Raw genomic sequence first — 56,695 nt, 5'->3', positions numbered from 1 at the left:
TGAACCAATTAAGGTGGCTGGAACAGGATCAAAGAGTTCTTGGTTTAATAGTACTGGTAGTGCAAATATGTCAGTTGACGCTTCGAGAGCGTTAGAAGTTTCTTCTAACTCATATATGATGCAATTAGCCATGAAAGAAGGAGGGTTTAAGTACTCCTCAGGGGCATCCTTGTCAGGGATGAATCCTAATGTCTTTAACAAATTGCGTGGATATTTTGAGCAATTTGGTCTAGGTACTAAAACAGGCATTGACCTTCCTGGTGAATCTTCTGGGTTTAAAGGACCTACTGGCTCTGCTAATATTGGTAAAGCGCTCGATTTATCTTTTGGTAATTATGATGCTTATACAACCATTCAAGTTGCGCAATACATGTCAACCATTGCAAATGGTGGTTATCGTGTTGCTCCACATGTGGTTGAACAAATTAGAAGTAGTAAACAAAATGGAAAAATGGGAGCAGTCCAAAAGACCGTTTCACCAACTGTTTTAAATCAAGTTGATATGACTTCTGCACAGAGAAAATTAGTTACAGATGGGTTATATGACGTGGTTCATGGAAGTAATAAATATAAGACCGGTGGGCCACTAGCTGGTATTTCTCCCGGAATTTCTGCTAAAACTGGTACAGCTCAGACGACAACCAATGGGAAAACAACAGTAACGTTGTCATTAGCTTCTTATGCTCCATCTAATGATCCTCAAGTGGTTGTTGCGCTAGCTTTGCCAGGATTAAGTACAAATGCTGGATCGGATAATATGACGGCTGCTAAGAAGATCTATGCGGCATATTGGAAATATGTCCAATCCAAATCAACCCTTACTAATCCAACTAAAGCAACCTCTGAAACCGCTGCTCAGAACTTGAATTCCAATTAATCGCAATTGGTTCTGGAAAATTTTTCAGAATAGTGGTAACATGTACAATGCTAGTGGATTTTCGAATTCAAATATATATATTAATGGAGGTCATTCCAATGCGTGTACACATTACTTTAGAATGTACTGAATGCCATAACCGTCAATACTTATCAAACAAGAACAAACGTAACAATCCGGATCGTTTGGAACTAAACAAGTATTGCCCTCGTGAACGCAAAGTTACATTACACAAGGAAACAAAATAATCGTAATTAAGGCTGGAAGACTGCAATTTGCTGTCGCTTCTAGCTTTTTTTATATATTTAAATGTAACTATGGGGGGATAAAATGAATAAAAATATCTTTAGGCAAACTCAAATTAAACGCTTAAATCAAATTGATATAACGTCTAAAAGAGCTAAAGAGGCGTTAATTTTAGAAAGTTTTTTCGATCAACATGAAGTAAAAAATGCTCGAAAATTAGCGATAACCATGAGTCACGGCTTTGAGCTAGACACAGCACCCATCATTCAACGGCTAATTGAAAATGGTAAATGTGTCTATGTCCCACGGACCTTGCCAGAACGACAGATGGAGTTCGTCGAATATAATTTAAATACACCCATGCAACCAAAGTTCCAAGGAATTTTAGAACCAGTAGGGGGGAACGTGGTTCGTCCCGAAGCATTGGATCTAATAATTGTCCCTGGTCTAGCTTATGAAGTTTCGAATGGTTATCGGTTGGGATTTGGGGGAGGATATTACGATCGTTACTTGAAAAAAACGCCAGCCTCGAAAATAGTTTTAGCTTTTTCAGAACAAATTTATTCAGACCCTCAGTGGGATGTAGAACCTTTTGATGTACCATTAGAAAAAATTATTACAGAAGAAGGGGTTCAATTTGAACGTTAGATGATTCGGTTTGAAAAGGAAGGTTCTTAATGAGTGATCAAAAACAGCTTTTAAAGCGTCTGTACGAAGGCCCATTCGTTACACAAACAATCGTGGGAATTAATATTTTAGTTTTTCTTTGGTTGACGCTAATCGGCGGAAGCACGAATATTTCAGTCCTAGTTACCCACGGTGCTTTGGTACCGGTGCTGGTACAAAACGGTCAGGGACTGTGGACAATATTTACATCGATGTTTATTCATATTGGATTTGAACATATCTTGTTTAATATGATTGCGTTATACTTTATTGGTAGGCTTTTGGAACGAATGATTGGTCATTGGAAATTTGTATTAATATATATTTTTTCGGGACTTTTTGCTAATTTAGCAAGTTTGGCTCTCTCAAACCCTAATAGTATTTCTGCTGGTGCAAGTGGGGCTATTTTTGGGATTATCGGTGTATGGCTGATGATGGCAGAACAGTATCGAGAGTACCCCGCATTAATCGATATGGGTAAACAAATGCTATTATTTAGCGTTTTGGGCTTGATAAGTGGACTGTTGGGTACTAACATGAATATTATTGCGCATTTAGGTGGTTTAGTTGCTGGATTTTTAATAGCGTATGTAATCGGATTCCCTAAATTTGGTAAGGTTCCAACTTGGAAACGTATTGGTAGTACAATTTTAATCGTTCTTATGATGATAGCGTTTTGTAAATTAGCGTTTACATCATAACAATAATCTGGTAAATTAGTTGAGATGGTATTATGAAAACACTTTATGATGTGCAACAACTTTTAAAGCAATTCGGAATATTTGTTTACGTTGGAAAACGTAAATGGGATATTGAATTGATGAGTATTGAATTGAAAAATTTGTACAAAGCAGGAGTCGTCGATAAACCGACTTATGTTAAAGCTCAGTTGGTTTTACGACATGAGCATCATATTGAAGAGGTTAGAGATAACCAACAAAAATAATGGAGGGTTTCGAAGTAATGGAACGTAAATTAATCGGTGTCGATCTTGGTGGAACAACAATTAAGTTTGCTATTTTAACTGAAAATGGCGATGTTCAACAAAAATGGAGTGTGGAAACAAATGTTTTAGATGAAGGTTCACACATTGTTCCAGACATTATTGACTCAATCAATCATCATCTTGATTTATATAAGATGACTAAGGATCAATTTATTGGAATCGGGATGGGAACACCGGGAACTGTAAACCGCGAAAATGGTACAGTAATTGGTGCTTTCAACCTGAACTGGAAAGAAACTCAATACGTTAAGGATGCAATTGAAGATGGTACAGGAATCAAGTTTGCCATTGATAACGATGCTAATGTTGCTGGTCTAGGTGAACGTTGGAAGGGTGCTGGAGAAAACGGCGAAGATGTTTCTTTCGTTACTCTTGGTACCGGTATCGGTGGCGGTTTGATTGCTGGTGGACAATTGCTTCATGGTTTAGCTGGAGCTGCTGGTGAAATCGGACATGTTACGGTTGATCCTGAAGGTTACCTATGTACATGTGGTAAGCGTGGATGTCTTGAACAATATGCCAGTGCTACAGGTGTTGTTCATGTAGCCCGCGACATGGCGGAAGAATTTTCTGGCGATTCAGAACTTAAACGTGAAACTGATGACGGACAAGATATTACTTCTAAATTAGTTTTCGACCTTGCAAAGAAGGGTGACGTTTTAGCTCTTCGCGTTGTTGATCGGGTCTGCAGTCTCCTAGGACTTGCTTTAGGTAACTTGGCTAATACTTTAAACCCTGAAAGCATTGTTATCGGTGGCGGAGTTTCAGCAGCTGGTGATTTCTTATTAGAACGTGTCCGTAATTATTACGAACAATATGCATTCTCAACTGTTCGTTCTTCAACCCAATTAAAATTAGCTCGCTTAGGAAATGACGCTGGTGTAATCGGTGCCGCTTCATTAGCTCGTGTATTTGCATAAATAAAACAAAAATTTTGGAGATGAGAGAAACATGGCTGTTGCTGCTGCAAAATATACAACCGGATTTTGGATAAATACAATCGTGATCATCCTTATCATTGCATATCTAGTTTATCAACTTTACTTATACTGGAAACGTGGTAAGATTTCGACTCAATTAGATGATGATGAATTTCGAGCTGGAATGCGTAAAGCACAAGTGATTGATGTTAGAGAAAAGAAGGAATTTGATGCAGGTCATATTCTTGGTGCTAGAAATATTCCGTATTCGCAAATGAAAAACAGAACCCAAGAATTGCGTTCTGATTTACCGGTTTATTTATACGATCAAGGACGTACTTTTAGTGGACGTGCAGCAATGCTTCTATCCAAAAAAGGTTTCACCCAACTCTACATTTTAAAAAATGGATATCAACGTTGGACTGGAAAAACTAAAAAGACTAAATATTAAAAAGAGATTGGGTTAAAATAGAATTAATCCAACCTCTTTTTTATTTGTGTAGGTTAGCCATTATGTGCAGAGTGCTGTTTACGGTGCGCACGACGACGATTTTCTTCGGTGCGTTCGACTTGTTCTTCAACAGGTTCAACTACGACTTTATGAAAAGCGAAGAGTGCCCCAGCAATTGCACCAAGTGTTGAGATTGTTCCAAATAGAAAACCTTTTACAAATTTACCCATCTTATTCAGCTCCTTACTTATGATTACCTTAATTATGCGCTGAATTGATTTAAAATGCCAGAAATAGATATAGGAGAACGATATGATTACTCAAATTATTGCCCACCGTGGAAGTAAAGGCGTGCGACCAGAAAACACAATAGTGGCTTTTAATAAAGCTATTGACGAAGGCGCTGATGGAATTGAGACTGATGTTCACTTGTCTAAAGATGGGAAGTTAGTCATTATTCATGATGAAACTGTTAATCGGACCACAGATGGAGAAGGCCGCATTTTTGATAAAACCTTAGCTGAAATTAAGAAATTAGATGCGGGAGCATATTTCAGTGAAAAGTATGTTAACGAACGCATTCCAACGCTCCAGGAAGTGGTTGATTTATTAATTCAAAGAAAATATCATGGTATTTTTAACCTAGAATTGAAAACAGATAAAATTAAATATCCAGGAATTGAACAAAAGGTTTATGAAGTTCTTAAGGGTGAAGATTTCCCATTCCATTTGGTATATTCCAGTTTTAATCCGAAATCGATTAGCGTGTTACATCAATTACAACCAGAAGTTGAAGCTGCTAGCTTATTTAAAATTAATACGAAAGCAGCTCGCCGATTCAGTAGAAGAAGAATTATTCAAGAGTGGCACCCAAGTATCGCATGGGTGCGTAGTCATCGATTTTTCTTACCTCACGTCCAATTGCGGCCATGGACAGTCAATTCTGAAGATGATATCAAGTACTGCTTTAAAAAGAATTTTAAGGGGATTATCACGGACTATCCAACAAGAGCTTTAAAAATTAGAAAAAAGATGCAGGGAGAATAATATGGAAAAAGTTTTAGCGATTGTTGGTCCAACTGCAGTCGGAAAAACCAACCTGTCGATTGATATTGCAAAAAAATTTAATGGAGAGATCATCTCTGGGGATTCGATGCAAGTCTATCAAAAATTAGATATTGGCACGGCAAAAGTTACCATAGAGGAAATGCAAGGAATCCCACACCATTTGATTGATACCAAGACTATCCATGATCGCTTTTCAGCTGCTGATTTTAAAGAAACAGCTCAAAAATTGATTAGTGAAATTAGTCAGCGAGGTAAGCTACCAATTGTGGTTGGTGGAACCGGTTTTTACCTACAGGCTCTATTAAGAGATTTGGAGTTAGGAGGTAGCAATGAGGATCGAAATCAAATTGAAGCGATCCGTACAGAGTTAAATCAAAAAGAAAATGATGAACTATTATCGATACTAAAAACAATCGATTTAGCAACTTACGAAAATATTGATCGAAAGAACCGGCGACGAATTATTCGAGCAATTGAAGTTTTTAAAGTGTCAGGCCAAAAGATGTCAGAACAGCAAATGCAACCGACGGCGGTTTATGATGACCTACTAATTGGCTTAAATACAGAACGCTCTATCTTATATCAACGTATCAACCATCGGGTAAACACGATGTTAGACGCTGGACTTGAAAATGAAGCACGCTGGTTGTTTGACGAAACTAAGGTACCACAAGCCAACAAGGGGATTGGATATCGAGAGTGGCAAGGTTATTTTGAAAATGAGAAGACTTTATCAGAAACCATTGAGCTAATACAAAAGGATTCTAGACACTATGCTAAACGTCAACTTACATGGTTTAGAAATAAGATGGATGTAAATTGGTATGATATTATCCAAAATCCACAAGAGCAAGCAAAGATATATATAAAAATTGAAAACTGGTTAGGTGTTAAAAATGAATTGGAAAGATGATTTTAAACCGGAAGTAAAAAGAATCGTTGAAGAGGTTGAAAAACAAATTCAACCACGACTAAGTGAGATTGATGATCAAGTAACTTTTAATCAACGGAAAGTATTAGAAGCCTTTCAAAAGGAAAGAATTTCCGAAGAAAATTTAAATGGAGCGACTGGATACGGTTATAACGATATGGGAAGAGACGCTCTAGACCGAGTTTATGCTGATGTTTTTAAGACAGAAGATGCGTTGGTCCGGCCACAATTTGTTTCTGGGACTCACACAATTAGTTCGGCCTATTTTGGAATGTTGCGTCCTGGAGATAAGTTATTATACTTAACGGGGATGCCTTATGATACGATTCAAGAAGTGATTGGCGTCACTGGTAAAGCAGGAATGGGTTCATTGAAAGACTTTAAAATTGATTTCGATTACGTCCCTTTGTTAGAAAATGGAAAAGTTGATTTTAAAGCTGCCAAGACTAAGTTGACGGATCAAGTTAAAGTAGTAGCAATTCAACGTTCAAGAGGTTACTCTAGTCGTTCTAGTTTTACCGTTGATGAAATTAAAGTGATGGTAGATCATGTTCGGGAGATTTTACCCAATGCTATTATTTTTGTTGATAATTGCTATGGTGAATTTTCAGAAATAGTGGAACCAACTGAAGTAGGCGTTGATGTCATGGTAGGTTCATTAATTAAAAATGCTGGGGGTGGAATCGCCCATACTGGTGGATACGTTGTTGGAAAGCAAAAATTAATCGAGATGATTGCTAATCGTTTAACTAATGTTGGTGCAGGTAAGGAAGAGGGAGCTACCCTAGAAAATCTTCGCAGAATGTATCAAGGCTTTTTCATGGCCCCTGAGGTTACGGGATCAGCAATTAAAGGCGCTATTTTTGAGAGCGCAATTTTAGAAAAGTGTAATTTACAAGTTGATCCTAAATGGAATGATCCACGGACGGATTTGATTCAAACAATTAACTTTGGTGAACCAGATTCAATGATTCGCTTTGCTAAGCAAGTACAAAAAAATTCACCAATTGATTCATATGTTGATCCAGAGCCATCTCAAATGGCTGGATATGAAGATAAAGTTATTATGGCAGCGGGTACCTTTGTTCAAGGAGCCAGCATTGAATTTTCTGCTGACGGACCAATTCGCCCACCATATACACTGTATTTACAAGGTGGTCTAACTTATTCACACGTAAAAATTGCAATCACTAAAGCCGTTGAAGAAACGTTCTTTAACTGATGTTAGAAAATGTAACATCAGCTATTGACGTAGCTATCATTGACTGTTAAACTTAGTTCAATATTAAAGGAGTTATTGGTATGAGTGAAAAAGAGCTTCGTCGCTCGATGGCTGTTTTACCGATTGGTACAGTTATGAAGTTAACATCTCTTACTGCTCGACAGATTCGATACTATGAAGAAAACGAGTTAGTTTTTCCAGATCGAAGTGAAGGAAATCGACGTTTGTTTTCGTTGAACGATATTGATCGATTGCTTGAGATTAAAGATTTTATTGCAGAAGGTTTGAATATTGCTGATATCAAGCAACGCTTTGAGCAACGAAAAGAAGAACTGAAACGCTCCATTTCGGATACTCAAATGCGGAAAATCTTAAGAGAAGAATTACTTCAAACTGGAAGGCTATCGGATGATTCTGGCCCAGTCTTTCCAATTAAACGAGTTTAGTATAAAAAAATAAAGTGGGGCGTTACATACAGTTATGGCAAAGAAAAATTATTCGCAAGCAGATATTCGTCAGATGGCAAAGGATGAAAATGTACGTTTTCTCCGATTAATGTTTACAGATCTTTTTGGAATAATTAAGAACGTTGAAGTACCAATTAGTCAATTGGACAAACTATTAGATAATAAATTGATGTTTGATGGTTCCTCAATTGACGGGTTTGTTCGGATTGAAGAAAGTGACATGTATTTATACCCAGATCTTTCTACTTGGATGGTTTTCCCATGGGGAAGCGAACATGGCAAGGTGGCTCGCATTATTTGTGAAGTATACTCAAATGATCGTAAACCATTCGTGGGTGATCCACGTAACAATTTAATTCGAGTACTCCAAGAGATGAAGGATGCAGGATTTACTGATTTTAATATCGGACCTGAACCTGAGTTTTTCTTGTTGAAATTAGATGAAAATGGCAAACCAACCACTAATTTAAATGATAAAGGTAGTTACTTTGATTTAGCTCCTGTTGATTTAGGTGAAAATTGCCGTCGTGATATTGTTTTGGAACTTGAAAATATGGGCTTTGATGTTGAAGCTTCTCATCATGAAGTTGCTCCAGGACAACACGAAATTGACTTTAAATACGCCGATGCTTTGACCGCTGCCGATAACATTCAAACCTTTAAGTTGGTTGTTAAGACAGTTGCCCGTAAATATAACCTGCATGCTACATTTATGCCTAAACCTATGGATGGAATCAATGGTTCAGGGATGCATTTAAACATGTCACTTTTCAATAAGGAAGGCAATGCTTTCTATGACGAAAAGGGTGACTTACAACTTTCTCAAAATGCTTACTGGTTCCTTGGTGGACTATTGAAGCATGCTCGTAGTTATACGGCCGTATGTAACCCAATTGTTAACTCGTACAAACGTTTAGTTCCTGGATATGAAGCTCCAGTATACGTTGCTTGGTCAGGTTCAAACCGTTCACCACTTATTCGCGTTCCTTCAAGTAAGGGACTCTCAACTCGTTTTGAAGTTCGAAGCGTCGATCCAGCTGCTAACCCATACTTAGCAATTGCATCAGTATTGGAAGCAGGCTTAGATGGCATTAGAAACAAGATTGAACCAGAAGATTCCGTTGATCGTAATATCTATCGAATGAACATTCAAGAACGTAATGAAGAGCATATTACAGATCTACCTTCAACATTACACAATGCTTTGAAGGAATTCCAAAATGATGATGTAATGCGTAAGGCATTAGGAGATCACATTTTCCAAAGCTTCCTCGAAGCTAAGAAGTTAGAATGGGCTTCTTACCGTCAAGAAGTGACACAATGGGAACGTGATCAATATCTCGAAATGTTCTAGACAAATATCTATAATAAGAGTTATAACACGGTTAATCGTGTTGTAACTCTTTTTTTGTGAAGAATGTTTAAATTTATTGTCGAATTCCTTTATTTATTTGAAATTTTTTTGTAACATTAGAGACAGAACGATAGAATGGAGCGATATCATGGCAGATGAACGTATGAATCACGAAGAATCCAGTCGGGATATTTTAATCTCGCAACTGAAAAACAAGGATCAATACATAAACGAATTGGCGGAAGCAATTGATCAGCACAACGATTTGCGCATTTATCAATTGCTAGGACCTTTGCGCTATCGGGATGAAATTAACGATGCTTTCAACTTGGAATTTGGAGAATATCCATTTGAGTTAGTAAAGGATCAAAGACAAGAATTAGCACATTTCTTGAGTGATAATTTGATTGATTATTTAATCGAAAAATTTCCATTTTTCTATTACCGCGAAGTTGAAAAGGGACAATTTAAAGTCTTCTTTGGTAATTGGTGGGATCGCCGTGAAATCGGGACACTTGATGCATTGAATGTTGAATACACACTAGACGAAGAAAAACTTGAAAAGCTTGAAAAAGCATTGAATATTGATGAAGCGGGTAAAACTTTAAACTCAGACCAAATCAACCAATTATCAGCTAAAAATGTTGAGTTACAAAAAGTGGTTACCGCTCAAACTGAACTTGAAGATAAACAAAAAGAATTGATGGAACGTCAAAATAACTTGTCAGATAAGGGCGGTTTATTTGAATCAAATAAGATTAAAGAAGAACGCCAACAAATTAAGGAAGAACTTGCTAAGATCGCTGAAGAAGAAGAACAAGCGGCTAAGGCTCCTGAACAAATTCGTAATAATCAAAAGCAAATTTTAGTTCTTTCCAAGGAAGATACCACGCTCAGTTTTGAAATTGAGGCTTTAAAGAAGAGTTTCACGAGTTATAGTGAGTTCCGTGAAACTGCCGACCAACTGTATAAAAATTATCTCAGTAGCCTATTAGACGAAGGGCAGGTAAAGTCTAATGGATAACACAATCAATGAAGATAAAAAAAGAGCAACATTATCCGACAAGTTGCTGAAAGTACAATCTGATTTGGATGCTGGATTAAGCAAAGGTCGTAGTTTCGCAGAATTATTTCGTACTTTAACAACTACAGATGATAATGTCGAGTTATTGGATGCTGCAAAAAAACTTTATGCGTTCGTAGTTGATAGCGATGCAGTTATTTTTCCTCAGAAATTTGAAGCTAGTGACTATTATTTAATTTTTATGACTCGCTTAATTGAATTAAGTGGTTTAAAAACTAAACTGGGTCTGGAAGTTGAACAAGAAAATAATTACCAAAAACTTTTCCATACTTGGACAGGGACTAGCCAAAAGTTCCGTTTTAAAATGGCAAATAATCAGGCTGAATATGTTGATCAGGCAACGCAACAAACTATTTTTCATTTGAGTTTAGATGAACGGAAAATGAGCTTTAATACTGATACAATTAATAATTTTTATTTTCTAAATCAGCAAGATGACGAAGATAGCTTGGTTGACGAGATTAAGTTATTTACTAAATTTGGCCAAATTTTAGAAGAAGTATACAATTTTGAAGTTGACTTTAATATGTTTGATGCTCGTAATAATAAAGTTTATGAGTTTGATCAAACTAGCTTAAATACAGATATTATTGATGAACTTTTTGTGGATGCTGCTAAAAATGGTTTTACTTTGCTAAATGCTGAGAAACTATTGGGAGCATACCTAAAATTAGATAATCATGTAGTTTTCTCGATTTTTCAAGAGATACCAGCAACCGACCAATGGGCTATTCAAGTTAATGATAAAAGTGAAGAAAAATCATTGTTTGATATCTTGAAGCAGTACGATTTCTTGAACGATTGGTATGTTAGAAATATTGCAGATTTAAAATTAAAAATGTTATTTTAGGTGATTAAGATGGATTGGGCAAAAATGTTGCAAACATCGGTTGCGTTAGACCGTGATATTAGATTTAAACATAACTTGGCCAATAGTATGCAAGACCGGATTCAAGAAGCTTATATATCTTTGGATGTTGAACTTGCAGAAATTGCCAATGCCGCAGAATGGTTCAAGGTATGGAAAACCCATCGTGGTAAACGCGACGGGGAGCTGTCGGTCCATCAGACAGTTTTGAACGAGTTTGTGGATGCTACTGATTTTTTTCTATTGATGGCTAATTTAAATCAATGGAATCATTTGATAGTAATTGAAGATGAAGAAATTGATAAGTATAAGGCGGATTCTCGTACGCCCGACTTATCTCTAATGTATTTAAATATTAAGAAAATGTTATTTTCGGCGTATGCGTATAATCGAAGCACAGATTATGTACATGCTTGGCATCTGTTTATGAAGTTTGGTATTAAAGGCTTAGGATTTACTCCTGAAGAAATTGAGGAAAGCTTTTTTGCTAAAAATAAGGTTAATTACGAGCGTCAAGAAAATAATTACTAATAGGAAATAACAGAAAACCCAAAACCTGCTCTGGTTTTGGGTTTTCTATTAATTAATAAAACCGTAAAATACGGTCAATAATTGAAGATTTGTAGTTAATGCCTCTATTTCTAAAATGGGATTCTTTCAATGAATGAAAAAGGTATAGACAATTAAAGAAGATGGTCTTATGGGCTAGTAAATTGCAAAGCAAAGTTTAAGTTAAGATCATAATGTTTTACTATGGCTGCGAGGTGTGAAATAATTGATACAGAAGCTTACTGTTCACTTCTAAAATTTAAGTTAGCTAAGGAAGTGATAATGAATGACGTATACTGATATTTATGGATTTAAACACGAAAATGCAACAGTTATTAGTAAACAAGACGAATTTCATCGCGTTTTTATTATCGAAGATGAAAAACATCGCCGTTTTGAATGCTTAAAAGAGCATCCTGAGGCTACCCATAAAGGGCCGTCGCATTGGAAACTAGCCAAGCAAGATACACCGCCAGATAATTACTGGGATGTGTTCGACTCGGATGGAAAATAATTAATATAGATAAAAGAAGCTAAATCGTTAAAAATCGGTTTAGCTTCTTTTAGTTTAATGGAGAAATTCTAGCGCTCTAAAGATAATCCCATAAGATGATTTTTTGTTTGAACGTATATACATATTTTGTATTTCGAAATTAATTAAATTGGCCATTAAGATAAGCTTTGGTGGTTATGATGATAAGGCCTAATATAATTAAAATAACACTTAACCAATGCATTGAACGGTTACGATATTCATAGTGAGTAAAGATGAACCCATATCGAATTTTGGTGTTAAATACAGTAATCAAGATTCCTAGCATGAAAATAAAAACACCAATTAAAATAATGATATCCATTTCTAGCAGTGCTCCTAAACTTTTGACTTAATCTAGTAATTATATGTTAGATTTTATTCGATTTTTTAGTCGAAGTCACATTAATTGCTTAGTATAAAGATTTAAAAATAAAAATCACCCAATCTAATTAAAGATTGAGTGATTTTTATGTTGCTTAGTGAGCGTTTGGTGAGCGCTCTTGTTTTAAAAGCCTATACCATAGGGCTTCTAAGCTATATTAATATGATTCGGGAGAGATTCGAACTCTCGACCGTCCGCTTAGAAGGCGGATGCTCTATCCAGCTGAGCTACCGAACCGTACTTAAACAGTATATTTAAAAATGATCGTTCTGTCAATGGAATTATTACAAATAGAGGGATGAAAAAAGTGGATATAAATCGCAATTAACAAAGCAATTTCAACATTATAAATTAAAGAAATTAAACGGGGTTAAACGCTTTAATTAATTTGAATTATTAGGTATTATTAAATTAGAAGTTAACGAATAGAGGGTGGCTTAAATGAAAAAAATTATCTCGGTTTTACTTTCGCTGATGGTAGTAACATTATTTATGAGTGCATGCACCCATAATAAAGTTTATGGCACGGTAGTGGTGTCTCCTGAAAAATACAAGCAAATTTCAGCAGATAAGAAGTTGATTGAGAAGACTATCAGTGGTCTAGAAAAGTTTAATTCTGAAAACCCAGAAACAGAAAAATCAGTGATGAGATCTCTAGATGCTTTGATTAAAAAGGGCCAAAGGAAAATGAACGATAGTGATCGAGTAAAATTTGAGGCACTTTTAGGCGATCATAAAAATGGAGTTAAAGGGATCGTTAAGAAAGCTTACACTCATCAACGGGGTTTTGATGATGACTTGAGTGGTAGGATTAGATCAAATATGTTGAAATCAATTAAATTAATGACGCATGGAATTACTAAAAACGAAAATGATCGAAAAAAAATATATAAACAAGTTTTAGAAGATACTAAAGCAGATAAAAACCTATATAAAATTGGCGGAAATGAATAAAAAATGAGGACAACGAAGTAACATTATTTATATGATGCTTCGTTGTTTTTTGTTGCTTATATTTATGTTAATATACAGTTCTTAATTATTAGAATATTACTAAATGCGGATACATGGGTATTTTTGCACATATTTCAATAAAAGCATAAATTTTAATATATTTTAAGAAATAAAATGCGCGAAAATCGTTCATTTGTAGAGGTTTATACGGTGTCATGGACATTAAGGGTATAATCCGCATGTTATTTAAAAAGTTAGTTTATTGTAAAAAAGTTTCCATTGGATTAAACTCTAAAACGTGAATCAAGCGTTTATAAATGTGAGGTGCTGAATATGAAGGAAGATCCTAGAATTATTAAGACATTAAGTAAATTGCAAAAGGCTTTTGTGATGTTATTGAAGACATATGACGCTGGAGATATTAATGTTAGGCAAATTAGTGATGAAGCTGGGGTAACCCGTGGAGCTTTTTATTCACATTTTTCTGACAAAAAAGAATTTGTTAATTTTACGATTAACGAACTAGTGGGCTCTTTATTTAATTCATCATTAAAGGATTCAGTTGGATTTGTCGATGAGGTTAATCACAAAAATGCTCATGGAACCAATGTACTCTCAGTCTCCAACTTTTTTGATAAAGTTGCAGCAGATTATCAAACGTACACGATTGTATTAGATACGGAAAAATTGCCTCAGTTTACCGAGGTGCTTAAAGAACGTTTGAATTCAGAAATTAAAACTTTTGCTGAATATTACGGCAAAAAGGTAAAGCATGATGGTTTTCCCATTGAAGTTTTAAGCTCATACTATGTAAATGGTCTAATTGGAATGATTAGAATGTGGCTTGATGAAGGAATGGTATACACTTCACATTATATGGCAAATGCGGCCAAGAAAATTTTAGGAACAAAAATTCAAATTGATAGTCAAAATATTGACCTTTCCGATTTTTTCGTAGATTAACATTGACTATTATTTAAATCTACAGTATAGTATTAGCGTTGGTGTGGTCTCCACGCTACAACCGCACAAAGTGAGTTTTAAAGCATAGCACTTACTTTGGCGAGTCTTAGAATTAAGGAGGTGCACGTTGTGTACGCAATTATTAAAACTGGTGGTAAACAACTTAAAGTTGAAGAAGGTCAATCAGTATTCGTTGAAAAGTTAAACGTCGCTGAAGGCGAAAAAGTTACTTTTGATCAAGTTCTTTTTGTAGGTGGCGAATCTACAAAGGTTGGTTCTCCTGTTGTTGAAGGTGCTTCAGTTGCTGGAACTGTTGAAAAACAAGGTAAGCAAAAGAAGATTACTACTTTCAAGTACAAGGCTAAGAAGAACCAACATACAAAGACTGGTCATCGTCAACCATATACAAAAGTTATGATTGATTCAATCAACGCTTAATTTGATTGAAGGTGATGTGGCATGATACAGACTTGTTTTTATAGAGATAAAGATCGGATCAGTGGTTTTAAGATAACTGGTCATGCTGACTCTGGTGAGTATGGACGTGATATCGTATGTGCGGCTGTGTCAGTCTTATCGATAAATACAGTTAACAGTATCGAGCAAATCACTAAGATAATGCCACTAGTTGATTCAGACGATGAAAATGGTGGATTTTTATCTGTTAATGTTCCTGAAAGCAGTGATGTTGATTCGAATCGAATGGCTCAAGTTTTACTTGAGGCACTTGAGATTGGATTAAGGGATATTAGTAAGTCATACAAAGAATATCTAGTAATGAATTAATTTATTCGGAGGTGTAATTAACCATGGAAATGAATCTACAATTCTTCTCTCATCATAAGGGGGGCGGTTCCACTTCTAACGGCCGTGACTCAGCTGGTCGTCGTCTTGGAACAAAGCGTGCTGACGGACAAGCTGCTAAGGCAGGTATGATTATCTACCGTCAACGTGGAACACATATTTACCCTGGTGTAAATGTTGGTCGTGGAAACGATGATACTTTGTTTGCACTTGCAGATGGTGTCGTTCGTTTTGAACGTAAAGGTCGCGACAAGCGTCAAGTTTCTGTATATCCAGTAGCAGATGCTGAATAAGCTTTAAAAAAGCAAATTTCAGGTCGGGACAATAACTTTGTTCCGGCCTTTTTTAATGATTTTCTTGTTAAAAAGAGAATCGATTGATATCATTAGTTCTAGAATTAATTGGAGGAATCTTTTTATGAGTACAATTTCAACATCTGATTTTAAAAATGGTTTAACCATTGAATTTGATGATAATATTTGGCGCATTGTTGAATTTCAACATGTTAAGCCGGGTAAAGGTAGTGCCTTTGTGCGTACTAAGTTGAAAAACTTAAGAAATGGCGCTGTTCAAGAAAAAACTTTCCGTGCCGGCGAAAAAATGGAACAAGCTAATATTGAGACAAAACGTATGCAATATCTATATAATGATGGTGCTAACTACGTTTTCATGGATAACAATACGTATGAACAAGTTGAAATCCCTAATGAACGTCTTGAAGAAGAGAAAAATTATTTAGTTGAAAACATGGAAGTAAGTATCGCATTCTTTGGTACTGAAACACTTGGTGTTGAAGTGCCTAAGAATATTACTTTAAAAGTTACTGCTACAGAACCTGGTATTAAAGGTAATACTGCTAGTGGTGGCTCAAAACCAGCTACAATGGAAACTGGTCTGGTGGTTCAAGTTCCTTTCTTCGTTAATGAGGGAGATGCTCTTAACATCAATACTCAAGATGGTACTTATATTTCACGCGCTTAATTTTTGGAGGCAATATAATGGCAGATACGAAATACTTGGAGTTAAGTAATTCTAGTTCAAAGAGTGGCGGGATTGCGATAGCACCTGATGTTATTGAATCAATTGCAGGAATTACGGTTGATCAAATCGATGGTGTTCACTTAATTGGTAATAATATTTCGAAGGGCTTCAATACAATTTTAGGACGTGATTCCTTGGGATTAGGTACAAAATTAATTGAAGATGATCGTGGCTTAGTCATTAATGTTAGTGTAATGCTTGATTTTGGGGTATCTGTTCCACAAGTTGCTACTAAGATTCAAGATCGAGTTAAGCAACAGATGTTGTTTATGACCGAAATTGTGATTAATGAAGTTAACGTGCAAGTCAACGGAATGATGCCAGATACGACAACATCTGATATTGATCCCGATGATATTTTTTCAGAAAATAATGGTGATAAATAGTGAGTTTAAATCGACATCAAATTCGAGAGAGCGCCTTTAAGATTATCTTTGCTAAAAGTGCTAATCCAGACGCTGATCTAAGCGAATTGCAAGATCAAGTTTTAGAAGAATTTCATGAGACAGAAGCTCCCGATCAATTCTTAAAAGATTTGGTTATGGGAGTTAGCTTAAATCTTGAAGCTATTAATGAAACGATTAGTGGAGAGTTGAAAAAGGGATGGACAGTAAAACGGTTAGAAAGTCCTGACCGCGTTATATTACAGATGGGTACTTATGAAATTAAGTACACTGAAACACCAGATAAAGTTGCGATTAATGAAGCTTTGGAGTTAGCTAAGAAGTATACTGATGAAGACGCTCGTAAATTTATCAATGGAGTTTTATCTAATATCGCAAAATAATTAAAAAATGGTTGTGAATATCACTTGATATTTACAACCATTTTTAATTTGTTTAAGATTTAAAAAGAAAATGCATCTTATGATATGATTTAAGATGGATAAATATTTGAAACGGAGGAGTAATAATGAGCCAAATTATTGATGGAAAAACTTTAGCTGCTGAGATTGATAAACAAACAATGACTGAAGTACAAAAATTGAAAAATCAAGGTGTCGAACCACATCTTGTTGTGGTTCTAGTTGGTGAAAATCCAGCAAGTCAAATTTACGTAAGAAATAAAGAAAAGCGCGCTAATAAGTTAGGCATTAAATCAACGCTAGTTACGATGAATGCCGATATTAGCGAAAATGAATTGCTCCTAAAAATCCAAGAATTAAATCAAACCGAAGATGTGAATGCCATTCTGGTCCAGATGCCACTCCCTAAGCATATCGATGCTTTTAAAGTAACGATGGCCATTGATCCGCGTAAGGATGTTGATGGCTTTCATCCAGTTAACGTGGGGAAACTTTTCGAAGGAAAGACGCAACACACGCCCATTGCATGTACACCGCAAGGAATTATGGAGATGTTCCAAAAATATCATATAGATATTCAAGGTAAGCGTGCAGTAGTGGTGGGACGTAGTTCGATTGTTGGAAAACCAATGGCTGCATTACTATTGAATGCCAACGCGACAGTTACATTGGCTCATAGTTATACTAAAGATTTAGCCGCTCTGACTAAAGAAGCAGATATCTTGGTGGTCGCAACAGGTATTGCCCATTTTATTAAAGAAGATCAGGTTAAAGAAGGTGCAGTTGTTATCGACGTTGGTATGGACCGCGATGAAAATGGTAAACTAACGGGAGACGTTGATTTCGAGAATGTCGAAAAACATGTTTCATACATCACCCCCGTTCCTAAGGGCGTTGGTCCGATGACAATATCAATGTTAATGAAACAAACGGTGAATTTAACTAAATGGAGTATTTAAATGCAAGAAGATAAGTATTTAACGGTCAGTGCACTAACCAATTATATTAAACGAAAATTTGATGCTGATCCGTATTTACATCGCGTTTATTTAGTGGGGGAAATTTCAAACTTTCGCTTAAGAACTAACAGTCACCAATATTTTAGTTTAAAGGACGAAAACGCGAAGATTAGTGCGATCATGTTTAAATCTGCATTTGCGAAGGTTAAGTTTCAACCTGAAGAAGGCATGCGAGTGATTGTGAGTGGGCGAATTAGTTTATACCCAGGAAATGGTAGTTACCAAATTTATGTGGATAGTATGCAACCGGATGGTGTAGGAGCTTTATATCAAGCATATGAACAGTTAAAGATAAAATTATCCCAAGAAGGTTTATTTGAAGCCCCTAAGCTACCAATTCCTAAGTATCCCCGTAAGATTGCGATTGTGACTAGCCCTTCTGGGGCCGTGATTAGAGATATTATCACGACGGTGAGCCGTCGTTATCCGATTGTTCAACTGGTTTTATTTCCAGCTTTAGTTCAAGGTAATGAGGCAGCCAATAGTATAGCTGCACAAATAAAGATGATTAATACGTTGGATGATTTTGATACCATCATTATTGGCCGAGGTGGGGGCTCAATTGAAGATTTATGGCCATTCAATGAAGAAGTAGTTGCTCGAGCAATCTTTGCAAGTAAGTTACCGGTTATTTCCTCTGTCGGACATGAAACAGATACGACAATCGCCGATTTAGTTGCAGATATGCGGGCAGCAACTCCAACGGCCGCCGCTGAACTAGCTACCCCTGTACTGACCGATATCTTAGAAGAGCTTCAAAAACTCCAGCTACAAACTATTGTGGCGTTTAGAAATATTTTAAAAATGCGTAGCCAGCAGGTTCAACATTTACAACAATCGTATATTTTTCAAGAACCTCAACGCTTATATGAAGGTTATGTGCAAAATGTTGATATTTTAACGGAAAAGTTGATTTCGTTGGAGAAACAACAAATTACTACAGCTGAGGGATCATTTAAAACTCTAAATTCAAGATTGTTAGCCAATACTCCAGCTAGTAGAATTAAAATGGCAAAACAAAATGTTGAGCATCTACGACAGATGACCAATAATAATATAACTAATCGTTTTTCAAAGTATGCGAATGATTTGAATTCGCTGATTGGATCTTTAGATACTCTCAGCCCCCTCAAGATAATGAGTAGAGGTTATACTTATGTAACTAGAGATACGAAGGTCGTTAAATCGATTGAGGATTTATCAATTGACGATAAAATTCAACTGAATTTTAGTGATGGTAGTGCAAATGCAGTAATTAAAACAATTAACAGCGAGGATAAATAATGGCTGAAGAAAAAACATTTGAAGAAAATTTACAAGAATTACAACAAGTTGTTTCCAATTTAGAACAAGGTGATATTCCATTGGAAAAAGCTTTGACAGAATTTCAAAAAGGAATTCAGTTAAGTTCGGAATTACAAGAAACCCTAAAAAATGCTGAAAAAACTCTTACAAAAGTTATGCAAGACAATGGTGAAGAGACTAACTTAGATTTGGGGACAGACGGAGAAAATGAATAGTAATTTTGATGACTTTGTCAAACAAAACGTAGAATTACTTGATCAGCACATCGATGAATTGTTTGATAGTGATTCAACATTGAATACCGATTTAAAAATGATGATGAAGTATTCAATTGACGCTGGTGGCAAGCGAGTTCGTCCGTTAGTTTTATTGGCAATTTTGAAAGCATTCAGAAAGACCCCTAATTACGATATCCTAACAGTCGCAGCAGCTCTCGAAGCTGTACATACATACTCGTTGATTCATGATGATTTACCCGCAATGGATAACGATGATTTACGGCGTGGACGACCAACCAGCCATAAGAAGTTTGGTGAGGCAGAGGCTATCTTGGCTGGTGATGCACTTTTAACGGTGGCCTTTCAATGGATTAGCTCAACCAATTTAAAGGATCGGATTAAAAGTGAATTGGTGTTAGCCTTGGCAAGTGATGCTGGGGCTTCAGGGATGATTGCTGGCCAATTATTGGATATTCAAGGAAATCAGCGACATTATTCCTTAGCTGAACTCAAACATTTACATCATCTTAAAACCGGCAAAATGCTATTATTCCCAGCGGAAGCGGCGTTGATAATGAAGCCAAGCAAACTTCAAGTTGCCGAATTGGTTAAAGATTTTATGGCAAACTTTGGTTTAGCCTTTCAAATCCATGACGATATAATTGATGTAACAGAAAGTACAGCGATCCTTGGTAAAACGGCTGGAAAAGATGTAGATTTAAATAAAAATACGTACGTTAACTTACTCGGGTTAAGTGGAGCAAAAGAAGAATTAAATCAGGTTCTTCAAAAATGTGAACAAGACTTAACCGCCTTAGGTGAATTACAGCCAGAAATGGATTTGATGATTTTAGAAGGTTTTTTAACGTATTTAAAATAATGGAGAATTAACGATGGCAAAAGAACGCGTAGATGTATTGCTGGTAGAACAGGGACTTTTTGATACCCGTGAAAAAGCAAAAAGAGCCGTAATGGCCGGAGAAATTTTAGGAGACAACGAGGAGCGTTTGGATAAACCTGGTGTCAAGATTGACCCTTCAGTTAAGTTACATTTAAAGGGTAAACCAATGCCCTATGTTAGCCGTGGAGGCTTAAAATTAGAAAAAGCATTGAAAGTCTTTGGCCTTGATGTTAAGGGGCTTACAGTATTAGATATAGGTTCTTCGACAGGTGGATTTACTGACGTTATGCTCCAAAATGGTGCGAAGCTTAGTTATGCTTTAGATGTAGGAACTAATCAATTAGTATGGAAATTACGTGAGGACCCACGAGTGGTGGTAATGGAAAATACTAATTTTAGATACAGTAAATTAGAAGACTTTACTGAGGGACAACCAGAGTTTGCATCAATTGATGTTTCATTTATCTCATTAAAACTAATTTTACCAGCGCTTAAAAATATTATTAAAACGCATGGATCAGTTGTCAGCTTGATTAAACCCCAGTTTGAAGCCGGTAGAGAAAATGTTGGGAAGCATGGCATCGTTCGTGACCGTAAAGTTCATGAAGAGGTCCTTAAAAATGTACTAGCAATGGCCAATGCGGAAGGTTTCAACGTAAAGGGACTTGATTTTTCACCAATTAAGGGTGGAGAAGGCAATATCGAATTTTTAGCCTGGCTTGAACGATCCGATACGGATCAAGGAGTGATTGAAGAGAATGTTGATACCCAAAAAGTGATTGATAGTGCATATTCCAACTTAAATTCATAGGTGAAACAATGCGAAAAAACGACCGACATGAACTAATTAAACAAATTATCAACGAAAATGAAATTGATCGTCAAGAAGATATCGTACTTCACTTGCAGGAGCAGGGCGTTGAAGTGACGCAGGCGACCGTTTCAAGGGATATTCGTGAATTAAAATTAATTAAATCACCCACTAAAAAAGGTGGAGTACGATATTCTCTCCCTAAAGGGGATACTTCCCAAATTGAACAACGACTTTTTACGTTATTAAGTTCGGCTTTGATTTCAATTAAAGTTCAGGAAAAGTTTGTGTTTATTGATTTAAAGCCAGGAAACGGAGCTAGTATTTCAGCAACGCTAAAACAGGTCCGCTATGGGTTTGTTTTTGCAGCAGTTAGTGATGACAATGGAGTGCTAGTTATTTGTACTGATGATGAACATGCAGTCCGATTAAAGGATCGGATTACACAATCAATTGCTTACATCTAGGAGAATTAGATATGTTATTGGAATTATCTATAAAGGATTTCGCAATTATCGAGAAGCTTGATGTTAGTTTCAACCAAGGAATGACTGTTCTGACGGGAGAAACTGGTGCAGGTAAGTCAATTATTATTGATGCCGTAGGACTTTTAGCTGGTGGAAGAGGCTCAGCAGATTTTGTAAGAACCGGCGCAGACAAGGCGGTTCTACAAGGTGTTTTTGATATCGCTGAGATTGATAATACTAAAAATGCGTTAATTAAGTTAGGAATCGACGCAACCAATGATTTAGTGATTACTCGGGAACTCCATAAGGGTGGTCGAAGTGTTTGTCGAATCAATGGCACGATCGTTAATCTAAATAGTCTAAAATCAGTCGGAGAGACTTTAATTGATATTCACGGACAAAATGAACATCAAGAACTAATGGATAGTGAAAAACATCTAGCATTGTTAGATCATTTCGACGAAAAAATGGTTGGTAAAGTCCGTGCTAAATATGAAGAAGCTTACGCTGATTATTCTAAATTAAACCAACAATTAAATAAAAGTCGTAAGAACGAACATGAATGGAATCAACGCGTTGACATGTTGCAATTTCAAGTGGAAGAAATTAAGTCTGCCAATTTAATGGCTGGTGAAGATGAGGAACTTGAAAAAAGACGGGATCAATTAAACAACTTTCAAAGTATTTCCGACGCTCTTTCAACAAGTTTTCAACTTTTGGAAGGTGAAGATGGGGCCTCTGCGATTGATCAAATTGGTAGCGTAATGCAAGAATTACAAAGTATTTCTGATTATGATGATGAGTACCAACAAGTTTCTGATGAGGTACAAAGTGCCTATTATGCTTTAGAAGATGTAACTAATCGAGTCCGTTCTGCGCTTGATGCGATGGAATGGAATTCAAATGAATTAGACGAAGTTGAACAAAGGTTAGAAGTAGTTCGTCAGCTAAAGAAAAAATATGGTAATTCAATTGAAGAAATTCTTAACTATTTGAATAAAATTGAGAATGAACTCAATGAAATGACTGGTTCAGGAAACAATTTGGATGATCTTGCACAGGAAGTTGAAGCGAGGTATCAAAGAGTTAAAAAATTAGGAACTCAACTCACGGAAATGCGTCAAAGAATGGCCTTAGCATTAGAAGCAGCTATACGTGAACAATTGTCAGGTCTTTACATGGAAAAAACACAATTTAAAGTGCAATTTACTCCTAAAGCTGAACCAGATCGAACCGGATTTGATGGGGTAGAATTTTTGATTCAACCTAATCCTGGTGAAGATTTGAAACCTTTAGCAAAAATAGCGTCTGGCGGAGAGCTCTCACGAATAATGTTAGCGTTGAAAACTATTTTTGCGCGTAACGAAGGGGTTACTAGTATTATTTTTGATGAAGTTGATACCGGAGTAAGCGGCCGTGTAGCACAAGCAATTGCAGATAAGATTCATGAAATTTCGGCCCATTCACAAGTATTGTGTATTTCCCACTTACCACAAGTTGCAGCTAGAGCAGATCATCAGTTGCATGTGGCCAAGAAAGTGGTCGATGGACGTACAATGACGAATTTAACAGTGCTGAATGACGAAGGACGGGTTAATGAAATCGCCAAAATGTTAGCCGGGGTTAATATCACGGAATTAAGCTTAGAACATGCTCGTGAATTATTAAAAACGGAACAAGCCCACTAAAAAACTCTCACTAGCAAATTGAAAGATAACCTTGATTCTTAGGGATATTTTCGGTTTAATAGTGAGAGTTTTTAAATTAAGGCGATGCTTCGAATTTGTTGATCTTCTAAGAGTTGTGTTAGCCCAGTTTTAGGATCAGTCAGGCATAGTCGTCCAGATCTGGTAATCTGGATATAGCCATCGATTTCAACGATTGATTTTTTTAAATCCAGTTGCATGCGGACTACTAGGTGGTTTTGAATTGAATATGCCAGGGTATCATTAATTTGATCAATGGGCATTGTACGATCCATAATTGGTAAACCTTGGTCTTCAGGGACCAGGAATAAGTTATTATACATTTTACGGATGTTATTGAGTGAGTGATTAATTCGATTGAAAGAGTTATTAAATTTTTTGTTTTCCATGTTAGCCTCCAACGAACATTTGTTTGTATTTACATTATACGAACATGCGTTCTTAAAAGCAACTGTTTTTATGAATTGGGTATAAATGTTGGTGTAGCGCTAACGATTCTGTAGTGGGGAAATTCAAGAAAAATAAAACTCGAAAATTTAGCGCTGATGTGATAAAAAAGCGAACAATTTAAAAAAGTTAAAAGTTTATTAACATGGTACTTTAATTTTCAAGTCAATTGTGGTTGAAAAATATAATAAAAAAGTGCAAAATAGAAGTTACATATATATTTTGAGGAGTTTGTTCATGGCTAGAAGAGGAATGTTGATTGTTCTATCTGGCCCTTCCGGTGTTGGTAAGGGAACGGTTAGAAAGGCAATCTTTGATCAAGGCGGTAATGATTTTCAGTATTCAATTTCAATGACAACTAGAAAGCCTAGAAAAGGTGAAGTTGATGGTGAAGATTACTACTTTGTCTCTAAAGAAGAATTTGAGAAAAATATCAAAGAAGGCCAAATGCTGGAGTATGCCCAGTATGTAGATAATTACTATGGCACACCATTAAAGTATGTTAATCAAACTCTAGATTCAGGACGAGATGTTTTCCTAGAAATCGAAGTGAACGGTGCTCGTCAAGTTCGTGAAAAAATGCCAGACGGGGTATTTTTATTCTTGACTCCACCAGATTTGATGGAATTAAAACAACGTATTATCAATCGCGGGACTGAAGACATGGATACGATTAATAAACGAATGGAAAAAGCAGTTGACGAAATCAAGACGATGCGTGATTATGATTATGCAGTCGTTAACGATAAGATTGAAAATGCGGTTGAAGAAATTAAAAATATTATCAAGGGTGAACATCTTCGAGTAACCAGAGTTTATCCTGAATATCAAGAAATGTTAGGAGAATTATAAGATGATTTTATATCCTTCAGTAGATGATTTACTAGAACGTGTTGATTCCAGATATTCATTGATTATGCTTGCTAGCAAGCGTGCACACCAATTGGATGAGGGTCAACCAGAATTACTAGATAAATACACTTCACAAAAAAATGTTGGCAAAGCTTTGGAAGAAGTTGTTGCTGGCGATGTTATCATTGATCCAAACGAAAAAGATTTATAGAAATTATGAAAGATGGTGGAGGTTGTCCTCTAGCATCTTTTTTGTTGGATTAATCAATTAGTGGGATTGGTATTCAAGGACTGGTAAAATAGCAGAAGGAGGTTGTTCGATATGAAAATTTTATTTGTTATTACTGGCGGAATTGCCGAATATAAAGTGGTTGAAGCGGTACGGTTTCAAATCAAAAGTGGTAATCAAGTCAAGGTAGTGATGACGCAAATGGCCAAAAAATTCGTCACACCATTAACGTTTGCAACACTTACCAATGACCTTGTCTATGATGATTTTGAAATTAATACGGAAAACCCAGTTGCTCATGTAGCTCTGGCAGACTGGGCAGATAAAATTGTAATCGCCCCAGCCACGGCTAATTTTATTGGAAAAATGGCGAATGGAATTGCGGATGATTTTGCTTCAACTGTAGTGATTGCTTCAACAGCAACTAAGCTGTTGCTACCAGCAATGAATGTTAATATGTGGAATAATCCAGCGGTTCAACGGAATATCGAACAATTAAAAGTAGATGGAGTAGTCGTTTTAGAACCAGCTGTTGGAGAGCTGGCTGAAGGTTATTCTGGAAAAGGACGTTTTCCGGATGCTGAAATCGTAAATGCCTTTATCAGCACGCCCCTTGAAAAGCGGGAAAATCTCTTTAAAGGAACACACATTGTGGTTACTGCTGGGGGGACGCGTGAAGCGATTGATCCCGTACGTTATATTGGTAATGAATCATCTGGTAAGATGGGGTTTGCGCTTGCTCAAGTAGCAGAACGGTTAGGAGCGCAGGTTACTTTAATTTCTGGACCTACAAACTTAGTTTTACCAGCGAAATCAAGTATTCAACGGATAAATATTAAGAGTGTAGCAGACTTACAGGCCGCTCTTGATACAGCAGTACAAGATGCAGATATATTGATAATGGCCGCAGCAGTTTCAGATTACCGCGTGGCGAAAATAGCAGATCATAAAATGAAAAAAGATGATTTTAATGGTGAACTGGAAATTAAATTGATTGAAAATCCTGATATTTTAGCGACACTAAAACGTCCAGACTCACTTCGATACGTTGTGGGGTTTGCTGCGGAGACGAATGATTTAATTGAAAATGCTCAACGTAAAATTCTTAAGAAAAACCTAAATATGATTGTGGCTAATGATGTAGGTAATCCCCAAATCGGTTTTGAATCTAATCAGAATGCTGTCACCATTCTACGTCCGCACCAAGCTAATATAGAATTGAAAAAGAATGATAAATCGATAATTGCTGAACAGATTTTAAAGCTAATCGACCAAGAAATTAATTGAAAGGAACGTAACTCATGGCAAAAAAATTTAATGTCATCGTAAATGTCCCAGCTTTACAAACTAATACACCATTTACATATATCGCAAATGATGCCATTAAAAATGACATTAAAATTGGTTCCAGAGTAATTGTTCCTTTTGGTAAGTCTGAGCGACCTATCCAAGGTTTTGTGGTCGGAGAAGAAACCACTAATGAATTTGAAGGATTGAAGGACATCATTTCAGTTTTAGAACCGGAACCATTGCTAAATAAAGAATTGATTGAGCTTTCAGAGTGGTTAGCCGACCAAACGTATGCTTTTCGAGTAAGTTGTTTAAATGCAATGCTTCCAAGTTTGGTGAAAGTTAATACCAAGCGTTTTATTAAAATCAATGAAACAAAAATTACAATGGAAACCGTGATTGCCTTATTAGGGGAAGAACAGGTTACAGATCTTAAAGTAAATGAACTCAGTTTTAGCCAACAAAAACAACTTAATCAGTGGATTAAAGATGAATTCGTTACATTAAAATATGTCACGGAAGATTCTGCTAAAAAGAAAATGATTAATTGGCTTTGGCCTACGATGGATTTAAGTGAGTATGAACAAGAACAAAAAAAGTTAAGAAAAAATGCTACGAAACAAGTTGAGTTACTAAATATAATTAAAACGTTAGATGTAAAAAAGGGAATTTCGCAAGCTTCAATTTTAAATGATTATGGTGTAGGACGCTCAACATTAAATACAGCGGTTAAAAATGGATGGCTAGTTCGTAAGGCGGTTGAGCAATATCGCGATCCTTTTGAAGGACGTCAGATGCAGCTTGATCAAAATTTGGCTTTAAATGAAGAACAGCAATCCGCTTACAACTTAATTACACAAGCAATTGAAGACAAAAATGCTAAACCAATTTTAGTTGAAGGCGTTACTGGATCGGGAAAAACAGAAGTTTATTTGCAGAGTATCCAACAGGTAATAAAAAAAGGGAAAACTGCTCTTTTACTGGTTCCAGAAATTTCCTTAACACCTTTAATGGTGAAAAGGGTTCGGGCGCGTTTTGGTACACAAGTGGCTGTTCTCCATAGTGGGCTTTCTGACGGTGAAAAGTTTGATGAATGGCGAAGAATTGTACGAAATGAAGTTAAAGTAGTAGTTGGAGCACGGTCGGCGGTCTTTGCACCACTACGTAATATTGGTATTATAATTATTGATGAGGAACATTCAGAAACGTATAAGCAATCTGATGCACCGCGTTATCATGCTCGGGATGTAGCGATTCATCGTGCAAAGAAATTTGAATGTCCCGTAGTCTTAGGAAGCGCTACTCCTTCTCTTGAGAGTCGTTCTCGCGTGGAACGTGGGCGATACGATTTTGTAAAAATTCAAAAACGAGCCAATCAAAAGGCTTTACCGAATATTCAAGTGATCGATATGCGTCAGCATTTAGGTGATGGATATAATGAAAACTTTTCGGCACCCATGGTTGAAGAAATTCGACATCGGATTTTAAGGAAAGAACAAGTAGTTTTAATGTTGAATCGGCGAGGTTTTTCATCCTTCGTGATGTGTCGAACGTGTGGTTTTGTCCTAACTTGTCCTAACTGTGATGTATCTTTAACGATGCATATGGATTCTCGAACCATGCGGTGTCATTATTGTGGTCATGAAGAAGCAATCCCACGTTTATGTAAAAATTGTGGTAGTGATAAAATTCGGTTTTTCGGTACTGGAACTGAAAAAGTTCAACAGCAATTGGCAGAGATCATTCCTGAAGCTCGCGTACTTCGGATGGATGTTGATACCACCCGTCGCAAGGGAGCCCATGAGCGTCTATTAGAACGTTTTGGCAACCACGAGGCAGATATTCTTTTGGGTACGCAAATGATTGCTAAGGGGTTGGATTTTCCTGATGTAACCTTGGTAGGAGTTTTAAATGCGGATACAGCACTAGAATTACCGGATTTACGGGCAAGTGAGCGAACTTTCCAGCTTTTAACTCAGGTTGCTGGACGTGCTGGACGTGCTGATAAGACCGGTGAAGTACTAATTCAAACCTTTAACCCCGATCACTATGCAATTCGTTTAGCTCAAAAACAAGATTATGAAGACTTTTTCTATAAAGAAATGTATTTGAGGCATTTAGGCAAATATCCGCCTTATTACTACACGGTATTAGTTAGTGTTTCAGATCGGGATGAAAGACAAGCGTTAAAAAATGCTTACGAAATGTTGAATATTATTCAACCGCAGTTATCAGCTAATGCAATTGTGTTAGGGCCGACGGCTAAATCTATCTCAAAAATTAAACAAAAATATTACTACCAAATTTTAATTAAATATCAAAGAGAGCCTAAATTACATCGTGCGCTGTTAGAAGTATTGAACAAATCGCAGGAGAAATTTAGACAGGGGACACGGATTAGTATTGATTCCGAACCACAAAACTTTTTGTAATATTTAGGAAGTAGGTCTAATTATGAAATCAATTATTTTTATGGGAACACCAGAATTTTCGGCGCCAATTTTGCAAAGCCTAATTGACGAGCCAAACTATGATGTGATTGGGGTAGTTACCCAACCGGATCGCAAAGTCGGGCGAAAACATGTTTTAACACCCAGTCCAGTAAAAAAAGTTGCTGTTAAAAACGATATTAAGGTTTATCAACCAGAGAAGTTAAGTGGAAGTGCTGAATTGACAGAACTAATCGCGTTAAATGCGGATTTAATTGTCACGGCCGCTTTTGGTCAATTTCTTCCAATGAGTTTGATTAACTCCGTTAAGATTGGGGCAGTCAATGTGCATGCTTCATTATTACCAAAATATCGTGGAGGAGCACCCGTGCACTATGCCATAATGAATGGCGACAAAGAAACTGGTGTTACTATTATCTATATGGTTAAAAAAATGGATGCCGGTGAAATGCTTGCTACTGCAAAAATTCCTATTACCGACCAAGATGATGTGGGAACCATGTTTGAAAAGTTAAGTCTTTTAGGGCGTGATTTATTGTTAGACACGCTACCTCAATTAATTGAAGGAAATGTTCAACCAGTTAAACAAGATGAAGAACAAGTTAGCTTTTCGCCTAATATTAGCCCCGAAGAAGAAGAAATTGATATTAATTTACCGGCCCGTCTAGTAGATGCAAAGGTCCGCGGATTACGACCTTTCCCAGTAGCCTACTTTATGATGGAAGGCAAACGAACTAAGATATGGAAAACAAAAGTAATAGATCAAACTACAGATTTAAAACCGGGTCAAGTTGTTTCAAAAACGAAGCATGAGCTCTTGGTAGCAACTGGAGAACACGGCGTAATTAGTATTGAAGAATTACAGCCAGCTGGCAAACAAAAGATGACAATTACAGACTATCTCAATGGAGTAGGTGAAAACTTACACCCAGGAAAGCAAATAATAGATAATGACAAATCAAAATAATAGTGCACGAAATTTAGCAGTTGATATTTTAGAAAAGATTGATGAAGGTTCTTTTTCCAATATTCAACTTAATCAAGATATAAAAAGTTCATCATTGATTGATATTGATAAAAATTTGTTAACAGAAATTGTATACGGAGTTTTGCAACATCGACTCACTCTTGATTTTTATTTAGCTGATTATATTAGGAAACCAGAGATGACTCCGCGCTGGGTCATTAATCTACTAAGAACAGCTGTTTTCCAAATGGAGTTTCTAGATCGCGTACCGGACTTTGCTATTTTTAATGAATCAATTGAAATTGCTAAGCTTCGGGGCAATGACGGTATCAGAAAAATGGTGACGGGTGTGCTACGCTCGTATCAGAGAAATGGTAAACCAAGTTTTGATTCGATCAAAAATCCAGTGGAAAAATTATCGACTCAATATAGCGTTGCTCCTTGGATTGTTGATCAAATGTTATACGAATTGGGTGAGGAAAAATGCATTTCAATTTTGAAGAGTATTAACCAACCGTCCCATCTTGCGGTTCGTATTAATCGTTGGAATAAAACACATGCGGATATTATTAAAGATTTAGAATATGAGTATACGGTAACGACAAGTGCAATTGCTAAAGATGGATTACGTCTTAGCAAAGGGGCTAGTATTTCTGATACAAGAAGTTATATTGATGGTGATTTGACCGTTCAAGATGAATCAGCGATGTTAGTTGCAGAAACGATGCACTTAGAGAAGGGGCAAAAAGTGCTAGATGCTTGTGCCGCTCCCGGGGGGAAGACGACCCAAATAGCCGCGATGATTGGCGAAACAGGAGAAGTAACTGGATGGGATATCTATCAAAAACGAGTGCAATTAATTCAAGATAATGCGCAAAGAATGCATCTGGAGAACGTTAAGACTGAGGTTCAGGATGCCATTGCTCCTCGTGAAGATTTAGATGAAAGTTTTGATCGAATTTTAGTAGATGCACCATGTTCGGGAATTGGTTTGATGAGAAGAAAACCAGAAATCCGTTATCTTAAGAGTAAGAAGGATAGTAGCGACCTTCATCAACTCCAATTAAAAATCTTGGATAATATTGCTAAAATGCTCAAAGTAGGTGGCGTACTAACTTATAGTACATGTACAATTTTGCGTAAAGAAAATCAAGAAACCATAGAAAAATTCCTAGCTATCCATCCTGAATTTGAACAACTCAAAGTTGAAACAGCTAAAAAAATCAAGCAAAATCGAGATGAATTGAGCCTTAATATTTATCCTGATGATTTTGAATCAGACGGCTTTTTCATCGCTAATTTAAAAAAGGTGAAGTGATTGGTGTTATGAAATATGCGTACCTATCTGATAAAGGACAAGTTCGAGAGACTAACCAAGACTATGTAGGAATTTTCAAAAATGATTCTGAAGCTATTTTAACCATTGTAGCTGACGGTGTGGGTGGCAATCGGGGCGGCGATGTAGCTTCCGAGATGGCCGTTTCACACATTGGGTATCTATTTGAAACTTCTGACGTTAATAATGTTACTGATGCTAAAAATTGGTTAATACGCCAACTTGCTCTTGAAAATCGTAAAATTTTGCAAGCATCTAAGCACTATAAAAAATTAAATGGCATGGGAACAACCATCGTTTTGGCACTCTTTTTAGGTAAGCAAGTGATTGTAGCTAATCTTGGCGACAGTCGTTGCTATTTATATAGTTCGAAAAATGGTTTGAAACAACTATCGACCGATCACTCCTTAGTGAATGAACTACTTCGTTTAGGAAAAATTACTCCTGAAGAAGCTCGTAACCATCCAGAAAAAAATGTAATTACTAAAACTTTAGGAATTTCAGAACAAGCCGAAGCTGAGATTAAAGTATTTGATATTACCAAAGAAGATGAATTGCTACTTTGCACGGACGGATTAACTAAATTTGTTTCTGATGATATGATCAAAAATGTGTTGATGAGTACGCTTAGCCTTGAAAAAAAAGCTAATCAGTTAGTAGATATGGCTAACACTGCAGGTGGAACAGATAATATTACAACTTTAATTGTTCAAGTAGAAGAGGGGGATATATTATGACCCCTAACCAAACTTTGAATGGTCGATATAAAATTATTCGACCACTTGGAGAAGGCGGAATGGCTAATGTTTATCTGGCACATGATTTAATTTTAGATCGAGATGTTGCGGTAAAACTGGTCCGTTTTGACATGCAAGATGATGTTTCAGCAATCAAACGATTCCAACGCGAAGCTTTATCGACTACAGAACTGGTTCATCCTAATATTGTCGGTGTTTATGATATTGGCGAAGAACATGGAATGAACTATTTGATTATGGAATATGTTGAAGGGCAAAATCTTAAGCAATATATCAGAGATCAGTTTCCTATACCACTTGGTCAAGTAGTTAGCCTAATGAGTCAAATTTTAAATGGTGTTCAGACGGCGCACTATCATGGGATTATTCATCGCGATTTAAAACCCCAAAATATCTTAATTGATAAACATGGAAAAGCTAAAATTACTGATTTTGGAATTGCGATTGCTAATCAACAAAGTAGTTTTACGCGAACTAATACGGTGATTGGGTCGGTACAATACCTATCGCCAGAGCAAGTACGAGGACACATTGCTACGCAACAATCGGATATTTATTCATTAGGAATTATTTTATTTGAAATGTTGACTGGAAAAGTTCCTTTTGAAGGTGAAAGTGCCGTATCAATTGCGGTAAAACATTATCAAGACCAGTTACCTTTGGTGAAGGATTTTAATACAAAAATTCCCCAGTCATTAGAAAATGTGGTTTTGAAAGCAACAGCAAAAAATCCAATTGATCGATATAAAAATGTTGCCGAGATGGCTGCTGATTTGAAGACGGTTTTACAGCCTGAACGGGCTAATGAAAGCAAATTTGTGGAAGATTCTTTGGTAGAACATACGATTGTTTTAAATCAAGATGAATTAAAGCAGGGATTAGCAAAAGATGAGGTTGAAAAAACTCGACCAATTAAGTTAAAAATGAACAATAAAATCAATTTTGCTAAGAAAGAAAAAGCACCAGATGCTGAAGAAAGTCATATGCATCGCTTTAAACGTCGTCATCCATTACGGAGAAGAGCTTTATTTATGGCAATGGCCGCGGTAGCTTTTATTTTAGGAATTTTGATTGCTTTCAAGTTGAGTAGTCCGCAAATGGTACAGGTTCCCAATTTAGAAGATTTAACTCAAAAACAAGCTATGACTAAACTATCAAAAGTGAATTTAGGAGTCGGAAAAATAACTAAAGAAGCTGATGATAAAACGAGTTATAATAAAGTGGTTGAAACGCTTCCACAAAGTGGAAAATATGTTCAAGAAGGAATCAAAGTTAACATTGTTATCAGTAAGGGACCGAACAGTTTTGATGTCGATAATTATGTTGGAAGTGATTATAGTAGCACCAAAAAGCAATTGGAAGCTAAAGGATTTACCATTAAAAAAAGAAAAATAGTTACCAATCGTTTCGATAATAATCGCATCATCTCCCAAGATGTTGTATCTGGTCAAGTGGTTGTGCCACGAGTGACAACAATTACGTTTACGGTTGCTAATTAACGGAGGACGCATGCATACTGGACAAATTATACAATTATTAGCAGGATTTTATGATGTGTTAACAGAAGACCATAAAATCGTTAGGACTCGGGCACGAGGTAATTTTCGCAATCAAAAAACTAGCCCGTTAGTGGGTGATATGGTCGATTTTAAGGAAAGTGAAAATGATACTGGATACATTACCAAAATTCATACGCGTGAAAATGAGTTGGTGCGTCCGCCATTAGCTAATATCGATCAAGCTGTAATTGTCACTGCAGCAACTGAGCCCAGCTTTTCGGCAAATTTGCTTGATCGTCAATTAGTGGCATTGGCTGAAAAACATATTGAGGCTATTTTGTATTTTTCAAAAACGGATCTTTTAAGCCCAACGGAGTTTCAAGATTTACAAAAAATTGCCGGCTACTACCAAAAAATTGGCTATCAAGTGATTTTTCCAATTAGTAGTCAACCTGATGCTGATTTAATCGAATTGAAAGAGTCATTTAAAAATCAACTAACTATTTTTATGGGACAGACTGGTGCGGGAAAATCAACGCTCTTAAATCGAATTGATTCAAAGTTGAATATTGCCACTGGAGAAGTTTCACAGGCATTAAATCGTGGTAAACACACGACGCGTAAGGTTTCTTTGATTCCCATTGAAGATGGTTTAGTGGCTGATACACCAGGTTTTTCAACTTATGCAGTTTTTGAAATGGCTGATACACAATTAAAAGAATATTTTATTGATTTTAAGAAGCTCAGCCAAAATTGTCGTTTTCGAGAATGCTTACATCTAAACGAACCGGGATGTGCAGTCAAAGCGGCAGTTGAAGACGGTAGTGTGCTAAGCAGCCGTTATGCTAATTATGAACAGTTTATCGAACTGATTCGGAATCAAAAACCTGAATATAAGCGTAAAGGTTATCAAAAAAAGGACCGGAGGAAGAAGAAATGATTAAAGTAGCCCCATCAATTTTAAGTGCAGACCCAGCTAACTTAATGGGTGATATTAATAAAGTAGAAGGAGCGGACTATCTTCACGTTGATGTGATGGATGGTAGCTTCGTACCTAACTTAAGTTTTGGACTAAATACAGTTCAAGGATTGTCAAAAGATACAGATATCAAATTAGACGTACATTTGATGATTCAAAATCCAGAAAACTATGTTGAACAATTTGTTAAAGCCGGTGCAAGTATTGTTGGCGTTCATGTTGAAAGTACTCAGCATATTGCACGAGCAATCCAAATTATCAAAAATGCTGGAGCTCGCGCTGAAGTAGTAGTTAACCCTGGAACTCCATTAACAGAATTAGAAGAACTATTACCCGAAATTGACCAAGTTTTGATTATGTCGGTTAACCCAGGTTTTGGTGGACAAAAGTTTCTTGAAAGCTCAATCAGCAAGGTTAAGCGACTATCTGCATTACGCCAAGCACGTGGATTAGAATTTGATATTGAAATTGATGGTGGGATTTCAGACAAAAATATCAAAGCGGTCTATGATGCTGGCGTAGATGTAGCCGTTGCTGGTTCATACGTTTTCGGCGCTGAAGATTACACCAAACAAGTGCAACTATTAAAGGAACTTACAAAATAATGAAAATTTTTAACTTATTAGTTGGTGGAGCTCCAGAAAATTTACCTGATAATTTAAATGATTTTGAAGGAGATTGGATTGGAGTAGATCGTGGAGCTTTAAAACTGATTGAAATGGGTTTAATACCAGAAGTAGCAGTAGGAGATTTTGATTCGGTTAACGACCAAGAGTTTAAAGAAATTGAAGCTAATGCAAAGCAAGTAATTAAACTAGATCCAGTTAAAGATGATACAGATACTGAATCAGGATTAAAATATGCTTTAGATCATGATCCTCGCGCTCATATTCGCGTTTTAGGGATTAGTGGAGGAAGATTAGACCATTTACTTGCCAATGTATTAATGGTCCTCCAAGACCGTTTTAGAATGTTTGCAGAGCAAATTGAATTAATTGATCGACAAAATAATATTAGATTTTTTAATTCTGGCAAACATACGGTCGACAAGTTGGAAGGTTTTAAATACTTATCTTTTATCCCATTAACGCAAATCGATGTTTTAACGTTAGATGATGAAAAATATGAATTACATAATGCAATGGTTTCAAATGCTCGTGCTTATGTTAGCAATGAATTTATCGATTCTAAGGCGACTGTTTACTTGAGTAACGGATTGGTAGCAGTAATTCAAAGTAAAGATTAAGACAAAATAAAAAAGATTGGTTATCAACTAACCAATCTTTTTTTTATACGCGTGTAACTTTACCTGATTTTAAAGCTCGAGCAGATACCCAAACACGTTTGGGCTTGCCGTCAACTAAGATACGAACTTTTTGTAAATTTGGCTTCCAGCTTCGGCGACTGTGGTTCAAAGCGTGTGAACGAGTATTTCCGAAGCGAGTGTGCTTACCTGTGACAAAATCTTTTGCCATGTCGAAACCCTCCTTTGTCACTTCTATATTTTTATAGAAATCTTTTTCAATCACCATAACAATTTATCATATTGCCCGCTATATTGCAATAGGAAACTTTCAAGTAATTATCCTTGACACTCAAATAATCCGTTACGTTTTTAAAAAGGTTGTCACTTAAAAAAATTTATTAGAATAAATGAGTATCCTCGGTATAATAATAATCAGTATCCAATTCAGATGTTTGCTCTTGTATTTAATGCATGTATGGGATATGGTAAAATATCGTTGGTATATATGAATACTAAGGAGGCAGGGGTATGGCTGTCAAGATAAAAACAAAAAATGGAACAATTGACGTTTCAAACGATGTAATTGCTACTGTTGTTGGCGGAGCCGCAACTGATAATTATGGGGTTGTCGGAATGGCTAGTAAAAACCAGATTCGTGACAACATAAATGAAATTCTAAAAAGAGAAAATTACGCTCGTGGAGTAGTAATTAAACAAGAAGCAAATGGGATCGCCATCGATGTTTACATTATCGTTGGATATGGTACTAAAATTTCTGAAATATCAAAAAATGTACAATCAAAAGTTAAGTACAGCCTAGAATCAATGCTTGGCATTTCTGCTAATTCGGTCAATGTTTTTGTTCAAGGTGTGAAGTTGCTCAACGATTAGGTTCGTTGAACTAGGAGGATAATGAATTTGGAAGCAATAGGAACATTGATTACTAATGAAGTTTTTGATCAGATGGTGCAAGCCAGTTCTGATCGTTTAAAAATGAATGCGGATTTTATTAATTCTTTGAACGTTTTTCCGGTACCAGATGGAGATACTGGAACAAATATGAGCCTTTCACTTGAAAGTGGTGCAAAGTATGAAAATGACGATGCTAGTTTGGAAGTAGGGCATTTAGCGGCTTCTTTAGCTAAAGGGCTCTTAATGGGAGCACGTGGTAACTCTGGGGTAATTTTATCTCAAATTTTCCGCGGATTTGCTAAGAGCGTTGAAGGTAAAGCAACGCTTAATGCTGAAGATTTAGCCGAAGCTGTCGCAGAAGGCGCAAAAACGGCTTATAAGGCGGTAATGAAGCCTACAGAAGGAACTATTCTAACAGTGGTTCGTGAAGCTGCTAAGGCAGGTAATGAGGCAATTAAAACGACTGATAGTTTAGCCGAAGTTATGGAAGCTATTGATAGTGCTGCACAAACAGCCCTTAAAAAGACGACTGATCTTCTTCCAGTTTTAAAAGAAGTAGGCGTAGTAGATTCCGGTGGTCAAGGTTTAGTATTTGTTTTTGATGCGTTTAATGACGTTTTGAATGGTAATGATATTACTGAATACAAGCATGAACCGGATGCTACTGAAGTAAATGAAATGGTAGATGCTAAACACCATCAAAGTGTACAGGGGAAAATTAATCCAGAAGATATTGAATTTGGATATTGTACTCAAATGATGGTACGAATCGGAAAAGGACTGCAAGTTACTAAGGAGTTCGATTACGATACTTTCTACAATTATCTAGCCAAGATGGGTGATTCATTACTAGTTATCAATGATGATGAAGTGGTTAAGGTACATGTTCATACCGAACATCCCGGCGAAGTTTTAGCTTGGGGCCAACAATTTGGTGATATTACCAAAATTAAAGTTGATAATATGCGTTGGCAACAAGAAGAAATCATGGAACAAGATGAAACACCAACAGCATCATCAGCCTCAAAAGAAGCGGCTCCTGAAACAGCTGTAATTGCAATTTCATCAGGTGCAGGTATCTCTAAATTATTTACTAGTTTAGGGGTAACGCATATCATTAGTGGCGGACAAACGATGAATCCAAGTACCGCTGATATCGTAGCCATGATTAATGATTCAGGCGCTAAAAAAGCGATTGTGTTGCCTAATAATAAAAATATTTTTCTAGCTGCTGAGCAGGCCGTTGAGGTAGCTGATATTCCAACTAAGATTATCCATAGCCGGACAATTTCTCAAGGAATGGCAGCAATGCTTGAGTTTAATCCAGACGTTGATTTGGAAGAAAATGCAGAAGCAATGGAATCTAACTTGAACACTGTCAAAAGTGGACAAGTAACAATTGCAGTTCGTGATACTAAGTTGGACGGACGCGAAATTCATCAAGATGATTATATGGGATTGATTGATGGTAAAATCGTTAATACCAATCCTAAATTGATGGATGCAACGGTCGAAATGGTTAAATTAATGTTAGAAGAAGATAGCGAAATCGTCACGATTATTTATGGCCAAGATGCTACTTCAGAGATGGCAGAACAATTGCAAAACGCAATTTTAGATATTGATGATGACCTTGAAGTTGAAATTCATGAAGGTGACCAGCCAGTTTACCCATTTTTAGTTTCAGTTGAATAATACTTATAGGTCGGTTATTAGCCGACCTATTTTTGATTTACGGAGGGAAAATGAAAAGCTTAACAGACTCAGTTCAAGTGCTTCCTGGAGTGGGACCTAAAAGAGTACAAGCGTTAGCCGAACTTGGTATTTCGACCATAGAAGACTTGATTACTTATTATCCATTTCGATATGAAGATTTAGCCGCTAAGGAACCTCAAAATGTCGTTGATCAACAAAAAGTGACATTTCAGGGAGTGGTTGCAACCCAGCCTACAGTAGCTCGTTTTGGGCGTCAAAAAGTCCGAGTTAACTTTCGTCTTCTAATCGGTAATGAGTCCGTTATGGTAACTTTTTTTAACCAGCCGTGGATTAAAAATCAAATTAATGCTGATGAAGAAATTGCGGTATATGGGAAATGGGATGCTAACCGACGGAGTTTAACAGGAATTAAAATTATTGATGAAGAAGCAAATCTTCAACCCGTTTATCCTGCTAACAAGCATATTCGACAAGCCACTATCCAACAATTAGCTACAGATGCAATTAACCAATATCAGGAACAAATTCAGGATGTTATTCCAGAAGAACTGATTACTAAATATCGCTTACTACATCGATTGGCAATGGTCCAAGCGCTTCATTTCCCAGCAGATGATCAAAAAACACGGGACGCCCGTCGAACTGCGATGTTTGAAGAGTTTTTAACGTTTCAAATGGGATTACAGTTGGTTAAATCACGTGAACGAATTGAAAATGGAACGGCGATTAAATATCAAATTCAATTAGTGCGCGAATTTATTCAACAGTTACCTTTCGAATTAACCGATGCACAAAAAAGAGTAACAAATGAAATTTTGGCTAATCTTAAGTCGCCCACCCATATGAACCGCCTTTTACAAGGTGATGTGGGTAGTGGTAAAACCGTAGTGGCTGCCATTGCAATGTATGCAACCTTGACGGCTGGGATGCAAGCCACATTGATGGCTCCCACTGAAATTTTAGCTGAACAGCATGCTAATAATTTAAGTCGATTCTTTGAGAAATTAGATGTTAAGATTGCATTATTAGTCGGTGGTATTCGTAAAAAAATCAGAGATGAAATGCTAGCAGAAATCAAAAATGGTGAAATTGATATTGTAGTTGGTACCCATGCCATCATCCAAGAAGATGTCCAATTTAAAAATTTAGGGCTTGGTATTATAGATGAGCAACATCGTTTTGGGGTACACCAGAGACAGCTACTACGTGAGAAGGGGGCAGCTCCTGATATATTAGCCATGACAGCTACTCCAATCCCACGAACTTTAGCTATTACTACGTATGGAGATATGGACGTGTCAATTATTGACCAAGCTCCCGCGGGTAGGAAGCCCATTATTACTAAATGGGTTAAGCGAGGGGAATGGGAAAAAGTTTTAGCCTTTATGACTAAGGAATTTGCTAATGGTCGCCAAGCCTTTATTGTGACCCCACTAATTGAAGAATCTGAAGCCATGGATTTACAAAATGCGATGGAACTTTATCAAGAATTATGTGAATTTTTTGGAGAAAAATATCCGATTGCAATTTTGCATGGTAAAATGGATGGTGCCCAAAAAGATCAGATTATGGCAGATTTCAAAGAAGGCAAATATATGGGATTAGTTTCTACCACCGTGATTGAAGTTGGGGTAGATGTTCCTAATGCTACTTTGATGGTAATTCAAGATGCAGATCGATTTGGATTAGCTCAATTACATCAGCTACGAGGGCGCGTTGGTCGTGGTCAATATCAGGCTTATTGTATTTTAGTTGCGGATCCCAAAAATGAAGTTGGAAAGCAACGTATGCAAATTATGGTAGACACCAATGATGGTTTTGAAATTTCAGAAGCGGATTTGAAAATGCGTGGTCAAGGTGATTTGTTTGGAAAACAGCAATCGGGGGTCCCTGAATTTAAAGTGGGTGATCCGGTTGTTGATTTAGGCGCTTTGCAAACTGCCCAAATTGATGCGGCTAAAATTGTAAGCCAGCCAGCGTGGGACCAAGATCCCCGTTACCAAAATTTACGACTTTACTTAGAAAATAAAATACAAATAAATAAAAGTTTAGATTAATTAAAGGAGAAGAGTTATGAAGATTGCAGTGGATGCGATGGGTGGAGATAATGCTCCAGAGGAAATTGTTAAAGGGGTAAGCGAAGCCAGAAAAGCTCTACCAGACGTTGAGTTTATCTTATATGGAAAAAAGGATGAAATTGCTAAATACATGGACGACTTTAGAAATGTTAAAGTGGTCCATACAGATGAAGTAATTACAATGGAAGATGAACCCGTTAAAGCTGTGCGTCGTAAGAAAAATTCATCAATGATTTTAGCTGCCCAAGCTGTAAAAAATGGCGATGCAGATGCAATTTTTTCGGCTGGTAACACAGGCGCCCTTTTAGCCGCTGGTTTGTTTATTATCGGACGTATTAAAGGTCTTGATCGCCCAGGAATGACAACTACTTTGCCAAGTCTTAAAGGTGAAAATGATAATTTCACTATGCTAGATGTTGGAGCTAACGCTGAAAGTAAAGCTAAAAACTTGCATGATTTTGCCATTTTAGGTAACTTTTATGGTACTAACGTCATGCATGTTACTAATCCACGAATTGCACTTTTAAATAATGGAACTGAGTACGATAAGGGAGATAAGATTCATAAAGAGGCCTACCAACTACTTAAGAATGATAGTTCACTCAATTTTGTTGGTAATATTGAATCTCGCGAATTATTAAATGGAACTGCAGATGTAGTTGTTACTGATGGTTTTACGGGAAATGCTGTTTTGAAAAACATTGAAGGGACAGCCTTATCGATGTTGAAACTAGTCAAAGAAACAATTATGAACAACGGTGTTAAAGGTAAGATGGGTGGTCTACTCCTTAAATCTGCTTTTAGCCAAATTAAAGACCAGATGGATTATTCTAAACAAGGTGGAGCCGTATTATTAGGTGTCAAAGCTCCCGTAGTTAAGGCTCACGGTTCAAGTAATGCTAACCAAGTTAAAAATGCTTTGGTACAAGTACATGAAATTGTAGATTCAAAGCTCGTTAAGAATTTAGCGGATTATTTTGAGATGCATCTTGAAAGCATCAAACAAGATGATGTAGACAAAGAAAACGAAAACAATTAAAATACTAAAGAGATTCAATAAGTAGAGGAGTCTGAAAATTGTCAAAAGAAGAAATTTTTAATAAAATTGCTGAAATTTTAGCAGATCGGTTTGAATTAAAAACCGAACAAATTACCAATACACTAAACTTTAAAGAAGATTTAAATGCTGACTCAATTGATATTGTTGAGTTCGTGTTAGAGTTAGAAGATACTTTTGGAGCTGAAATTACTGATGAAGCTGCTGAGAACCTAGTTACTGTTGGGGATGCAGTTGATTATATTAGTGAACATCAGGCTTAATTTCATATACTAAGAGAACTCGGTGATTAATCTAATTGGTCACCGAGTTATTCTTATGTGCTAAATAAATTAATAGATTTGGAAAGGAAGATATTCATGATAAAAGCCTTAGAAGATGACTTAAGTCAGACGTTTGATATTCATTTTAATAACCATGCGTTGTTAGATGAAGCTTTTACGCAAGCTTCTTATGTTAATGAACATCCACATCAAGAATTAAAATTTTACGAAAGAATCGAATTTTTAGGAGACGCTGTTTTACAACTAATTGTCTCTGAATATTTGTTTAAGCGTTATCCTGAAATGCCACAAGGAAAACTAACCCGTTTACGAGCTGCAATGGTTTGTGAAGCTAGTTTTAGTGATTTTGCCAAAGAATGTCATTTTGACCAATATATTCGTTTAGGTAAAGGAGAAGAAAAATCCGGCGCTCGCCAGCGCTCATCACTTCTTTGTGATATTTTTGAATCGTTTATTGGTGCTCTTTACCTCGATCAAGGTCGGGCAGCTGTCGAGCGTTTTGTACGAATCGTCATTTTCCCTAAATTAGACGAAGGCAAATTTGATCACATTATCGACCATAAATCAGAACTTCAAGAATTACTTCAAAAAAATGGAGACGTTGAAATTGATTATGAATTAGTTTCTGAAGAAGGACCTGAAAATGATTTAATCTTTACGGTTAGTGTTACGGCTGATCATAAAAAACTAGCAACTGGAACCGGACATTCCAAAAAGGTTGCTGAACAAAATGCGGCTAATCAGGCGCTACAACTTTTACGTAGGCCTAAATAGGTATTTTAAATGAAACTACGCACGATTGAAATCAGTGGGTTTAAATCATTTGCTGATAATACCAAGATTGAATTTAAAGATGGTATTACTGGAATTGTTGGTCCAAACGGTTCGGGGAAAAGTAATATTATCGAAGCTATTCGATGGGTGATGGGGGAAACCTCTGCTAAAAGTTTACGTGGTGGCAAGATGCCTGACGTCATTTTTTCAGGTACCGAAAAACGCAAACCCCTTTCAAGAGCATCCGTAACAATTATATTTGACAATTCGGATCACTTTCTAGATTCTAAATTTGATGAAGTAATGATTAGCCGTCGACTTTTTCGAAATGGAGAAAGTCAATATGAATTGAATCGCCAAGAATGCCGGTTAAAAGATATTTTGAATTTATTTATTGATACAGGGTTAGGTCGTGAATCTTTCTCCGTTATTTCTCAAGGGCGTGTTGAATCAATCTTCAATAGTAAGCCCGAAGATCGTCGAGCAATTATTGAAGAGGCGGCGGGAGTTTTAGAGTATAAACAGGATAAAAAACGTGCTGAAAATGAACTAGAAAAAACTAGTGGTTATCTAGAACGGGTTAATGATTTAATTGTCGAGCTGGAAAAACAAGTTCAACCTTTAGAGGAACAGGCAGCCGTCGCTAAAGATTATGTACAACAAAAGCGTCGCTTTGACATTTTAGATCAGACGAAATTGGTTCGAACCATTAACAGTAATTCTGAAGCTCAAAAGCAATTAGCTGTCCAGCGTCAAGAACAAAAAGAACAGCTCGCCCAATTACGGATAAAATCGGAAGCTTTAGCTGACCAACGAGAAAAAATTAAAAAAGTAATAAGTGAACAAAATCATCAAAAAGATCAGTTGCAAATTAAATTGGTCAAATTAAATCGACTAGAGCAACAATTAGAAGGCGAACATGATTTACGGGTGGAACGGCAAAAATATGTAGATCAAGAAAAAGAACGTTTAGTAAGCGAGCAACAAGTATTAAAAAAACAACTTGTCGAAAAAAAAGCGTCTTTAGAAGCTGCCCAAGGCCAACTAGCAGCTGTGCAACAGAAGTTAACTAACACTAAGCAATCTTTGAAAGTGTTAGAAAGTGACCACCTTGAACAACAAAAAGAAGCTTTAAAGCGTGAAATTGAAGATTTGCGGGCAGAATATGTTGATCAATTACAGGCATTGACTTCATTAAAAAACCAATATAATTTTAATCAACAAGATCGTGAACGCGATCAACAACAAAGACAAAAAATCCAACTTACGATGGATACGTTGAATGAACAAATTAAGCAACGAAAAACCGAATGTGAAAATTTGGAGCATCAACTACTTACTTTAAAAGATGCAAATAATGTTCAACAAGAGCGAATTACTAAACTGACTAAGCAACGGGATCGACTTCAAGCCCAATATGAAAAGGAACGGCAGCAGTGGTTAGATGGTTCCAACGTTGCTCATCGGGCGGAAAGCAAATTAGAAGCTCTTTTAAATTTGAAAAACGAATATACTGGGTTTTATCAAGGTGTTCGAGCAGTTCTTCAGCAAAAAGCACAATTTAGAGGAATCGTAGGCCCTGTTTCAGAAGTAATGAACGTTCCAGCTGAATATACGGTAGCTATCGAAACGGCGCTTGGTAACCAAGTTCAAAATGTGGTAGTAGACACGGATCAAACAGCTAAGTCGATTATTGAATATTTGAAAAAAAATCGTTTAGGCCGAGTAACCTTCTTACCTAAGAATGCTCTTAGTCAGCGTTCCATTAGAGAAGACACTTTACAAAAGGTAAAAAAAATGCCAGGTTTTGTTGGTGTTGCAGCTGATTTAGTCAAAGTAAAAGATGATAATCAAGTTATTAGCCAATATTTATTAGGAACAACTCTAATTGTGGATACGTTGCAAAACGCTTTAATAATTTCTAAGCAGATTAGCCGCCATAATCGAATTATTACGCTGGCTGGTGATGTAATTGGAATTGGAGGAACGATGACTGGTGGAGCTACTAAAGGCAACCGAACGGGGGTGCTCCAGCAAGACCAAGAACTTAAAAAGTTACAAGTACAAGTAACTGCGATGAAAACCAAGCTAGCTTCTAAAGAAACAGAAGTTCAAAAAATTCTAGAACAAGGACAAGCAATTCAATCTGAGTTAAAGCAAGCACTTGAAGAACAACATCAAGCTGAACAAAAGAGCTCAGAATTAAGTAATCAAGTTAGCTTAGAAAATGATCGACTAACGGAATTACAACGGCGACTTAAGGCAACACGTTTTGAGCTATCACAGATTGACGATAATGAAAATCAACAAAATGATTTGCCTGCTCAAATTGCGAACTTACAACAAGAAGTACAACAAATTAAAGAAAATACAACGGCTAAACAAGATGAACTTGCCCTTTTAGATGACGATGTTGATGAACGTCAAAATCGGATTTCAGAACTTCGAATTGAATTGGCTAGACTTAAGGAACAAACTTCACAACATCAACACGAAGTGAATACATTACAGACTACAATTAACGATGTGTTAGAACGAAATGATGAAATTAAAATTAAAATTCAGCAATTGGATGAGGAACTAATTCCAGAAAATGATCTAAAACACTTAGATATTGATGATATTAGGAATCAATTAGCTGAACAGAACCAATTATCAGCGCAACTGCAAAATAATTTTGAACAAAATCAAGTTCAGCAAGATCGCATTATTGCCGATTATGAGATTACTCAGCGACAATTACATCAAGCTGAATCGCAATTAAAGGAAATCGAAGGTTCACTCACATTAGTTCAAAGTAGAATTGAAATGGCCATTGATAAGTTAACTCAAGAATATGAACAGACTTTTGAAAGTGTGCAAAATGTGATTATTCAAAATATTGAGGATGAATCTTTAGAACGAGAGTTGAAGCTGCTTCGTAGAGGTTTAAACGAATTGGGTACGGTCAATCTCGGAGCAATTGAGGAATATGATCGGGTTTCAACCCGTTATAATTTCTTAAGAGATCAAAAGAATGATCTGGCAGATTCTAAAGCTCAACTTGAACAGTCTATTGCTGAAATTGATCAAGAGGCTGGACAAAGATTTAAACAAACTTTTGATCAAGTTGCAGAAGAATTTAGCTCAGTTTTTGTTAAAATGTTTGGAGGAGGTAAAGCCGAATTAGAGTTAACCGATCCGGATAACCTCTTGACAACTGGTATTGAAATTAAGGCTCAGCCACCGGGGAAGAAATTACAACGACTTAGTTTACTTTCAGGTGGGGAGAAATCGTTGACAGCAATTACGTTGTTGTTTGCAATTTTACAAGTTAAACCTGTTCCGTTTTGTATTTTAGATGAAGTTGAAGCAGCGTTTGATGATGCGAATGTAGAACGTTTTGCTAAGTATCTTAAGAATTTTCAAGGTACAACCCAATTTATTGTAATTACACATCGTAAAGGTACGATGATGGAAGCCGACGTTTTGTATGGTGTTACAATGCAGGAATCAGGAGTTTCAAAAATGGTATCTGTTTCAATGGATGAGGCGGAATAAAGAAAGCAGGTGTAATAATGGCATGGTTTTTTGGTAGAAAAAAGAAAAAAGAACAAAAGGTTGAACAAGAACCAGCTTCACAGGTTCAATCTGAATCGATTAGTACAACAGTGAATAAGGATTCTTCAAGTGAGACTCATTCAGAGAGTCAAAGTACAATTGCGTCACAGGCTGCTGTTGAAAAGCCAGTCCAAGCAGTAGAAACAAATCAAATTGAGGAGCCCACTTCTTCAACAGAAGGAGCTTCGACGTCTGAAGTTAAAACTGAAACACAGACTAGTTCAGCTCCAGATAATGGGTTGGATGAAGCAGAACGCTATGACCGCGGTTTGGAACGTTCAAGGAAATCATTTGGACAAAAATTATCAGCCTTATTTACGAATTTTTCTGGAGTAGATGAAGATTTTTATGATGATTTGGAAGAAACATTAATCGAAGCTGATGTCGGATTTGATACAGCACTTGAAATCAGTGAGGAAGTTCGGGATGAAATCGAATTTGAACATGTTTCAGATCCTGACCAAATTTCTCAATTAATAGTTCGTCGCTTAGTGGCTCTGTATACTAGAAATGGTAGTGCAGAAGATAATCATTTGGTCTTTAGTAAGGAGGGTCCAACCGTATTCCTCTTTGTAGGTGTCAATGGCGTTGGGAAGACAACTAGTATTGGAAAAATGGCCGCCCGCTTTAAAGGACGTGGACGTAAAGTCTTGCTTGCAGCCTGTGATACATTCCGGGCAGGAGCAATCCAACAGTTGCAAGAATGGGGCAAACGCGATGGAGTCGATGTGGTGGCTGGTAAAGAGCAATCAGATCCTGCTTCAGTAGCTTTCGAAGCTGTTAAAAAAGCTAAAGAAGAAAATTACGATTTATTACTAGTTGATACAGCTGGTCGTCTTCAAAACAAGGTTAATTTGATGAATGAGTTGGATAAAATCAAGCGCGTAATTAGTCGTGAAATTCCAGACGCTCCGCAAGAAACGTTGTTAGTTTTGGATTCAACTACGGGACAAAATGCCTTAACACAGGCTAAGGCATTTTTAGAAACTACGAATGTTACAGGGATTATTTTAACTAAGTTAGATGGAACGGCTAAAGGTGGAATTGTGTTAGCAATTAGAAATCAATTACATTTAGCAGTTAAATACGTTGGTTTAGGAGAGACGGTGGACGATCTTAGTCCATTTAATCCAGAACAATACGTAAGTGGACTCTTTAAGGGTCTAATGGAAGATTAACGCCAATGGAAATCGAAAAAAATAATCGCATTAATAGCTTGTTGGAATTTTATGAACAGTTATTGACTCCAAAACAAAAGGAGTATATAACACTGTATTATGCGGACGATTATTCATTAGGGGAAATCTCCGAAGAATTTCAGGTCAGTCGGCAAGCCGTGTATGATAATATTAAAAGGACGGTAAATATTTTAGAAAAGTACGAACAGCAACTTCATTTGTTAAGTAATTTTGAAGTGCGCAATGCAAAATTTGATCAAATTCGTGCTTATATTAATCAAAAATATCCGGAAGATACTGAATTAAAACACTTTTTAGATGATCTCGAAAAAAGTGAAGAAGAATAAAGACGGAGGGGCTTTAAATGGCTTTTGAGGGTCTAACTGAACGATTACAAAAAACTTTCACTAATTTAAGAAAAAAGGGTAAAGTTACTGAGGCTGATTTACGCGATACAATGCGTGAAATTCGCTTAGCGTTGCTAGAAGCCGATGTTAACTTTAAAGTAGTTAAACAATTTGTTAAAACCGTCCGAGACCAAGCAATTGGCTCAGATATTTTAGATGGATTAAATCCTGCTCAGCAAATTGTGAAGTTGGTTAATGATGAATTAATCAAGATGATGGGGACAGAAGATGCACCATTAAATAAATCTCCCAAAATTCCAACAATTATTATGATGTCTGGTTTACAAGGGGCTGGTAAAACAACTACCACTGGTAAATTAGCATTAAAACTTAAAAATGAACAAAAAGCTCGTCCACTTTTGATTGCGGCCGATGTTTATCGTCCAGCGGCAATTGATCAGTTGGTTCAAGTCGGGCAACAAATAGACGTTCCGGTTTACCAAGAAGGCACAGATGTTAACCCCGTTGATATTGTGCGTCATGGTTTGGAACAAGCTGCTGAAAATAAAAACGATTATGTCTTTATTGATACAGCTGGTCGTCTACAAATTGACGAAAAATTAATGCAGGAATTGGCTGATATTAAAGCGTTAGCTCATCCGGATGAAATTCTCCTGGTTGTTGATGCAATGACTGGTCAAAACGCCGTTAATACTGCGGAAGGATTTAATGAAAAATTAGATATTACTGGGGTAATTCTAACTAAGTTAGATGGCGATACCCGTGGTGGTGCTGCGTTGTCAATTCGCTCAGTCACTGGTAAACCAATTAAATTTGTTGGTCAAGGCGAAAAGATGGAAGATTTGGATGTTTTCCATCCTGATCGAATGGCTTCCCGTATTTTAGGTATGGGTGACATGTTAACTTTGATCGAAAAAACTCAAAAAGATTTCGACCAAAAGCAAGCAGCTGAAATGACTCAAAAGATTCGCGAAAACACATTCGACTTTAACGATTTCGTGGATCAATTGAATCAAGTTCAAAATATGGGACCAATTGAGGATATCATGAAAATGATTCCAGGTATGGCTAATAACCCAGCTATGCAAAATGTGAATGTGGACCCTAAGGATCTTGAGCACACCAAGGCGATTGTATATTCCATGACCAAAGCTGAGCGTGAAAATCCAGATCTTCTAAATCCTAGTCGCCGTCGTCGGATTGCGGCTGGATCCGGGCGTCCTGTGGTTGAAGTCAATCGGATGATTAAACAATTTAATCAAATGAAGAAAATGATGAACCAAATGTCAAAAGGAAACTTTAACGGCATGGAAGGTATGTTAGGAAATGGAATTAAGGGTAAGTTGTCGAAGATGGCAATGAATTCCATGATTAAGAAAAATAAGAAAAACAAAAAGAAGCGGATGAAGAAAAATAAACGACGCTAAAAATTAAGAGGTTTGGTTATACAACTAAACCTCTTTTTGTTTTCTAATAAAAGGTACTAGGATTTCTACTAAAAATATGGAAATAGTACCCCAGAAAAATTAATGCCCAAAATAAATGAATCAAAAACAGAAATGATTGGTATAGGACATTATTTACGTGAGTATCCAGAACGGTCTTTATGTGCCGGCGAGGATGCTTTAGCGATACAAGAAGATAACGAGCGGTCATTTAAGTCTAATAAAAAACGTTAAATTTAATTAAATGGGAGTTTTTTCGATCTGTTAAGGAAAAACACTTTACATCTATTCGATTTACTGGTATATTATTACTCGTGATTAAATAGTTGGAGGTGTCATTATGTCTGTAAAGATCCGTTTGAAACGTATGGGTTCAAAGAAGCGTCCTTTCTACCGTGTCGTAGTCGCTGACTCACGTTCACCACGTGATGGTCGTTTTATTGCCCAAGTAGGAACATACAATCCATTAACAGAACCAGCTTCAGTTAAACTTGAAGAAGAAGAAATCTTAAACTGGTTAAACAATGGTGCACAACCTTCTGATACAGTTAAAAATATTTTCTCTAAAGCAGGAATTATGAAGAAGTATCACGAAGCTAAGTATACAAAATAGGTCATACCTGAACGAAGGGCGTCGATAAAACATTAGTTTTATTACGGCCTTCTTTTTGTATCGGAGGATAAAAGATGAATTACTTTAATGTAGCAAAAATTGTCAATACCCGCGGTTTACGCGGTGAACTAAAAGTTATCTCATATACCGATTTCCCAGAAGAGCGCTTTAAATCTGGTGCTGAACTACAAATTTTTAAGACTGAAAAAGACGAAGTTCCTGTTCAAACTGTAACGGTTAAAAACGCTAAAGAATATAAGGGCTCATTTATCGTTACTCTTGAAGGAATGAATTCCATTAACGATGTTGAAAAGTTTAAAGGGATGATTTTGAAAGTTGAAGAAGATCAACTCCAAGATCTTGAAGAAGGAGAATTTTATCTTCATCAAATTATCGGATTAGATGTTATTGAGAATGACCAAAAAATTGGAACCATCAAAGAAGTTCTATCGTATGGTCCTAATGATGTTTGGGTAGTTAAACGGCCCAATCAAAACGATTTGTTGCTTCCATATTTAAAAGATGTGATTTTAAATGTTGATTTGGAGCAAGGAGCAGTTCAAGTTAGTGTTCCAGAGGGGTTAGATTAATGAAAATTGATGTTTTAACCTTATTTCCTAAAATGGTAGAAGTTCCATTGCATGAATCCATTGTTGGTAAAGCGATTGAAGCCGGTAAGTTAAATGTTGACGTCACTGATTTTCGACAATATTCCACTAATAAACATGGAAATGTCGATGATTATCCATATGGAGGCGGAGCAGGGATGCTGCTAACACCTCAACCTATTTTTGATGCAATGGAGCATGTTAAGAGCCAAAATAACCAATCCACCGGGCGGGTTATTTTAGTTGATCCTGGCGGCAAGCAATTTAACCAAACGATGGCTGAAGATTTTGCTAAAGAAGAACATCTAACATTTATTTGTGGACATTACGAAGGCTATGATGAGCGGATTAAAACACTTGTCGATGATGAAGTATCCTTGGGAGACTTTGTAATTACTGGTGGTGAGTTAGCTGCGTTAACCATGATTGATGCTACAGTACGTTTATTACCTGACATATTGGGAAATAAAGACTCTGCAGTCGATGATTCATTTTCAACGGGTCTACTTGAATTTCCACAATATACGCGACCTGAAGATTTTCGAGGGCTGAAGGTTCCATCAATTTTGTTGAGCGGAAATCATGGAAAAATCGATGAATGGCGACGGACAGAGTCTTTAAAAAAGACACTTGCAAGGCGCCCCGATCTGTTAGAAACAGCTCAGTTAACACCGGAAGATAAACAAATCTTACGAGAACTTCAAACGCCCGATTTATAAAATCGTTATAGGCTAAGTCCAAAATAATTTTGCACTTAATAATAGAATATGTTAGGATATTAATTGGTTTGAAAACCAACAATAACAATGTTCCGCTGGCTCCGGGTGAGTTAATGAAGATTGGCGAAGGGAAGATTTTTAAATGAATCTATTAATTGATAAGATTACAAAGGACCAACTACGTAGTGATATCCCTGAATTCCGTGCAGGAGATACTGTTAGAGTACATGCTAAGGTTGTTGAAGGTGACCACGAACGTATCCAATTGTTCGAAGGTGTAGTTATCAAACGCCATGGTAGCGGTATTAGTGCTACATACACTGTTCGTAAGATCAGTAACGGTGTTGGTGTGGAACGTACATTCCCACTACATTCACCACGTGTTGCTAAAATCGAAGTTATCCGTCATGGTCGTGTACGTCGTGCTAAACTTTACTACCTACGTGCATTACATGGTAAGGCAGCTCGTATTAAGGAAGATCGTCGTAAGGCTTTCAAATAAAGAGCAAATAATTAAAGAAGATGAGTTGAAATCCAAGAGGGTTTTGATTCATCTTTTTTTGTTTGCCACACTAAGAAAAATTAATATAACTATTTTTAATAACTCGTAAAAAGAGTAATGATTATTTTGTTTTTCGCAGAAGAGTACGTTATGAAAAATGTTCTTCTGGTGGTGGCATTCTTAGTGTTATCTTTGAGTTGAGTATTGGTAAACAAAATGAGTCGAAAAATATGGTAAGTGAAATTTTAGAGGTAGAATTAACTTCTAAAGACATTCGCGGGCAAGTTCAATTAGATATTTAGGTATAGATTATCCTGATAAACTAACGGATCATGATAGCTTGTTTGAAAATCAAAAAGTATCACTGGAATAAAAAAGGAAGTTTCTGCGTAATTTACGGAGAAACTTCCTTTTTTTAATTTATTTAAACTTAACTGCCGTACCATAGGCAGCCACTGACTGCATATCTGTGCCAATTGATCCAGAATCAAAGCGCATCATCACGACTGCATCTGCGCCCATTTTCATCGCATTTTCTCGAAGGCGATCGACTGCAATATTGCGGGATTCATCCAACATTTTAGTGTAGTCTTTAATCTCGCCACCAATAATATTTTTTAAACCAGCGCCAATATTACGGAAAATGTCTTTAGATTGGGTAGTTAACCCAAAGACTTCTCCTAAAACAATATATTCCTGTCCAGGAATTTTTTCTGTAGTTGTAACTAAAATTTCGTTTTTCATTATGATTTCTCCTTAGGATAAAAATTCATTTAGGTAATTACTAGGGCCTCAGGTAATGATATCCCAAGGCTTGCTTCTCAACTAATTCTACGACCCCAGAAGCCACAATGGTGGAATTGTTAAGCAAATCCTCCGTGGTAATTTTCCGCTGGGTTAACGAATTTTGACAAACTGCAATCACTATCTGAGACGTAAGAGCGTGACGGATCTTTTCTGCTTCTTTGCTATTGGCTTTAACGCCCATCACAGCATCACCATTGACTAAGAGCTCAATCTGATTATTGGGAGCAGGATAAGCTTGTGCTAGATGGTTTAGATTATTTAAAACCATTGGCCACTTTGCCATTTCATCAATATGGACGATGATTTTCATAAAATTATTCTCCTTAGTAGATTAAGATTAAAAATTAGAATAATGGATAATCATAGTATACCGCTAATAATCCTGGTTAAGCTACTGATAACGCGCGTTACACAAACGTTGTTTTTGTATTCAATTGCTTTAGTAGAGGGGGAAAATGATTAATAGGCTGCACAAACCGCATGAGATAGGGATTTCTAGTACACGGGGTTAACTAATGTGGTTATGATTCGTGAAAACGTTTTCGATATTGTAAAAAAGCTGTAAAGTGTTGATATGTAGGTCTTTTTAGGCTTAGTGATAAAAATAAATTTTTTACTATTATTATTTTTTTTGATTGCGAAAAGACTAAATACCGATTATTCTTTTTATTATTCCAATAACGTTGGAGTACAGATCATTAATTACTAGGAGGAAATAATAATTTGAGTATTTTAAATACAACAGAGATTATGGAACTAATTCCTAATCGTTACCCCATTCTATTCATGGACTATGTTGATGAATTAGAACCTGGAAAATCAATCGTGGCGACTAAAAACGTCACAATCAACGAAGAATTTTTCCAAGGACATTTTCCTGGTAACCCGGTTATGCCTGGAGTTTTAATCATTGAATCTCTAGCACAAGCTGCATCAATTCTAATTCTAAAATCAGAAGAATTTGCAGGTAAGACAGCATATCTAGGTGCCATTAATGGTGCTAAATTTAGACAGATCGTCCGTCCTGGTGATGTTTTAAAACTTCATGTTGAAATGATCAAGAAAAAGAGAAACATGGGTGTTGTTGAAACATTTGCAATGGTCGGTGATAAAAAAGTTTGCCAAGCAGAACTAACATTCATTGTTGGAGCAACTGATAAGAAAGATAAATAGTCGGTGAATTGCAATGGGATTGAGAATAATTGATTCAGCACTATCTACTCCTAAAAAAGTCGTTACTAACGATGATTTAACTAAAATACTGGATACGTCAGATGAATGGATTTCAAAAAGAACGGGAATCAAGCAACGCTATCAAGCCGTTGAAGAAACTACTTCTTCAATGGCGATAGAAGTCGCTAAACAGCTCTTAGAGAAATCTAAAACGGATCCAAGTGGAATTGATTTAATTGTCGTGGCAACGATGTCACCGGACTATATGTCGCCATCTGTTGCAGCTATAGTACAAGGAAGCATTGGTGCAACCAATGCAATGGCTTTTGACATTAGTGCCGCATGTAGCGGTTTTGTGTACGGCATGAGCATTGTTAATAACATGCTTCATGGAGGGAAGTTTAAGAAAGCGATCTTAATTGGTGCGGAAAAACTAACCCGGTTGCTAGATTGGACGGACCGTAGTACAGCCGTTTTGTTCGGTGACGCAGCAGCTGGTATTTTGGCTGAAAATGATTCTTCGAACTCTTCATATTTAATCAACGAAAAATTGAATACATATGGGAATATGGGCCAATATTTAACCGCTGGAAACGTAGCAGCCTTAGATGACCCAGCACAATCGTATTTCTTCCAAATGAACGGACGTAAAGTTTATGAATTTGCCACTAAACGAGTTCCGGAATCAATTTTGACGGTTCTTCGTGAAGCGAACATTGATCCTAGTGAGGTAAAGTATTTCTTACTTCATCAAGCAAATGAACGTATTATTAAAAGCGTTGCGAAAAAACTAGATTTATCAATGGATAAATTTCCAGTCAACATTGATCGCTTTGGTAATACTGCAGCAGCCAGTGAACCCGTCTTGTTAGCAGAAATGTTAGCAGATGGAAAAATTAATCGCGGTGACATTATCGTCTTTAGCGGCTTTGGCGGGGGCTTAACCGTCGGAACAAATGTTATCAAATATTAAAAAAATAAATTAAATTATATTCTCGGAGGAATAATATTATGACTAAAGAAGAAGTATTCACAAAGGTACAAGCAGTAATCGCAGAACAATTGGAAAAAGACGCAGACAAGATCACTATGGAAACAAGTTTTTCAGAAGACTTGGACGCTGATAGCTTAGACATTTTTGAAGTTGTTGACAAGTTAGAAGATGAATTTGATATCGATATTGATACAGACGAAAATATGGATACTGTTGGCAAGTTAGTTGATTACGTTAGCGAAAACATCGATAAGTAATTAAAAAGGGGTAAATGATGGTTAAAGCGGCTTATTTATTTAGCGGACAAGGACAACAATTTGAAGGGATGGGAATGGATCTGTATCAAACAGAACCGGCCTACCGAGCATTAGTTGATGAAGCTAGTCAAATTTTAGGTCAAAATTTTGCTAAACAAGATGTTATTGATAATGAAGAAAATTTACAATTATCAATTGTTATTTTGAGTTTAGGAATTGCACGAATTCTTAGCAGTGAAAAGATTGCACCGCAGAAGTTCTTGGGGCTTAGCTTAGGTGAATATTCCGCTTTGATTGCCGCAAATGGTTTTTCAATTGATGAAGGTTTAAAAGTTCTTGAAGATCGTTCAAAATACATGGCTGAAGCAGGGAAACTAAATCCAGGCCAAATGGTAGCAGTTTTAAATGCCAGTGATGATGTGATGAACGAGGCAATGCATGCTGCCCGAGAGTTTGGTAAGGTTTATCCAGCAAATTACAACACACCTAAGCAAATGGTTTTCGGTGGCGATGCCGCTGGAATCAACAAGTTTAGTGCACTATTAAAAGCTGCTGGAGTTAAGCGGGTTGTTCCAATTAAGATGAGTGTGGCATCACACACACCATTTATGCAAATGGCTAGTGATAACTTGAAGACCCGTTTGGAAAATGTCACAGTAGCTCAACCGAATGTGCCAGTAATTAGCAATACGATCAAGACTGAATTTACTAAAGCTAATATTAAACAAACCCTTGCAGACCAGTTGGTAAACCCAACTTATTTCACGGATTGTTTAGCTGTAATTGAGGCAGATCCAATCGATTGTTTGGTAGAAATTGGTCCTGGCAAAGCGCTCAGTGGATTTGCTAAAAAAACTCTCAAGAACAAAGACTTACCAATTTTCAATGTTTATGATGTTGAAACACTACAAAAATTACGGAACTATCTTTCAAAGCAGGAGGCTAATTAAGTGATTATTAAAGATACAGTGGCAGTTGTTACTGGTGGAACTCAAGGAATCGGATTAGCAATCGCAATGGATTTAGCTAAGAAAGGTTCAAAGGTTTTTATCACTGCTCGCCATGATATTTCGGATGATGCAGTAAAAGAACAAATTCAAGGACTTGATATCAACTTTAAAGAACTTGACATTCGTGATGATGCAAAGATTGGCGAATTGTTAAACGACATTAAAGAAGAATTTGGTCACTTAGATATTATTGTAAATAATGCTGGAATTACAAAAGATAAGTTACTAAGTCGAATGTCAGTTGAAGATTTTAATGACGTAATTGCAACTAACTTAGTTGGTACATTTTCAATGACAAAATATGCCATGAAAATTATGCAAAAACAACGTTCAGGTAACATTGTCAATATTTCAAGTATTTCGGGAACTCATGGAAATGTTGGACAAGCTAACTATTCAGCAAGTAAAGCTGGGATTGTTGGTTTAACAAAAACTACAGCTCGTGAAGGTCTTTTGAGAAATATTAGATGTAATGCTGTGGCTCCAGGGATGATTGAAACAGCCATGACTGGAAAATTAAGTGAAAAGGTTCGTGAAAAAACAGAAGAAATGATTCCAATGCACCGTTTCGGTCAACCAGAAGAAATTTCTTCAACAGTAGCCTTTTTACTTGAAAATGATTATATAACTGGTCAAGTACTTACCGTTGACGGTGGAATGACCCTTTAGGTTTTTGAGGAGGAAAAAATGGGTAGACGAGTAGTAGTAACAGGCATGGGAGCTTTGACTCCTCTTGGAAATGATCGAGAATCCTTCATTCAAGGACTAAATAGTTCAAAAGTTGGAATCGATAAAATTACACATTTTGATGCCGAACTAACAGGTATCACGGTTGCCGGTGAGGTTAAGGACTTTGATCCAACTGTTAGAATTGAAAGAAAAATTGCGAAACGGATGGATGCATTTTCTCAATATGCTCTGTATTCT

General features: G+C 36.6%; 68 protein-coding genes, 1 tRNA gene and 1 other annotated feature (2 of these 70 only partly in view). Of the genes, 62 read left to right on the top strand and 7 right to left on the bottom strand.

Annotation, left to right across the window (positions count from 1 at the left end; genetic code table 11):
* From HFC68_RS02080 to HFC68_RS02050, 7 genes are all read left to right on the top strand, one after another.
* Positions 1-877: the 3' portion of a penicillin-binding protein 2 gene (locus tag HFC68_RS02080; protein WP_167399610.1), read on the top strand. The gene continues 1,214 nt to the left of window position 1, outside the view; only the last 877 of its 2,091 coding nucleotides appear in the window; the start codon falls outside the window, past its left edge; the stop codon is at positions 875-877.
* Between the two features lie 98 nt (positions 878-975).
* Positions 976-1,125, top strand: coding sequence for a 50S ribosomal protein L33 (gene rpmG / locus HFC68_RS02075; protein ID WP_011673215.1), 150 nt, complete (start codon positions 976-978; stop codon positions 1,123-1,125).
* An 82-nt stretch (positions 1,126-1,207) separates the two neighbouring features.
* Positions 1,208-1,771 carry a 5-formyltetrahydrofolate cyclo-ligase gene (locus HFC68_RS02070; protein ID WP_011673216.1) on the top strand — a complete coding sequence of 188 codons (564 nt, stop codon included), beginning with the start codon at positions 1,208-1,210 and terminating at the stop codon, positions 1,769-1,771.
* A 29-nt stretch (positions 1,772-1,800) separates the two neighbouring features.
* Positions 1,801-2,490, top strand: coding sequence for a rhomboid family intramembrane serine protease (locus HFC68_RS02065; RefSeq protein WP_167399609.1), 690 nt, complete (start codon positions 1,801-1,803; stop codon positions 2,488-2,490).
* Positions 2,491-2,522: 32 nt separating this feature from the next.
* A complete protein-coding gene (locus HFC68_RS02060) occupies positions 2,523-2,735 on the top strand; it encodes a YqgQ family protein (protein WP_002833522.1) in 213 nt (70 codons plus the stop codon).
* A gap of 17 nt (positions 2,736-2,752) precedes the next feature.
* Complete coding sequence (locus tag HFC68_RS02055) at positions 2,753-3,715, top strand: ROK family glucokinase (RefSeq protein ID WP_002833523.1); 963 nt, start codon at positions 2,753-2,755, stop codon at positions 3,713-3,715.
* A gap of 31 nt (positions 3,716-3,746) precedes the next feature.
* A complete protein-coding gene (locus HFC68_RS02050; RefSeq protein WP_002833524.1) occupies positions 3,747-4,166 on the top strand; it encodes a rhodanese-like domain-containing protein in 420 nt (139 codons plus the stop codon).
* 53 nt (positions 4,167-4,219) lie between these two features.
* Here the strand turns inward: HFC68_RS02050 and HFC68_RS02045 are convergent, their stop codons facing one another.
* Entirely contained in the window at positions 4,220-4,396 is a 177-nt protein-coding gene (locus HFC68_RS02045; protein ID WP_002833525.1) for a DUF3042 family protein, read from the bottom strand.
* Between the two features lie 82 nt (positions 4,397-4,478).
* On the opposite strand from HFC68_RS02045, the gene HFC68_RS02040 reads away from it, so the two are divergent.
* The 9 genes from HFC68_RS02040 (at position 4,479) to HFC68_RS02000 (ending at position 12,223) form a co-directional block, all read left to right on the top strand.
* On the top strand, positions 4,479-5,213 hold the full coding sequence (locus HFC68_RS02040) for a glycerophosphodiester phosphodiesterase (RefSeq protein WP_002833526.1): 735 nt from the start codon (positions 4,479-4,481) through the stop codon (positions 5,211-5,213).
* A gap of 1 nt (position 5,214) precedes the next feature.
* Positions 5,215-6,147: a tRNA (adenosine(37)-N6)-dimethylallyltransferase MiaA gene (gene miaA, locus HFC68_RS02035; protein ID WP_167399608.1), complete on the top strand. Its 933-nt coding sequence runs from the start codon at positions 5,215-5,217 to the stop codon at positions 6,145-6,147.
* Positions 6,131-7,387: a methionine gamma-lyase family protein gene (locus tag HFC68_RS02030; protein WP_167399607.1), complete on the top strand. Its 1,257-nt coding sequence runs from the start codon at positions 6,131-6,133 to the stop codon at positions 7,385-7,387. The genes miaA and HFC68_RS02030 overlap by 17 nt, the downstream gene beginning before the upstream one ends.
* A gap of 80 nt (positions 7,388-7,467) precedes the next feature.
* Entirely contained in the window at positions 7,468-7,833 is a 366-nt protein-coding gene (locus HFC68_RS02025; RefSeq protein WP_023440271.1) for a MerR family transcriptional regulator, read from the top strand.
* Positions 7,834-7,867: 34 nt separating this feature from the next.
* Positions 7,868-9,208 (top strand): type I glutamate--ammonia ligase, encoded by a 1,341-nt coding sequence (glnA, locus tag HFC68_RS02020; RefSeq protein ID WP_002833531.1) that lies wholly within the window; start codon positions 7,868-7,870, stop codon positions 9,206-9,208.
* Between the two features lie 148 nt (positions 9,209-9,356).
* Entirely contained in the window at positions 9,357-10,232 is an 876-nt protein-coding gene (locus HFC68_RS02015; RefSeq protein WP_055126206.1) for a hypothetical protein, read from the top strand.
* On the top strand, positions 10,225-11,142 hold the full coding sequence (locus tag HFC68_RS02010) for a hypothetical protein (protein WP_002833533.1): 918 nt from the start codon (positions 10,225-10,227) through the stop codon (positions 11,140-11,142). Before HFC68_RS02015 ends, HFC68_RS02010 begins: the two co-directional genes overlap by 8 nt.
* 9 nt (positions 11,143-11,151) lie before the next feature.
* Entirely contained in the window at positions 11,152-11,691 is a 540-nt protein-coding gene (locus HFC68_RS02005; protein ID WP_002833534.1) for a dUTP diphosphatase, read from the top strand.
* Between the two features lie 304 nt (positions 11,692-11,995).
* Positions 11,996-12,223 carry a hypothetical protein gene (locus HFC68_RS02000; RefSeq protein WP_002833535.1) on the top strand — a complete coding sequence of 76 codons (228 nt, stop codon included), beginning with the start codon at positions 11,996-11,998 and terminating at the stop codon, positions 12,221-12,223.
* Between the two features lie 139 nt (positions 12,224-12,362).
* Here HFC68_RS02000 and HFC68_RS01995 read toward each other — a convergent pair whose 3' ends face one another.
* Positions 12,363-12,566: a hypothetical protein gene (locus tag HFC68_RS01995; protein WP_069825251.1), complete on the bottom strand. Its 204-nt coding sequence runs from the start codon at positions 12,564-12,566 to the stop codon at positions 12,363-12,365.
* 223 nt (positions 12,567-12,789) lie between these two features.
* Positions 12,790-12,863, bottom strand: a tRNA-Arg gene (locus tag HFC68_RS01990).
* A 204-nt stretch (positions 12,864-13,067) separates the two neighbouring features.
* On the opposite strand from HFC68_RS01990, the gene HFC68_RS01985 reads away from it, so the two are divergent.
* The 15 genes from HFC68_RS01985 (at position 13,068) to recN (ending at position 23,602) form a co-directional block, all read left to right on the top strand.
* Positions 13,068-13,580: a hypothetical protein gene (locus HFC68_RS01985; RefSeq protein WP_002833537.1), complete on the top strand. Its 513-nt coding sequence runs from the start codon at positions 13,068-13,070 to the stop codon at positions 13,578-13,580.
* Between the two features lie 333 nt (positions 13,581-13,913).
* A complete protein-coding gene (locus HFC68_RS01980; protein WP_011673281.1) occupies positions 13,914-14,543 on the top strand; it encodes a TetR/AcrR family transcriptional regulator in 630 nt (209 codons plus the stop codon).
* A gap of 49 nt (positions 14,544-14,592) precedes the next feature.
* Positions 14,593-14,660: a sequence feature (ribosomal protein L21 leader region), on the top strand.
* 12 nt (positions 14,661-14,672) lie between these two features.
* Complete coding sequence (gene rplU / locus HFC68_RS01975; protein ID WP_002833539.1) at positions 14,673-14,981, top strand: 50S ribosomal protein L21; 309 nt, start codon at positions 14,673-14,675, stop codon at positions 14,979-14,981.
* Positions 14,982-15,002: 21 nt separating this feature from the next.
* Entirely contained in the window at positions 15,003-15,329 is a 327-nt protein-coding gene (locus tag HFC68_RS01970; protein ID WP_011673282.1) for a ribosomal-processing cysteine protease Prp, read from the top strand.
* Positions 15,330-15,352: 23 nt separating this feature from the next.
* Complete coding sequence (gene rpmA / locus HFC68_RS01965; protein ID WP_002833541.1) at positions 15,353-15,640, top strand: 50S ribosomal protein L27; 288 nt, start codon at positions 15,353-15,355, stop codon at positions 15,638-15,640.
* 124 nt (positions 15,641-15,764) lie between these two features.
* Positions 15,765-16,328 carry an elongation factor P gene (gene efp / locus HFC68_RS01960; protein WP_002833542.1) on the top strand — a complete coding sequence of 188 codons (564 nt, stop codon included), beginning with the start codon at positions 15,765-15,767 and terminating at the stop codon, positions 16,326-16,328.
* A gap of 17 nt (positions 16,329-16,345) precedes the next feature.
* The gene (locus HFC68_RS01955; RefSeq protein WP_002833543.1) at positions 16,346-16,774 is read left to right on the top strand and encodes an Asp23/Gls24 family envelope stress response protein; all 429 of its coding nucleotides are present in this window, start codon (positions 16,346-16,348) and stop codon (positions 16,772-16,774) included.
* A complete protein-coding gene (gene nusB, locus HFC68_RS01950) occupies positions 16,774-17,175 on the top strand; it encodes a transcription antitermination factor NusB (protein WP_002833544.1) in 402 nt (133 codons plus the stop codon). Before HFC68_RS01955 ends, nusB begins: the two co-directional genes overlap by 1 nt.
* Positions 17,176-17,300: 125 nt before the next feature.
* The gene (folD, locus tag HFC68_RS01945; protein ID WP_055126208.1) at positions 17,301-18,152 is read left to right on the top strand and encodes a bifunctional methylenetetrahydrofolate dehydrogenase/methenyltetrahydrofolate cyclohydrolase FolD; all 852 of its coding nucleotides are present in this window, start codon (positions 17,301-17,303) and stop codon (positions 18,150-18,152) included.
* Positions 18,153-19,496 carry an exodeoxyribonuclease VII large subunit gene (gene xseA, locus HFC68_RS01940; RefSeq protein WP_002833546.1) on the top strand — a complete coding sequence of 448 codons (1,344 nt, stop codon included), beginning with the start codon at positions 18,153-18,155 and terminating at the stop codon, positions 19,494-19,496.
* Complete coding sequence (locus tag HFC68_RS01935; protein ID WP_002833547.1) at positions 19,496-19,732, top strand: exodeoxyribonuclease VII small subunit; 237 nt, start codon at positions 19,496-19,498, stop codon at positions 19,730-19,732. The genes xseA and HFC68_RS01935 overlap by 1 nt, the downstream gene beginning before the upstream one ends.
* On the top strand, positions 19,725-20,615 hold the full coding sequence (locus HFC68_RS01930; RefSeq protein ID WP_055126209.1) for a polyprenyl synthetase family protein: 891 nt from the start codon (positions 19,725-19,727) through the stop codon (positions 20,613-20,615). Before HFC68_RS01935 ends, HFC68_RS01930 begins: the two co-directional genes overlap by 8 nt.
* A gap of 13 nt (positions 20,616-20,628) precedes the next feature.
* Positions 20,629-21,447: a TlyA family RNA methyltransferase gene (locus HFC68_RS01925; RefSeq protein ID WP_002833549.1), complete on the top strand. Its 819-nt coding sequence runs from the start codon at positions 20,629-20,631 to the stop codon at positions 21,445-21,447.
* Positions 21,448-21,455: 8 nt separating this feature from the next.
* Positions 21,456-21,914 (top strand): arginine repressor, encoded by a 459-nt coding sequence (locus HFC68_RS01920; RefSeq protein ID WP_055126210.1) that lies wholly within the window; start codon positions 21,456-21,458, stop codon positions 21,912-21,914.
* Between the two features lie 11 nt (positions 21,915-21,925).
* Positions 21,926-23,602, top strand: coding sequence for a DNA repair protein RecN (gene recN / locus HFC68_RS01915; RefSeq protein WP_167399606.1), 1,677 nt, complete (start codon positions 21,926-21,928; stop codon positions 23,600-23,602).
* A 71-nt stretch (positions 23,603-23,673) separates the two neighbouring features.
* Here the strand turns inward: recN and HFC68_RS01910 are convergent, their stop codons facing one another.
* Positions 23,674-24,009 (bottom strand): hypothetical protein, encoded by a 336-nt coding sequence (locus HFC68_RS01910; RefSeq protein ID WP_011673284.1) that lies wholly within the window; start codon positions 24,007-24,009, stop codon positions 23,674-23,676.
* 295 nt (positions 24,010-24,304) lie between these two features.
* Between HFC68_RS01910 and gmk the strand changes: the two genes are divergently transcribed.
* The 11 genes from gmk (at position 24,305) to HFC68_RS01855 (ending at position 35,673) form a co-directional block, all read left to right on the top strand.
* Positions 24,305-24,919 carry a guanylate kinase gene (gmk, locus tag HFC68_RS01905; RefSeq protein ID WP_002833553.1) on the top strand — a complete coding sequence of 205 codons (615 nt, stop codon included), beginning with the start codon at positions 24,305-24,307 and terminating at the stop codon, positions 24,917-24,919.
* A 1-nt stretch (position 24,920) separates the two neighbouring features.
* A complete protein-coding gene (gene rpoZ / locus HFC68_RS01900) occupies positions 24,921-25,130 on the top strand; it encodes a DNA-directed RNA polymerase subunit omega (RefSeq protein WP_002833554.1) in 210 nt (69 codons plus the stop codon).
* 111 nt (positions 25,131-25,241) lie between these two features.
* Positions 25,242-26,435, top strand: coding sequence for a bifunctional phosphopantothenoylcysteine decarboxylase/phosphopantothenate--cysteine ligase CoaBC (coaBC, locus tag HFC68_RS01895; protein ID WP_011673285.1), 1,194 nt, complete (start codon positions 25,242-25,244; stop codon positions 26,433-26,435).
* 14 nt (positions 26,436-26,449) lie between these two features.
* Positions 26,450-28,870, top strand: coding sequence for a primosomal protein N' (gene priA / locus HFC68_RS01890; protein WP_099299622.1), 2,421 nt, complete (start codon positions 26,450-26,452; stop codon positions 28,868-28,870).
* A 22-nt stretch (positions 28,871-28,892) separates the two neighbouring features.
* The gene (gene fmt, locus HFC68_RS01885) at positions 28,893-29,855 is read left to right on the top strand and encodes a methionyl-tRNA formyltransferase (protein ID WP_011673287.1); all 963 of its coding nucleotides are present in this window, start codon (positions 28,893-28,895) and stop codon (positions 29,853-29,855) included.
* A complete protein-coding gene (gene rsmB / locus HFC68_RS01880; RefSeq protein WP_011673288.1) occupies positions 29,839-31,173 on the top strand; it encodes a 16S rRNA (cytosine(967)-C(5))-methyltransferase RsmB in 1,335 nt (444 codons plus the stop codon). The genes fmt and rsmB overlap by 17 nt, the downstream gene beginning before the upstream one ends.
* Positions 31,174-31,181: 8 nt before the next feature.
* Positions 31,182-31,928, top strand: coding sequence for a Stp1/IreP family PP2C-type Ser/Thr phosphatase (locus HFC68_RS01875; protein WP_002833560.1), 747 nt, complete (start codon positions 31,182-31,184; stop codon positions 31,926-31,928).
* Entirely contained in the window at positions 31,925-33,448 is a 1,524-nt protein-coding gene (pknB, locus tag HFC68_RS01870) for a Stk1 family PASTA domain-containing Ser/Thr kinase (RefSeq protein WP_002833561.1), read from the top strand. The genes HFC68_RS01875 and pknB overlap by 4 nt, the downstream gene beginning before the upstream one ends.
* A 10-nt stretch (positions 33,449-33,458) precedes the next feature.
* Positions 33,459-34,388 carry a ribosome small subunit-dependent GTPase A gene (gene rsgA, locus HFC68_RS01865; RefSeq protein WP_011673289.1) on the top strand — a complete coding sequence of 310 codons (930 nt, stop codon included), beginning with the start codon at positions 33,459-33,461 and terminating at the stop codon, positions 34,386-34,388.
* Positions 34,385-35,032 (top strand): ribulose-phosphate 3-epimerase, encoded by a 648-nt coding sequence (rpe, locus tag HFC68_RS01860; RefSeq protein WP_002833563.1) that lies wholly within the window; start codon positions 34,385-34,387, stop codon positions 35,030-35,032. Before rsgA ends, rpe begins: the two co-directional genes overlap by 4 nt.
* Positions 35,032-35,673, top strand: a complete 642-nt coding sequence (locus HFC68_RS01855; protein ID WP_011673290.1) for a thiamine diphosphokinase — start codon at positions 35,032-35,034, stop codon at positions 35,671-35,673. Before rpe ends, HFC68_RS01855 begins: the two co-directional genes overlap by 1 nt.
* A gap of 43 nt (positions 35,674-35,716) precedes the next feature.
* On the opposite strand, the gene rpmB is transcribed toward HFC68_RS01855, so the two are convergent.
* Positions 35,717-35,902, bottom strand: a complete 186-nt coding sequence (gene rpmB / locus HFC68_RS01850) for a 50S ribosomal protein L28 (RefSeq protein WP_011673291.1) — start codon at positions 35,900-35,902, stop codon at positions 35,717-35,719.
* A 299-nt stretch (positions 35,903-36,201) separates the two neighbouring features.
* Here rpmB and HFC68_RS01845 point away from each other — a divergent pair, with 299 nt between their 5' ends.
* The 14 genes from HFC68_RS01845 to rplS all read left to right on the top strand — a co-directional run bounded on the left by HFC68_RS01845 (position 36,202) and on the right by rplS (position 51,527).
* Positions 36,202-36,564: an Asp23/Gls24 family envelope stress response protein gene (locus HFC68_RS01845; protein ID WP_002833566.1), complete on the top strand. Its 363-nt coding sequence runs from the start codon at positions 36,202-36,204 to the stop codon at positions 36,562-36,564.
* 21 nt (positions 36,565-36,585) lie between these two features.
* Positions 36,586-38,280 (top strand): DAK2 domain-containing protein, encoded by a 1,695-nt coding sequence (locus tag HFC68_RS01840; protein ID WP_041526961.1) that lies wholly within the window; start codon positions 36,586-36,588, stop codon positions 38,278-38,280.
* 50 nt (positions 38,281-38,330) lie between these two features.
* Positions 38,331-40,358, top strand: a complete 2,028-nt coding sequence (gene recG / locus HFC68_RS01835; RefSeq protein ID WP_011673293.1) for an ATP-dependent DNA helicase RecG — start codon at positions 38,331-38,333, stop codon at positions 40,356-40,358.
* A 16-nt stretch (positions 40,359-40,374) separates the two neighbouring features.
* Positions 40,375-41,418: a phosphate acyltransferase PlsX gene (gene plsX, locus HFC68_RS01830; RefSeq protein ID WP_011673294.1), complete on the top strand. Its 1,044-nt coding sequence runs from the start codon at positions 40,375-40,377 to the stop codon at positions 41,416-41,418.
* Positions 41,419-41,456: 38 nt separating this feature from the next.
* Positions 41,457-41,699 (top strand): acyl carrier protein, encoded by a 243-nt coding sequence (gene acpP / locus HFC68_RS01825; protein ID WP_002833570.1) that lies wholly within the window; start codon positions 41,457-41,459, stop codon positions 41,697-41,699.
* Positions 41,700-41,795: 96 nt separating this feature from the next.
* The gene (gene rnc, locus HFC68_RS01820; RefSeq protein ID WP_002833571.1) at positions 41,796-42,494 is read left to right on the top strand and encodes a ribonuclease III; all 699 of its coding nucleotides are present in this window, start codon (positions 41,796-41,798) and stop codon (positions 42,492-42,494) included.
* 9 nt (positions 42,495-42,503) lie between these two features.
* Positions 42,504-46,034, top strand: coding sequence for a chromosome segregation protein SMC (gene smc / locus HFC68_RS01815; RefSeq protein WP_167399605.1), 3,531 nt, complete (start codon positions 42,504-42,506; stop codon positions 46,032-46,034).
* 17 nt (positions 46,035-46,051) lie between these two features.
* Positions 46,052-47,272 carry a signal recognition particle-docking protein FtsY gene (gene ftsY / locus HFC68_RS01810; RefSeq protein ID WP_011673296.1) on the top strand — a complete coding sequence of 407 codons (1,221 nt, stop codon included), beginning with the start codon at positions 46,052-46,054 and terminating at the stop codon, positions 47,270-47,272.
* Between the two features lie 5 nt (positions 47,273-47,277).
* A complete protein-coding gene (locus HFC68_RS01805; protein ID WP_002833574.1) occupies positions 47,278-47,619 on the top strand; it encodes a putative DNA-binding protein in 342 nt (113 codons plus the stop codon).
* 17 nt (positions 47,620-47,636) lie between these two features.
* Positions 47,637-49,067, top strand: a complete 1,431-nt coding sequence (gene ffh, locus HFC68_RS01800) for a signal recognition particle protein (RefSeq protein ID WP_002833575.1) — start codon at positions 47,637-47,639, stop codon at positions 49,065-49,067.
* Between the two features lie 358 nt (positions 49,068-49,425).
* The gene (gene rpsP, locus HFC68_RS01795) at positions 49,426-49,698 is read left to right on the top strand and encodes a 30S ribosomal protein S16 (protein ID WP_011673297.1); all 273 of its coding nucleotides are present in this window, start codon (positions 49,426-49,428) and stop codon (positions 49,696-49,698) included.
* A gap of 74 nt (positions 49,699-49,772) precedes the next feature.
* Entirely contained in the window at positions 49,773-50,288 is a 516-nt protein-coding gene (gene rimM, locus HFC68_RS01790) for a ribosome maturation factor RimM (protein ID WP_011673298.1), read from the top strand.
* Positions 50,288-51,025 (top strand): tRNA (guanosine(37)-N1)-methyltransferase TrmD, encoded by a 738-nt coding sequence (gene trmD, locus HFC68_RS01785; RefSeq protein ID WP_011673299.1) that lies wholly within the window; start codon positions 50,288-50,290, stop codon positions 51,023-51,025. Before rimM ends, trmD begins: the two co-directional genes overlap by 1 nt.
* Positions 51,026-51,167: 142 nt before the next feature.
* A complete protein-coding gene (gene rplS / locus HFC68_RS01780; RefSeq protein ID WP_002833579.1) occupies positions 51,168-51,527 on the top strand; it encodes a 50S ribosomal protein L19 in 360 nt (119 codons plus the stop codon).
* A gap of 420 nt (positions 51,528-51,947) precedes the next feature.
* Here the strand turns inward: rplS and HFC68_RS01775 are convergent, their stop codons facing one another.
* Together HFC68_RS01775 and HFC68_RS01770 are read right to left on the bottom strand one after the other, a co-directional pair.
* Positions 51,948-52,271, bottom strand: a complete 324-nt coding sequence (locus tag HFC68_RS01775; protein ID WP_002833580.1) for a heavy metal-binding domain-containing protein — start codon at positions 52,269-52,271, stop codon at positions 51,948-51,950.
* Between the two features lie 40 nt (positions 52,272-52,311).
* Positions 52,312-52,644 (bottom strand): DsrE family protein, encoded by a 333-nt coding sequence (locus HFC68_RS01770; protein WP_011673301.1) that lies wholly within the window; start codon positions 52,642-52,644, stop codon positions 52,312-52,314.
* A 440-nt stretch (positions 52,645-53,084) separates the two neighbouring features.
* Between HFC68_RS01770 and fabZ the strand changes: the two genes are divergently transcribed.
* The 6 genes in view from fabZ to fabF are tightly spaced (at most 38 nt apart) and all read left to right on the top strand, a layout consistent with a single transcriptional unit that may run on beyond the window.
* On the top strand, positions 53,085-53,507 hold the full coding sequence (gene fabZ, locus HFC68_RS01765) for a 3-hydroxyacyl-ACP dehydratase FabZ (protein ID WP_002833582.1): 423 nt from the start codon (positions 53,085-53,087) through the stop codon (positions 53,505-53,507).
* A 13-nt stretch (positions 53,508-53,520) separates the two neighbouring features.
* Positions 53,521-54,480, top strand: a complete 960-nt coding sequence (locus tag HFC68_RS01760) for a beta-ketoacyl-ACP synthase III (protein WP_011673303.1) — start codon at positions 53,521-53,523, stop codon at positions 54,478-54,480.
* A 38-nt stretch (positions 54,481-54,518) separates the two neighbouring features.
* The gene (gene acpP / locus HFC68_RS01755; RefSeq protein WP_002833584.1) at positions 54,519-54,758 is read left to right on the top strand and encodes an acyl carrier protein; all 240 of its coding nucleotides are present in this window, start codon (positions 54,519-54,521) and stop codon (positions 54,756-54,758) included.
* 17 nt (positions 54,759-54,775) lie between these two features.
* Positions 54,776-55,708, top strand: coding sequence for an ACP S-malonyltransferase (locus tag HFC68_RS01750; protein ID WP_167399604.1), 933 nt, complete (start codon positions 54,776-54,778; stop codon positions 55,706-55,708).
* Positions 55,709-56,437 carry a 3-oxoacyl-ACP reductase FabG gene (gene fabG / locus HFC68_RS01745; RefSeq protein WP_011673305.1) on the top strand — a complete coding sequence of 243 codons (729 nt, stop codon included), beginning with the start codon at positions 55,709-55,711 and terminating at the stop codon, positions 56,435-56,437. It abuts the gene before it with no gap.
* A gap of 18 nt (positions 56,438-56,455) precedes the next feature.
* A protein-coding gene (gene fabF / locus HFC68_RS01740; RefSeq protein WP_011673306.1) for a beta-ketoacyl-ACP synthase II crosses the window boundary here: on the top strand, positions 56,456-56,695 show its 5' end (the start). The gene runs 987 nt beyond the window's last position; the window shows 240 of its 1,227 coding nt (coding positions 1-240); the start codon lies at positions 56,456-56,458; its stop codon lies beyond the right edge, outside the window.

Origin of the sequence: Pediococcus sp. EKM201D (assembly GCF_011800215.1) — a bacterium.
GTDB classification, from domain to species: Bacteria; Bacillota; Bacilli; order Lactobacillales; family Lactobacillaceae; genus Pediococcus; species Pediococcus pentosaceus.
Note: the sequence above shows the minus strand (reverse complement) of the source record. Positions and strands in the feature narration are given on the sequence as shown.

Bases quoted from the DNA above. Each gene is read 5' to 3' on its own strand.
- HFC68_RS01805 (WP_002833574.1), top strand. From the start codon at position 47,278: ATGGAAATCGAAAAAAATAATCGCATTAATAGCTTGTTGGAATTTTAT.
- miaA (WP_167399608.1), top strand. From the start codon at position 5,215: ATGGAAAAAGTTTTAGCGATTGTTGGTCCAACTGCAGTCGGAAAAACC.
- HFC68_RS01995 (WP_069825251.1), bottom strand. From the start codon at position 12,566: ATGGATATCATTATTTTAATTGGTGTTTTTATTTTCATGCTAGGAATC.
- HFC68_RS01855 (WP_011673290.1), top strand. From the start codon at position 35,032: ATGAAAATTTTTAACTTATTAGTTGGTGGAGCTCCAGAAAATTTACCT.
- HFC68_RS02070 (WP_011673216.1), top strand. From the start codon at position 1,208: ATGAATAAAAATATCTTTAGGCAAACTCAAATTAAACGCTTAAATCAA.
- rsmB (WP_011673288.1), top strand. From the start codon at position 29,839: ATGACAAATCAAAATAATAGTGCACGAAATTTAGCAGTTGATATTTTA.
- HFC68_RS01840 (WP_041526961.1), top strand. From the start codon at position 36,586: ATGAATTTGGAAGCAATAGGAACATTGATTACTAATGAAGTTTTTGAT.
- HFC68_RS02030 (WP_167399607.1), top strand. From the start codon at position 6,131: ATGAATTGGAAAGATGATTTTAAACCGGAAGTAAAAAGAATCGTTGAA.
- HFC68_RS02005 (WP_002833534.1), top strand. From the start codon at position 11,152: ATGGATTGGGCAAAAATGTTGCAAACATCGGTTGCGTTAGACCGTGAT.
- xseA (WP_002833546.1), top strand. From the start codon at position 18,153: ATGCAAGAAGATAAGTATTTAACGGTCAGTGCACTAACCAATTATATT.
- priA (WP_099299622.1), top strand. From the start codon at position 26,450: ATGGCAAAAAAATTTAATGTCATCGTAAATGTCCCAGCTTTACAAACT.
- rpsP (WP_011673297.1), top strand. From the start codon at position 49,426: ATGTCTGTAAAGATCCGTTTGAAACGTATGGGTTCAAAGAAGCGTCCT.
- HFC68_RS01920 (WP_055126210.1), top strand. From the start codon at position 21,456: ATGCGAAAAAACGACCGACATGAACTAATTAAACAAATTATCAACGAA.
- HFC68_RS01970 (WP_011673282.1), top strand. From the start codon at position 15,003: ATGATACAGACTTGTTTTTATAGAGATAAAGATCGGATCAGTGGTTTT.
- HFC68_RS01910 (WP_011673284.1), bottom strand. From the start codon at position 24,009: ATGGAAAACAAAAAATTTAATAACTCTTTCAATCGAATTAATCACTCA.
- smc (WP_167399605.1), top strand. From the start codon at position 42,504: ATGAAACTACGCACGATTGAAATCAGTGGGTTTAAATCATTTGCTGAT.
- recN (WP_167399606.1), top strand. From the start codon at position 21,926: ATGTTATTGGAATTATCTATAAAGGATTTCGCAATTATCGAGAAGCTT.
- rpmA (WP_002833541.1), top strand. From the start codon at position 15,353: ATGGAAATGAATCTACAATTCTTCTCTCATCATAAGGGGGGCGGTTCC.
- HFC68_RS01875 (WP_002833560.1), top strand. From the start codon at position 31,182: ATGAAATATGCGTACCTATCTGATAAAGGACAAGTTCGAGAGACTAAC.
- HFC68_RS01750 (WP_167399604.1), top strand. From the start codon at position 54,776: ATGGTTAAAGCGGCTTATTTATTTAGCGGACAAGGACAACAATTTGAA.
- HFC68_RS01985 (WP_002833537.1), top strand. From the start codon at position 13,068: ATGAAAAAAATTATCTCGGTTTTACTTTCGCTGATGGTAGTAACATTA.
- HFC68_RS02000 (WP_002833535.1), top strand. From the start codon at position 11,996: ATGACGTATACTGATATTTATGGATTTAAACACGAAAATGCAACAGTT.
- HFC68_RS01925 (WP_002833549.1), top strand. From the start codon at position 20,629: ATGGCAAAAGAACGCGTAGATGTATTGCTGGTAGAACAGGGACTTTTT.
- rnc (WP_002833571.1), top strand. From the start codon at position 41,796: ATGATAAAAGCCTTAGAAGATGACTTAAGTCAGACGTTTGATATTCAT.
- HFC68_RS02040 (WP_002833526.1), top strand. From the start codon at position 4,479: ATGATTACTCAAATTATTGCCCACCGTGGAAGTAAAGGCGTGCGACCA.
- rsgA (WP_011673289.1), top strand. From the start codon at position 33,459: ATGCATACTGGACAAATTATACAATTATTAGCAGGATTTTATGATGTG.
- folD (WP_055126208.1), top strand. From the start codon at position 17,301: ATGAGCCAAATTATTGATGGAAAAACTTTAGCTGCTGAGATTGATAAA.
- fabZ (WP_002833582.1), top strand. From the start codon at position 53,085: ATGGAACTAATTCCTAATCGTTACCCCATTCTATTCATGGACTATGTT.
- efp (WP_002833542.1), top strand. From the start codon at position 15,765: ATGAGTACAATTTCAACATCTGATTTTAAAAATGGTTTAACCATTGAA.
- coaBC (WP_011673285.1), top strand. From the start codon at position 25,242: ATGAAAATTTTATTTGTTATTACTGGCGGAATTGCCGAATATAAAGTG.
- recG (WP_011673293.1), top strand. From the start codon at position 38,331: ATGAAAAGCTTAACAGACTCAGTTCAAGTGCTTCCTGGAGTGGGACCT.
- HFC68_RS01845 (WP_002833566.1), top strand. From the start codon at position 36,202: ATGGCTGTCAAGATAAAAACAAAAAATGGAACAATTGACGTTTCAAAC.
- HFC68_RS02045 (WP_002833525.1), bottom strand. From the start codon at position 4,396: ATGGGTAAATTTGTAAAAGGTTTTCTATTTGGAACAATCTCAACACTT.
- rplS (WP_002833579.1), top strand. From the start codon at position 51,168: ATGAATCTATTAATTGATAAGATTACAAAGGACCAACTACGTAGTGAT.
- rpmG (WP_011673215.1), top strand. From the start codon at position 976: ATGCGTGTACACATTACTTTAGAATGTACTGAATGCCATAACCGTCAA.
- gmk (WP_002833553.1), top strand. From the start codon at position 24,305: ATGGCTAGAAGAGGAATGTTGATTGTTCTATCTGGCCCTTCCGGTGTT.
- HFC68_RS01955 (WP_002833543.1), top strand. From the start codon at position 16,346: ATGGCAGATACGAAATACTTGGAGTTAAGTAATTCTAGTTCAAAGAGT.
- trmD (WP_011673299.1), top strand. From the start codon at position 50,288: ATGAAAATTGATGTTTTAACCTTATTTCCTAAAATGGTAGAAGTTCCA.
- HFC68_RS02050 (WP_002833524.1), top strand. From the start codon at position 3,747: ATGGCTGTTGCTGCTGCAAAATATACAACCGGATTTTGGATAAATACA.
- HFC68_RS01980 (WP_011673281.1), top strand. From the start codon at position 13,914: ATGAAGGAAGATCCTAGAATTATTAAGACATTAAGTAAATTGCAAAAG.
- rpe (WP_002833563.1), top strand. From the start codon at position 34,385: ATGATTAAAGTAGCCCCATCAATTTTAAGTGCAGACCCAGCTAACTTA.
- HFC68_RS02015 (WP_055126206.1), top strand. From the start codon at position 9,357: ATGGCAGATGAACGTATGAATCACGAAGAATCCAGTCGGGATATTTTA.
- HFC68_RS02065 (WP_167399609.1), top strand. From the start codon at position 1,801: ATGAGTGATCAAAAACAGCTTTTAAAGCGTCTGTACGAAGGCCCATTC.
- HFC68_RS02010 (WP_002833533.1), top strand. From the start codon at position 10,225: ATGGATAACACAATCAATGAAGATAAAAAAAGAGCAACATTATCCGAC.
- rpmB (WP_011673291.1), bottom strand. From the start codon at position 35,902: ATGGCAAAAGATTTTGTCACAGGTAAGCACACTCGCTTCGGAAATACT.
- pknB (WP_002833561.1), top strand. From the start codon at position 31,925: ATGACCCCTAACCAAACTTTGAATGGTCGATATAAAATTATTCGACCA.
- HFC68_RS01935 (WP_002833547.1), top strand. From the start codon at position 19,496: ATGGCTGAAGAAAAAACATTTGAAGAAAATTTACAAGAATTACAACAA.
- HFC68_RS02055 (WP_002833523.1), top strand. From the start codon at position 2,753: ATGGAACGTAAATTAATCGGTGTCGATCTTGGTGGAACAACAATTAAG.
- ffh (WP_002833575.1), top strand. From the start codon at position 47,637: ATGGCTTTTGAGGGTCTAACTGAACGATTACAAAAAACTTTCACTAAT.
- HFC68_RS01775 (WP_002833580.1), bottom strand. From the start codon at position 52,271: ATGAAAAACGAAATTTTAGTTACAACTACAGAAAAAATTCCTGGACAG.
- HFC68_RS01930 (WP_055126209.1), top strand. From the start codon at position 19,725: ATGAATAGTAATTTTGATGACTTTGTCAAACAAAACGTAGAATTACTT.
- plsX (WP_011673294.1), top strand. From the start codon at position 40,375: ATGAAGATTGCAGTGGATGCGATGGGTGGAGATAATGCTCCAGAGGAA.
- fmt (WP_011673287.1), top strand. From the start codon at position 28,893: ATGAAATCAATTATTTTTATGGGAACACCAGAATTTTCGGCGCCAATT.
- rimM (WP_011673298.1), top strand. From the start codon at position 49,773: ATGAATTACTTTAATGTAGCAAAAATTGTCAATACCCGCGGTTTACGC.
- HFC68_RS01770 (WP_011673301.1), bottom strand. From the start codon at position 52,644: ATGAAAATCATCGTCCATATTGATGAAATGGCAAAGTGGCCAATGGTT.
- HFC68_RS02060 (WP_002833522.1), top strand. From the start codon at position 2,523: ATGAAAACACTTTATGATGTGCAACAACTTTTAAAGCAATTCGGAATA.
- glnA (WP_002833531.1), top strand. From the start codon at position 7,868: ATGGCAAAGAAAAATTATTCGCAAGCAGATATTCGTCAGATGGCAAAG.
- acpP (WP_002833584.1), top strand. From the start codon at position 54,519: ATGACTAAAGAAGAAGTATTCACAAAGGTACAAGCAGTAATCGCAGAA.
- HFC68_RS02025 (WP_023440271.1), top strand. From the start codon at position 7,468: ATGAGTGAAAAAGAGCTTCGTCGCTCGATGGCTGTTTTACCGATTGGT.
- ftsY (WP_011673296.1), top strand. From the start codon at position 46,052: ATGGCATGGTTTTTTGGTAGAAAAAAGAAAAAAGAACAAAAGGTTGAA.
- rpoZ (WP_002833554.1), top strand. From the start codon at position 24,921: ATGATTTTATATCCTTCAGTAGATGATTTACTAGAACGTGTTGATTCC.
- HFC68_RS01760 (WP_011673303.1), top strand. From the start codon at position 53,521: ATGGGATTGAGAATAATTGATTCAGCACTATCTACTCCTAAAAAAGTC.